At 69.9% G+C, this 56,238-nt stretch carries 49 protein-coding genes and 1 pseudogene; 22 read left to right on the top strand and 28 right to left on the bottom strand.

Translation table 11 applies throughout. The features are described 5' to 3' along the window. Positions 1–176 precede the first annotated feature (176 nt). Positions 177–869, bottom strand: coding sequence for a TetR/AcrR family transcriptional regulator (locus tag ACFQS2_RS07670; RefSeq protein ID WP_377019446.1), 693 nt, complete (start codon positions 867–869; stop codon positions 177–179). 85 nt (positions 870–954) lie between these two features. Between ACFQS2_RS07670 and ACFQS2_RS07675 the strand changes: the two genes are divergently transcribed. Both ACFQS2_RS07675 and ACFQS2_RS07680 read left to right on the top strand, forming a co-directional pair. Beyond that, positions 955–2,502 (top strand): MFS transporter, encoded by a 1,548-nt coding sequence (locus ACFQS2_RS07675; protein ID WP_377019445.1) that lies wholly within the window; start codon positions 955–957, stop codon positions 2,500–2,502. Positions 2,503–2,612: 110 nt separating this feature from the next. Next, the gene (locus ACFQS2_RS07680; protein WP_377019443.1) at positions 2,613–3,764 is read left to right on the top strand and encodes a low temperature requirement protein A; all 1,152 of its coding nucleotides are present in this window, start codon (positions 2,613–2,615) and stop codon (positions 3,762–3,764) included. A gap of 65 nt (positions 3,765–3,829) precedes the next feature. On the opposite strand, the gene ACFQS2_RS07685 is transcribed toward ACFQS2_RS07680, so the two are convergent. Continuing rightward, complete coding sequence (locus ACFQS2_RS07685; RefSeq protein ID WP_377019442.1) at positions 3,830–4,240, bottom strand: hypothetical protein; 411 nt, start codon at positions 4,238–4,240, stop codon at positions 3,830–3,832. A gap of 326 nt (positions 4,241–4,566) precedes the next feature. Between ACFQS2_RS07685 and ACFQS2_RS07690 the strand changes: the two genes are divergently transcribed. After that, the gene (locus tag ACFQS2_RS07690; RefSeq protein ID WP_377019440.1) at positions 4,567–5,046 is read left to right on the top strand and encodes a GAF domain-containing protein; all 480 of its coding nucleotides are present in this window, start codon (positions 4,567–4,569) and stop codon (positions 5,044–5,046) included. Between the two features lie 73 nt (positions 5,047–5,119). On the opposite strand, the gene ACFQS2_RS07695 is transcribed toward ACFQS2_RS07690, so the two are convergent. After that, the gene (locus ACFQS2_RS07695; RefSeq protein WP_377019439.1) at positions 5,120–5,515 is read right to left on the bottom strand and encodes a VOC family protein; all 396 of its coding nucleotides are present in this window, start codon (positions 5,513–5,515) and stop codon (positions 5,120–5,122) included. Between the two features lie 101 nt (positions 5,516–5,616). On the opposite strand from ACFQS2_RS07695, the gene ACFQS2_RS07700 reads away from it, so the two are divergent. Next, positions 5,617–6,624 carry a helix-turn-helix transcriptional regulator gene (locus ACFQS2_RS07700; RefSeq protein ID WP_377019438.1) on the top strand — a complete coding sequence of 336 codons (1,008 nt, stop codon included), beginning with the start codon at positions 5,617–5,619 and terminating at the stop codon, positions 6,622–6,624. A gap of 113 nt (positions 6,625–6,737) precedes the next feature. Here ACFQS2_RS07700 and arfB read toward each other — a convergent pair whose 3' ends face one another. From arfB to ACFQS2_RS07730, 6 genes are all read right to left on the bottom strand, one after another. Then, complete coding sequence (gene arfB / locus ACFQS2_RS07705) at positions 6,738–7,178, bottom strand: alternative ribosome rescue aminoacyl-tRNA hydrolase ArfB (RefSeq protein WP_377793247.1); 441 nt, start codon at positions 7,176–7,178, stop codon at positions 6,738–6,740. A 38-nt stretch (positions 7,179–7,216) separates the two neighbouring features. Continuing rightward, a complete protein-coding gene (locus ACFQS2_RS07710; RefSeq protein WP_377793248.1) occupies positions 7,217–7,900 on the bottom strand; it encodes a hypothetical protein in 684 nt (227 codons plus the stop codon). Between the two features lie 62 nt (positions 7,901–7,962). Further along, on the bottom strand, positions 7,963–8,538 hold the full coding sequence (locus ACFQS2_RS07715; RefSeq protein ID WP_377793249.1) for a 1-acyl-sn-glycerol-3-phosphate acyltransferase: 576 nt from the start codon (positions 8,536–8,538) through the stop codon (positions 7,963–7,965). Between the two features lie 141 nt (positions 8,539–8,679). Beyond that, positions 8,680–9,504 (bottom strand): DUF3152 domain-containing protein, encoded by an 825-nt coding sequence (locus tag ACFQS2_RS07720; RefSeq protein WP_377793250.1) that lies wholly within the window; start codon positions 9,502–9,504, stop codon positions 8,680–8,682. Between the two features lie 122 nt (positions 9,505–9,626). Next, positions 9,627–9,920 (bottom strand): DUF1905 domain-containing protein, encoded by a 294-nt coding sequence (locus ACFQS2_RS07725; RefSeq protein WP_377793251.1) that lies wholly within the window; start codon positions 9,918–9,920, stop codon positions 9,627–9,629. Next, on the bottom strand, positions 9,893–11,089 hold the full coding sequence (locus ACFQS2_RS07730) for an alkene reductase (RefSeq protein ID WP_377793252.1): 1,197 nt from the start codon (positions 11,087–11,089) through the stop codon (positions 9,893–9,895). Before ACFQS2_RS07730 ends, ACFQS2_RS07725 begins: the two co-directional genes overlap by 28 nt. A 142-nt stretch (positions 11,090–11,231) precedes the next feature. On the opposite strand from ACFQS2_RS07730, the gene ACFQS2_RS07735 reads away from it, so the two are divergent. Beyond that, entirely contained in the window at positions 11,232–11,714 is a 483-nt protein-coding gene (locus tag ACFQS2_RS07735) for a MarR family winged helix-turn-helix transcriptional regulator (protein WP_377793253.1), read from the top strand. Positions 11,715–11,721: 7 nt separating this feature from the next. Here the strand turns inward: ACFQS2_RS07735 and ACFQS2_RS07740 are convergent, their stop codons facing one another. Next, positions 11,722–13,959: an ATP-binding cassette domain-containing protein gene (locus ACFQS2_RS07740; protein ID WP_377793254.1), complete on the bottom strand. Its 2,238-nt coding sequence runs from the start codon at positions 13,957–13,959 to the stop codon at positions 11,722–11,724. 62 nt (positions 13,960–14,021) lie between these two features. On the opposite strand from ACFQS2_RS07740, the gene ACFQS2_RS07745 reads away from it, so the two are divergent. After that, positions 14,022–15,017, top strand: a complete 996-nt coding sequence (locus ACFQS2_RS07745; RefSeq protein ID WP_377793255.1) for a helix-turn-helix transcriptional regulator — start codon at positions 14,022–14,024, stop codon at positions 15,015–15,017. Positions 15,018–15,124: 107 nt separating this feature from the next. Beyond that, positions 15,125–16,575 (top strand): annotated as a pseudogene (locus ACFQS2_RS07750) (BCCT family transporter). 69 nt (positions 16,576–16,644) lie between these two features. On the opposite strand, the gene ACFQS2_RS07755 reads toward ACFQS2_RS07750, so the two are convergent. Together ACFQS2_RS07755 and ACFQS2_RS07760 are read right to left on the bottom strand one after the other, a co-directional pair. Next, positions 16,645–18,144 (bottom strand): MDR family MFS transporter, encoded by a 1,500-nt coding sequence (locus ACFQS2_RS07755; RefSeq protein ID WP_377793256.1) that lies wholly within the window; start codon positions 18,142–18,144, stop codon positions 16,645–16,647. Positions 18,145–18,251: 107 nt separating this feature from the next. Continuing rightward, on the bottom strand, positions 18,252–18,884 hold the full coding sequence (locus ACFQS2_RS07760) for a TetR/AcrR family transcriptional regulator (protein ID WP_377793257.1): 633 nt from the start codon (positions 18,882–18,884) through the stop codon (positions 18,252–18,254). Positions 18,885–19,122: 238 nt separating this feature from the next. Here ACFQS2_RS07760 and ACFQS2_RS07765 point away from each other — a divergent pair, with 238 nt between their 5' ends. Then, positions 19,123–19,788 carry a hypothetical protein gene (locus ACFQS2_RS07765; protein WP_377793258.1) on the top strand — a complete coding sequence of 222 codons (666 nt, stop codon included), beginning with the start codon at positions 19,123–19,125 and terminating at the stop codon, positions 19,786–19,788. A 26-nt stretch (positions 19,789–19,814) separates the two neighbouring features. Next, positions 19,815–20,519 (top strand): TetR/AcrR family transcriptional regulator, encoded by a 705-nt coding sequence (locus ACFQS2_RS07770; RefSeq protein ID WP_377793259.1) that lies wholly within the window; start codon positions 19,815–19,817, stop codon positions 20,517–20,519. A gap of 43 nt (positions 20,520–20,562) precedes the next feature. On the opposite strand, the gene ACFQS2_RS07775 is transcribed toward ACFQS2_RS07770, so the two are convergent. Further along, a complete protein-coding gene (locus ACFQS2_RS07775) occupies positions 20,563–23,157 on the bottom strand; it encodes a lamin tail domain-containing protein (RefSeq protein ID WP_377793260.1) in 2,595 nt (864 codons plus the stop codon). 224 nt (positions 23,158–23,381) lie between these two features. On the opposite strand from ACFQS2_RS07775, the gene ACFQS2_RS07780 reads away from it, so the two are divergent. Then, complete coding sequence (locus tag ACFQS2_RS07780) at positions 23,382–24,296, top strand: NADP-dependent oxidoreductase (protein WP_377019419.1); 915 nt, start codon at positions 23,382–23,384, stop codon at positions 24,294–24,296. A 13-nt stretch (positions 24,297–24,309) separates the two neighbouring features. Here ACFQS2_RS07780 and ACFQS2_RS07785 read toward each other — a convergent pair whose 3' ends face one another. The 3 genes from ACFQS2_RS07785 to ACFQS2_RS07795 form a co-directional block, all read right to left on the bottom strand. Continuing rightward, entirely contained in the window at positions 24,310–25,416 is a 1,107-nt protein-coding gene (locus tag ACFQS2_RS07785) for a serine hydrolase domain-containing protein (protein ID WP_377793261.1), read from the bottom strand. Between the two features lie 22 nt (positions 25,417–25,438). Beyond that, on the bottom strand, positions 25,439–26,278 hold the full coding sequence (locus tag ACFQS2_RS07790) for a VOC family protein (RefSeq protein ID WP_377793262.1): 840 nt from the start codon (positions 26,276–26,278) through the stop codon (positions 25,439–25,441). A gap of 136 nt (positions 26,279–26,414) precedes the next feature. Continuing rightward, positions 26,415–27,161, bottom strand: coding sequence for a helix-turn-helix transcriptional regulator (locus ACFQS2_RS07795; RefSeq protein WP_377793263.1), 747 nt, complete (start codon positions 27,159–27,161; stop codon positions 26,415–26,417). 293 nt (positions 27,162–27,454) lie between these two features. Between ACFQS2_RS07795 and ACFQS2_RS07800 the strand changes: the two genes are divergently transcribed. Both ACFQS2_RS07800 and betC read left to right on the top strand, forming a co-directional pair. Beyond that, positions 27,455–29,434, top strand: coding sequence for a BCCT family transporter (locus ACFQS2_RS07800; protein ID WP_377793264.1), 1,980 nt, complete (start codon positions 27,455–27,457; stop codon positions 29,432–29,434). Then, the gene (gene betC / locus ACFQS2_RS07805) at positions 29,431–31,005 is read left to right on the top strand and encodes a choline-sulfatase (protein WP_377793265.1); all 1,575 of its coding nucleotides are present in this window, start codon (positions 29,431–29,433) and stop codon (positions 31,003–31,005) included. The genes ACFQS2_RS07800 and betC overlap by 4 nt, the downstream gene beginning before the upstream one ends. 184 nt (positions 31,006–31,189) lie before the next feature. Here the strand turns inward: betC and ACFQS2_RS07810 are convergent, their stop codons facing one another. The 4 genes from ACFQS2_RS07810 to ACFQS2_RS07825 form a co-directional block, all read right to left on the bottom strand. After that, entirely contained in the window at positions 31,190–32,782 is a 1,593-nt protein-coding gene (locus ACFQS2_RS07810) for a GMC family oxidoreductase (protein WP_377793266.1), read from the bottom strand. Positions 32,783–32,931: 149 nt separating this feature from the next. Then, positions 32,932–34,416: an aldehyde dehydrogenase family protein gene (locus ACFQS2_RS07815; RefSeq protein WP_377793267.1), complete on the bottom strand. Its 1,485-nt coding sequence runs from the start codon at positions 34,414–34,416 to the stop codon at positions 32,932–32,934. Positions 34,417–34,421: 5 nt separating this feature from the next. Further along, positions 34,422–36,659, bottom strand: a complete 2,238-nt coding sequence (gene betT, locus ACFQS2_RS07820; RefSeq protein WP_377793268.1) for a choline BCCT transporter BetT — start codon at positions 36,657–36,659, stop codon at positions 34,422–34,424. A 443-nt stretch (positions 36,660–37,102) separates the two neighbouring features. Continuing rightward, positions 37,103–37,945 carry an alpha/beta fold hydrolase gene (locus tag ACFQS2_RS07825; RefSeq protein WP_377793269.1) on the bottom strand — a complete coding sequence of 281 codons (843 nt, stop codon included), beginning with the start codon at positions 37,943–37,945 and terminating at the stop codon, positions 37,103–37,105. Between ACFQS2_RS07825 and ACFQS2_RS07830 the strand changes: the two genes are divergently transcribed. Then, positions 37,931–39,652: a GNAT family N-acetyltransferase gene (locus ACFQS2_RS07830; protein ID WP_377793270.1), complete on the top strand. Its 1,722-nt coding sequence runs from the start codon at positions 37,931–37,933 to the stop codon at positions 39,650–39,652. The two genes, ACFQS2_RS07825 and ACFQS2_RS07830, sit on opposite strands and share 15 nt — an antisense overlap. A 143-nt stretch (positions 39,653–39,795) precedes the next feature. Beyond that, positions 39,796–40,422, top strand: coding sequence for a dihydrofolate reductase family protein (locus tag ACFQS2_RS07835; RefSeq protein ID WP_377019406.1), 627 nt, complete (start codon positions 39,796–39,798; stop codon positions 40,420–40,422). Positions 40,423–40,434: 12 nt separating this feature from the next. Here the strand turns inward: ACFQS2_RS07835 and ACFQS2_RS07840 are convergent, their stop codons facing one another. Continuing rightward, on the bottom strand, positions 40,435–41,280 hold the full coding sequence (locus tag ACFQS2_RS07840) for an SDR family oxidoreductase (RefSeq protein ID WP_377793271.1): 846 nt from the start codon (positions 41,278–41,280) through the stop codon (positions 40,435–40,437). A gap of 265 nt (positions 41,281–41,545) precedes the next feature. Between ACFQS2_RS07840 and ACFQS2_RS07845 the strand changes: the two genes are divergently transcribed. Then, complete coding sequence (locus tag ACFQS2_RS07845; protein WP_377019404.1) at positions 41,546–41,812, top strand: DUF3072 domain-containing protein; 267 nt, start codon at positions 41,546–41,548, stop codon at positions 41,810–41,812. Between the two features lie 81 nt (positions 41,813–41,893). Here the strand turns inward: ACFQS2_RS07845 and ACFQS2_RS07850 are convergent, their stop codons facing one another. Beyond that, a complete protein-coding gene (locus tag ACFQS2_RS07850; protein WP_377793272.1) occupies positions 41,894–42,214 on the bottom strand; it encodes a putative quinol monooxygenase in 321 nt (106 codons plus the stop codon). A gap of 116 nt (positions 42,215–42,330) precedes the next feature. Between ACFQS2_RS07850 and ACFQS2_RS07855 the strand changes: the two genes are divergently transcribed. The 3 genes from ACFQS2_RS07855 (at position 42,331) to ACFQS2_RS07865 (ending at position 45,382) form a co-directional block, all read left to right on the top strand. Further along, positions 42,331–43,122, top strand: a complete 792-nt coding sequence (locus ACFQS2_RS07855; protein WP_377793273.1) for an IclR family transcriptional regulator — start codon at positions 42,331–42,333, stop codon at positions 43,120–43,122. Positions 43,123–43,229: 107 nt separating this feature from the next. Then, on the top strand, positions 43,230–43,820 hold the full coding sequence (locus ACFQS2_RS07860) for a hypothetical protein (RefSeq protein ID WP_377793274.1): 591 nt from the start codon (positions 43,230–43,232) through the stop codon (positions 43,818–43,820). Then, positions 43,817–45,382, top strand: coding sequence for a GMC family oxidoreductase (locus ACFQS2_RS07865; RefSeq protein WP_377793275.1), 1,566 nt, complete (start codon positions 43,817–43,819; stop codon positions 45,380–45,382). The genes ACFQS2_RS07860 and ACFQS2_RS07865 overlap by 4 nt, the downstream gene beginning before the upstream one ends. 16 nt (positions 45,383–45,398) lie before the next feature. Here the strand turns inward: ACFQS2_RS07865 and ACFQS2_RS07870 are convergent, their stop codons facing one another. Further along, positions 45,399–45,743, bottom strand: coding sequence for a universal stress protein (locus ACFQS2_RS07870; protein ID WP_377019398.1), 345 nt, complete (start codon positions 45,741–45,743; stop codon positions 45,399–45,401). 117 nt (positions 45,744–45,860) lie between these two features. Here ACFQS2_RS07870 and ACFQS2_RS07875 point away from each other — a divergent pair, with 117 nt between their 5' ends. Genes ACFQS2_RS07875 through ACFQS2_RS07885 form a run of 3 tightly spaced genes read left to right on the top strand, consistent with a single transcriptional unit; the run spans position 45,861 to position 48,882 of the window. Continuing rightward, on the top strand, positions 45,861–46,877 hold the full coding sequence (locus tag ACFQS2_RS07875; RefSeq protein WP_377019396.1) for a tripartite tricarboxylate transporter substrate binding protein: 1,017 nt from the start codon (positions 45,861–45,863) through the stop codon (positions 46,875–46,877). Further along, a complete protein-coding gene (locus ACFQS2_RS07880; protein ID WP_377793276.1) occupies positions 46,874–47,377 on the top strand; it encodes a tripartite tricarboxylate transporter TctB family protein in 504 nt (167 codons plus the stop codon). Before ACFQS2_RS07875 ends, ACFQS2_RS07880 begins: the two co-directional genes overlap by 4 nt. After that, the gene (locus tag ACFQS2_RS07885) at positions 47,377–48,882 is read left to right on the top strand and encodes a tripartite tricarboxylate transporter permease (protein ID WP_377793277.1); all 1,506 of its coding nucleotides are present in this window, start codon (positions 47,377–47,379) and stop codon (positions 48,880–48,882) included. The genes ACFQS2_RS07880 and ACFQS2_RS07885 overlap by 1 nt, the downstream gene beginning before the upstream one ends. Positions 48,883–48,900: 18 nt before the next feature. Here the strand turns inward: ACFQS2_RS07885 and ACFQS2_RS07890 are convergent, their stop codons facing one another. Then, complete coding sequence (locus ACFQS2_RS07890) at positions 48,901–49,731, bottom strand: SurA N-terminal domain-containing protein (protein ID WP_377019393.1); 831 nt, start codon at positions 49,729–49,731, stop codon at positions 48,901–48,903. 194 nt (positions 49,732–49,925) lie between these two features. Next, positions 49,926–50,696, bottom strand: coding sequence for a MerR family transcriptional regulator (locus ACFQS2_RS07895; RefSeq protein WP_377793278.1), 771 nt, complete (start codon positions 50,694–50,696; stop codon positions 49,926–49,928). A gap of 110 nt (positions 50,697–50,806) precedes the next feature. On the opposite strand from ACFQS2_RS07895, the gene ACFQS2_RS07900 reads away from it, so the two are divergent. Continuing rightward, positions 50,807–51,172, top strand: coding sequence for a nuclear transport factor 2 family protein (locus ACFQS2_RS07900; RefSeq protein WP_377793279.1), 366 nt, complete (start codon positions 50,807–50,809; stop codon positions 51,170–51,172). A gap of 1 nt (position 51,173) precedes the next feature. Here the strand turns inward: ACFQS2_RS07900 and ACFQS2_RS07905 are convergent, their stop codons facing one another. The 3 genes from ACFQS2_RS07905 to ACFQS2_RS07915 form a co-directional block, all read right to left on the bottom strand. Continuing rightward, on the bottom strand, positions 51,174–53,018 hold the full coding sequence (locus ACFQS2_RS07905; protein WP_377793280.1) for a DNA/RNA non-specific endonuclease: 1,845 nt from the start codon (positions 53,016–53,018) through the stop codon (positions 51,174–51,176). A 173-nt stretch (positions 53,019–53,191) separates the two neighbouring features. Then, a complete protein-coding gene (locus ACFQS2_RS07910) occupies positions 53,192–54,187 on the bottom strand; it encodes a transglycosylase family protein (RefSeq protein ID WP_377793281.1) in 996 nt (331 codons plus the stop codon). Positions 54,188–54,791: 604 nt separating this feature from the next. Next, positions 54,792–56,162, bottom strand: coding sequence for a TerC family protein (locus tag ACFQS2_RS07915; protein WP_377793282.1), 1,371 nt, complete (start codon positions 56,160–56,162; stop codon positions 54,792–54,794). Positions 56,163–56,238: the final 76 nt, after the last annotated feature.

Here is a 56,238-nt window from a genome sequence, read left to right on the forward strand (position 1 = left end):
AGTCCGCGCTGCTGCAAGCCGGCGATCACACCCAACTGATCCCGCCCCAGATCCCCGAGGACGCCGCCACGATCATCGAGCAGATCACCGGGCAACCGGGACACTAAGCAAATGCATCAACTCAGGTCTGATGGAGGAAACCCGGATGCTTCGCGGCCGGCGACACCTGACGCCCCTCAGGCTCGGCGCTCGGCAGTATCCGCACCGGCGGCGATGCCATCGAGGATGACGTCGAGGCCGTCGGCGAACCAGTCCCGCTCATCCGGCGGAAGCTCATCGGTGATGAGGGCCCGGAGGCGGGGAAGCGCGTCGAGGTCGACGCCGGCCAGGCGCTGCTGCCAGTTGCGACCCGGGTCGTCCGACGCGGGGTCGGAGTCATCCGGGGAGTGCTGCGCGGCGCCGAGCGCGACGCGGGCGCTGCCGTGGACGTAGTTGTTGATCGTCAGGATCGCCCGTCCCGCCGACAGCGTGGGCAGCCCCAGCTCGTCGAGAGCGGACAGTGCCCACTCCATGGTCGTCAGGGAGGAGAGGCCGAACGGGGGAGCGGGGGTCGCCGTCGCGGTGAGCATCCAGGGGTGGCGGAGGAAGGCGTCCAGGTCATGGCGTGCCAGCGCGTGCATCGCCTCCCGCCAGTTCGCTGCGGCTCGCTCGCGATAGGAGGTGTCGGCGGTGACGTCCTCGACCATCGCGGTGATCAGCTCGTCCTTGTCGGCGACGTGCCGGTACAGCGACATCACGCCCGCACCGAGATGCAGTGCGACCCGTTTCATCGTCATGGCTTCCAGACCGAGCTCATCGGCGACCTCGATCGCCGCCGTGACGATCCTGTCGCGCGTGAGCGGGCCGGAGCGGCCGACGCGGGGACTCATCAAGGACACCTCCGAGGGTGAGCCTAGCGTGTGCGTATCTCGTACGCTACAGTGCGTGCGAGATACGCAACGGAGGGACTTCGCTATGAACACACCACCTTCGGCCGTCGGGTCCAGCTCCCGGTGGCTCGCCCTGGCCGTGCTGACCCTGCCCGTCATCCTCACCTCGATGGACATCACGATCCTGCACATCGCGATCCCCTCCATCACGCGAGAGCTGCAGCCCAGTTCGAGCCAGACGCTGTGGATCCTGGACGCCTACGGCTTCCTGCTCGCCGGGCTGCTGATCGTCATGGGCAACCTGGGGGATCGGATCGGCCGACGGCGACTGCTGATGATCGGCGCATCCGTGTTCGCACTCGCCTCCGCCCTCGCGGCGTTCTCGCCGTCGCCCGAGCTGCTGATCCTCGCCCGCGCCCTGATGGGGATCGGCGGAGCCACCCTGATGCCCTCCACGCTCTCGCTGATCCGGAACCTGTTCACCGACCCGGCCGAGCGCACCCGGGCCATCGGGATCTGGACCGCGAGCCTGTCCGCCGGCATCGCGCTCGGGCCGATCGTCGGCGGGTTCCTGCTTGAGGAGTTCTGGTGGGGCTCGGTCTTCCTGATCAACGTCCCCGTCATTCTCGTCCTGCTGGTCGCCGCCCGCGTTCTGGTCCCGGAGCACCGCAACCATGCATCTCCGCGGCTCGACTTCGCCAGCGTCATGCTCTCGTTCGCCGGGATCATCCCGTTCGTGTGGGCGATCAAGATCATCGCCGAAGACCTGCGGGTCTCGTCCGCAGTCCTCGGTGCGCTAGCCTTCGCCGCGGTCGCGGCCACGGTGTTCATCGCGCGCCAGAGGCGGTTGAGCGATCCGCTGGTCGACATGGCGCTGTTCCGGGGCCCGCGATTCTCGGGCGCCGTCCTCGGAGCCGGGCTGGCCATGTTCTCCCTCGTCGGCGTCATGCTCTACAACGCGCAGTATCTGCAGCTGGTGGTCGGCCTCTCGCCGCTGCCCGCGGGCCTGGCGCTCCTGCCCGTCATGGTCGGGGTCGCTTCGATGTCCGTACTCGCTTCGGTGCTCGTGCGACGGGTCGGCTACCCGGTCGTGTTCGGAGCCGGAGCCGCTCTGGCCGCGGCCGGCATGATCGCCTTCAGTCGCGTACCGGCCGACGACGGACTCCCTCTCGCCGTCGTCGCCTCGGCGTTGATCGGGGCCGGGATCGCCCCGATGATGACCCTGGCCACGGACGTCGTCGTCGGGTCCGTCCCACCGAGCCGCTCCGGGGCGGCCTCGGCGCTGACCGAGACCGCCGCAGAGCTCGGCGCCGCGCTGGGGATCGCCGTGCTCGGATCCGTCGGCACAGCGATCTATCGCTCACGACTGACCGACGCGATCCCGGCCGACGTGCCGGCGGGCACCGCGGACGTGGTGACCTCCAGCCTCGGCGCGGCGCTCGAGATGGCTGGGCATCTGCCGGCGACCGCTGCCGGTCACCTCGCCGAGCAGGCACGGGAATCCTTCGTCGACGGCCTCGCGGTGGCCGCCCTCGTGGGCGGCGTGATTCTTGCGGGAGCCGCCGTGGTCTGTCCGGTGCTGCTGCACCGCGGCGGACCACCCCGGCGCATGGCATCACCCGTCGCGGAGTGACCAGGCAGCGCCGGCTCGGGCGTGGTCCGATCCGGCGCCGGTTCGACGGTTGCGCCGCCCGCCCGGATAATGAGCCGTCGCCCGCCCCCGTGATCGATGAGGTCCCCGCCATGAACGCCCCGTCCCTGGCTCGCGCCGAGCACCGCCGATCCGAGGTCGGCCCGGTCGAGCTGTTCTTCGACCTGGTCTATGTCTTCGCGATCATCCAGCTCTCCCACCTGCTGATCGAGCATCTCTCCTGGGAAGGCGCGGCGGAGACCGTCGTCGTCTTCGCCGCCGTGTGGTGGGGGTGGAACTACACGGCGTGGGCCATGAACTGGCTCGACCCGACCCGCACGATCGTGCAGCTGTTCTCCGGGGTGCTCATGCTCGGCGCGCTGGGCATGTCCATCGCCATCCCCACGGCATTCGGCGACGGCGCCTGGCTGTTCGTCGGCTGCTATCTGTTCATGGGCATCCTGCGCCCGGTGTTCATGATGCTCGCCCACCGGGGCCAGCAGCTCGCGGCCAACTACCGCATGCTGCTGCTGTGGACCCTGCTGGCCGGCATCTTCTGGGTCGCGGGAGCGGCCCTGCCGGCTGAGTGGCGGCTCCTGCTGTGGCTGGTGGCGGTTCTGATCGACTATGCCGCACCGCTGGCCCAGTTCCGCATCCCCGGCGTCGGAGCGGCCCCGATGCACTTGTGGGACACCGACGCCGAGCATCTGGCCGAGCGCAACCGCCTGGTGTTCATCATCGCCCTCGGCGAGTCGATCCTGCTCATGGGCGGGACCATCGTCGACCACGGTCACTTCACCGCGAGCCTGGCCCTCAGCGCGCTCGTCGGGTTCGCCTCCCTGTTCGTGCTGTGGTGGAACTACTTCGCGCTCGCCGGCCCCGAGACCAGCGGCGGGGACGCCTCCACCGGTGCCCTGCGCTCGGCCTACGCCTACGCGCACGCCCTGATGGTCCTCGGCGCGATTCTGGTCGCGGTCTCCATCGAGCTGCGTCTCGCCCACGAGCACCTCACATCAGGGGCCGTGCTGGTGACGACCGCGGGACCGCTGGTCTACCTCGCCGGCAACCTGCTGTTCCTGCGGTCCCGTTTCGGGCGCCTCGCCCGGTCGCGGTTCCTCGCCGCGGCCGTGCTGGTGGCGATCACCGTCGTCGCCCTGCCCTTGGCCGAACAGCTGCCGGTGGTCCTCTTCAGCGTTGCGGTGCTGGCCGTGACGGGCGCGCTCGCCGCGCACACCGCCTACACGACGCGGACCCGGGCGGCGTAAGCGGCGGGGCGCAGCGCTCCACCGATATCGGGCCCGCGCGGGTGTGCGGGTCCGGCCGTCGGCGCTCAGGCCTCGGGGTCCGAGTGCTCGGCGGGGAGGAGCAGGCCGTCCCAGAAGCCGCGCAGGCGCTCGTCGCCGACGGCCAGACGCGCCCGCGGACGCCAGGTCCACGCGGCTGCCCACCCCGCATGCAGAGCGATGTACCCACCGATCGCCGTCATGATGAACATCGGCCACATCTGGGTCCCGATCGCGGCCGCGCCGCCGGAGATGGCGATCACCAGCGCCTCCGCACCCGCCAGCGCATACAGGCCCGCGCGCGTCAGGCGTCCGGCACGACCGGCCGCGGGGTGGGAGACGAGCACGGCAGCCGGGCCAGCCCGTCGCCGCTCGGCGCGGATCCCGCCGATGACCGCGACGATCGCAGCGAGCAGCAGTGGCAGGGTCAGCACGACAGGGAGCGCGACGTCGTTCACGCGGTGCTCATCACGGGGTGACGAGAGAGCGTGCGACGGTCAGGAGGTCATCGACCCGCCGCTCCAGGTTGTCGATCTCCATGGCCTCAGGCCCTCTCGCTTTCGACGCGTGCCAGAATGCGTGCGATGAACCGAGTGGCCGGCTGGGCGCCGGGGGCCTCGTCCGGATGCAGGTCGGTCACGGCCGTCAGCGTAATCGGACCTGCGTGAGCAGGGCACGCCGGCTCACGCGGCGGCCGTCCAGTTCTGGGCCGTCTGTCTTCCGGGCTTATACCGTCGGGGCTTGAATGGTCCGATGCCGCAGCACAGGCCAGGAGGGAGGGCGCATGGCGGGCTCCGGCGAGGTCGCGCTTTTCCGCGCACCCATGCGCTCCCGGGACGATGACGTGCCGGACGGGTCGGGCGTCGCGCGAGCCCTGCGCGAGGGAGTCTGCGGCATGGGCGGAGTCCTGCAGCGTCCGCCCAGCTCGCTGGACGAGGCGATCACTGCTGCAGCCGCTGAGCACGACGAGCGGCTCGCGCGCCGCCTCGAGCGATTCGCGGAAGCACCCGAGGGTGCCTTCGTGTGGACCCGCGATGCCGAGGGCCACTACTGGCTCGGGCCGATAGCCGGCCCCTGGCGGTACGACGAGCGGCAGGCCGCCGTGGCCGCCGATCTGGTTCACGTGCGCGCGTGCAACTGGCGTGACGAGCCGATCGATCCCCGCAGTGTGCCCGCAGCCGTCGTCACCACCTTCGCCCGCGGTGGCCGGAACTGGCAGCGCATACGGTCGGCAGCGGCTTTCGAGGCGACAGCTGCGCTGTAGACGCCGGCTCACAGGTCGTCGAGCCGCCGCAACAGGTAACCGGCGACTGGGGGCGTGGGGAACGGGCACCGGGTCACTGCCCGATACGCTCCTGCGCCTGCGTGCCCACTGGCGAGAAAACGTTGACCAGGTTCCCGTCGGGATCATGGAACAGCAGGGACCGGTTGCCCCACGGCATGGTCGTCGGCTCCTGCACGAACGTCGCGACGATGCCCTGCAACCGGGCATAGGCCGCCTCCACGTCCGCGACGAGGAGATCGAAGGTGACCGAGTGATTCGCGCCGGCGCGGACCGCACCGGCCAGCAGCGGGGCGGTCTGGGAGCTGGCGATGGCGAGAGTGCCGGTGTCTGTCCGCAGCTCGGCGAACAGAGGATGGAGGCGGGTCGCGGCGACCTCGGTGATCTGCTCGTAGAAGGCCACGAGACGGTCGACGTCGTCGGTGATGATGCGGGTGGCGGCAAGCTGCATGAGTGAACTCCTGATCGTGAGCGGCCCGGGCACGGGCTGTGGTCTCGACGCTATGGGAGCTTCCGGTCAGAAATTGCCCGGTATTGAGAGAGACTTGGAGCATGCCAGGCCCTTCCGCGCGAATGCTCCGGTTGCTCGAGCTGCTCCAGTCCGCCCAGATACGCACTGTCGGGGAGCTGGCCGAGCTTCTGGAGGTCGACGAGCGCACGGTGCGCCGCTATGTCGCCCACCTCGCGGAGATGGGCATCGAGATCGACGCGGTGCGGGGGCGCTACGGCGGGTATCGCCTGGCCGCTGGCTCCCGCATGCCGCCGGTCATCCTCGATGACGACGAAGCCGTCGCCGTGATCCTCGGCCTCCTGCGGGCACAGTCCTCGACCGGAGCACCCGACATCGACGCCCAGACCGCGCTGGCGAAGTTCCGGCGCGTCCTGCCCGCGGCGTCGGTGCGCCGGCTCGACCAGCTGATGGCCACCGCCGTGTTCGCCGACGCCCCGTCACCGCGAGAGGGGGCTGACGGCGACGCTCCCGACGGCAGCATCCTGCTGGCGCTCGCCGACGCGATCAGCGAGCGCCAGCCGCTCCAGATGCGCTACCGCAACGCCGACGGAGAACCCTCGCTGCGCACGGTCCATCCTTACGATCTCGTCGCCCGCGCCGGGCGCTGGTACCTCGTCGCCCTCGATGTCGCCCGAGGCGAGGAGCGCACGTTCCGCCTCGACCGCGTCCGCACGGCGCGCGCAGTGCCGGGCACCTTCGTGGCGCCCTCACCACGCGATGCGGCACGCCGCCTGGTCGACGGGTTCGCCGCCGCGGACTATCGCTGGCTGGTGCGCCTCCGCCTCCGCGCCTCCCGCGACCACATCCGCGCACACCTCCCGGACTCCGTGGCCCAGCTCCAGCCGTGCGACGGGGATGACGAGAAGAACGATCCGGGGGATGAGCCGTGGTCCCGGGCCGAGATCCGGGCTCAGCACCTGGATTGGCTGCCCGGGGTGATCGCTGCGCTCGGATGCCCCGTGCTCATCGAGGAGCCGGAGGAGCTGCGCGACCTCGCGCGCGTCGCGGCCGCCCGACTGCTGCGCGCCGCCGGCGACGAGGCGGAGTGAGCGCGACGCGGAGTCATGAGCTCGGCGGAGAGCGGTGAGCGCGACGAGAGGTGGCAGGCATGGTTCTCGTGCACCGTCGCGGGGCCCAGGGCCGGTGCGTGCCCGGCGAGAACTCACTCGGTCCCGGGCCGTCCGCGGTTCCGTTTGATCTGCGCGCGGCGGCGTTTTCCTTCCAGTCGGCGACGCTGAGATCCCTTCGTCGGCCGTGTCGATCGGCGTGCCACCGGTGGGACCAGGGACTCGCGCAGGAGCGCAGCCAGGCGTTCCCGGGCGGCGGTGCGATTCCGGCGCTGTGCGCGGTTCTCCTCGGCGCTGATCGTGAGCGTCGTTCCCGAGAGCCGCGCAGCGAGCCGGTCCATGGCCCGTTCGCGCTGGGTATCGCTGAGCGCCGTCGTGGTCGCGAGATCGAGGCTGAGCTGGACGCGGGAATCTGTGGTGTTCACGCCCTGGCCGCCCGGCCCGGAGGAGCGGGAGAACTGCTCGGTCAGGTCCGCCGCCGGGATCCGTAGACCGCGGGGCGCGCCGGGGCCCGGAGGCACGTACAGATCGTCCATGCCTCGAGTGTGCCCGGTCGCGAGGGGATGTGCAGAGCTCAGCGTGCTCGCTCACGCGCGTCGGCGCGGCGCAGCTTCTCCCGCAGCGCCTGCCGATCGGCATCGGCCCACGGGCCGGACTCCGTGAGCGGGATATCGACCAGGAAGCGCCGCTCCGTCTCGGGGATGCGGGCCACCAGCAGATCGGGATCGCGCTCCGCGGTGGCGTACAGATCCGGTCCGTCCGCGTAGTAGGGGTCCGCCAGGACGAGCCGCCCTGTCCGATTGCGCATGATGTTGGACGGGTTCTCATCGAGGGGGCCGCACCATGGGAGATCGCGCCGGGCCTCGAGGTGGATCTCGACCACCAGAGCCGCGAGCTCCGCGAGCTCCGGCTCGGGCGCCTCGAGACGGGCCAAGAATTCCTGCGCCTCCGGGACGGACACCGCGCTCAGGCGCTCCATCAGCTGGAGATCACCGCCCCCGGCCAGCCGGCGGTGCGCGAACAGCTGCGGTACACGCCCCGTCGGGGCGGCCGCGCGGTACAGCCGCGCCGTATAGGGGCCGACGGGATCGAAGGGGCTGAGTCGCGCGACGACGTCACCGTCCGGGGAGGCGAGCGCGATCGCCCAGTCACCGGCGCCGCACCGCGCCCATCCGGCACTGCGCAGTGCCCGCTCCACATCGGTGTGCGTGGAGTCGAGCGTGACCGCGCCGGTCGCGGCCCGCACCGCGGTGTCCATGGCGGTGACCATAGCGGCCCGGGGCCGCCGCGGCACAGCGAATAACCGCGCGGCGACGGAACCTAGTCCAGGCTGTCCTCCTCGCGCAGCCGGGGCTCGACGCGTCGCTCGGGGGAGTGGCCGGCCTTGTCGGCGTAGAAGGCGCGGATGCGATCCATGTCCTCGGCGACGTTGCCGGTCAGCTCGAACGTCGGTCCGAGTCCGGTGGTCATCGTGGTGCGGTCGACGAATCCGAGAGTGACCGGAATTCCGGCCCCGCGGGCGATGCGGTAGAAGCCGGACTTCCAATGCGTGTGCTCTCCGCGGGTGCCGTCGGGGGTGACGACCAGGCCGAAGGTCTCGCCCGCACGTGAACGCCGAACCACGTCGTCGACCACCCGACCGGCATCCTCGCGATCCACCGGGATCCCGCCGAGTGCGCGCATGATCGGGCCCCGCCAGGTGGTGAACAGGCTGTGTTTGCCCAGCCAGTGCAGCCGGATCCCGAGCCGCCAGGCGATGGCGAGCATGAACACGAAGTCCCAGTTGGAGGTGTGCGGGGCGCCGACCAGCACGGTGGGACGATCAGGCTTGGGCTCGGTCACCAACCTCCAGCGGCTGATCGACCAGAACGCGCGGGCGGCGAGGTGGCGGAGCATGCGCTCAATCTAGAGCACGGGGGTGAGGATCCCGGCACGGGGCCCTCTGTGAGGCAGGGGCAGGACCGGGAGGAGCCGGACCGGGAGAGGCAGGACCGGGAGGAGCCGTTCGGCGAGGCTGACAGCGACGGAGCAGCGGCGTCAGGCCTCTCCATCCGCCGTCGGCCAGGCATTGGGTCGACAGCCCTGGAGGTCGATGCTCTGCTGCAGCATCACCGGCGCCGCGAGTCCGTCCCCGCCGCACGAGACGTGCTGATGGCCGAGGAAATGCCCCACTTCGTGATTGACCAGGTACGCGCGATACTCATCGAGGTCGTCGTACGTCGGCGTCATGTGCGTCCAGCGATCCGAGTTCAGCGCGACATCCTCACCGATCCGGCAGCTCCAGAGCCCGTTGGTCCTCGCCGGCAGGCACATCTGATCGACCGTGGGCGGCGAGGCGAGGGAGATCGTGAAGTCCGCCTGGCCGGGGTCGGAGATCTGCTGGAAGTGGACGTCCTCGGTGCTCTGCCAGCCGCGGTCGTCCCCGAGGATCTCCGCGATCGTTCGTGCCGTCTCCTCGGCGTCGATACCGATCCCGTTCTCGACGCGCAGCGCATAGGTGTGGACCGTCTCCGATGTCGGCTCGGCGCTGGTGACCGGTTGCGCCGTGGTCCAGGTGCCGTCGCCGACGGTGCCGGACTGCACGATCTCCTCGTCCCGCGCGTCCGGTTCGTCGGTCGACGTCGACGTCGGCGTTGCGGCCTCGGCGACGGCCGACGGGGTCTCGGTCTCGCTGGGGGCCGCGGGGCTCTGGTCACTCGGGCCCGGTGCCGGCGAGGAGTTCTCCGGCGGGGCGAACGGCGTGATGCTGAGGACCAGCGCCACGCCCGTGACCAGCCCCGCGGCGGCGACGATCCCCGACCGGAGCAGGCGCCCGCGCCGGGTGAGGACGATCCGGGAACGGGCCGTTGATGTCCTGGGCACGCATCAACGATACGGGCTCGTCCGAGCGAACAGGCAGGCACGCCACACCGGGAACGACAACTGCCGAACTCTGTGATCGACCTGATGGAGAGCCGGGACCGGCGCCCGTCGGGACGCCGCAGTCAGGCCCTCTCCTCGCGCAGCAACACCGTGGCGGTGATGGCATCGCCGACATCGATCTGTTCGGCACGCTGGACCGCGACCTTGATGGGCAGCAGGAACCGCCCGTCCTTGGGCCACATCGCGGTATCGAACTCGGTGTCCCCGATCGTGGCGACGACGGGGACCTGACCCCAGTACATGAACCCACGAGCGGCGTCTCTCACGTCGTGAGAGATGTCTGCCGGCAAGGGCGCGAAGACGTACGGGGCCGGGCCCCGCCACGGGATCAGCTCTGCCGTGAACTCCCACTCCATGGCTCTGAGAGTAGCGGCGGCGCGACCCCACCGCACCGGTGGGGTCGCGCCGTGCCATGCGGGACGACACGTGGCNCGACCGCTGCGGCGGAGCCGGCGAGCGCCGGATAATCGGTGTATCCGCGCTCGTCCCCGCTGTAGAACCTCGTGGGGTGGGGCTCGTTGAACGGTCCACCGACGGCCAGACGGGCCGGCAGGTCCGGGTTCGCCAGGAACATCCGTCCGAAGGTGAGGACGTCGGCCGTGCCGTCCTCGAGGAGCGCGAGCTGCTTCGGACCCGTGGGCTCCGCCCCCGTGAACGGGTTCAGCACGAGCGTCGACGGCCACAGCGACCTGACTTGGTGGGTGAAGGCCCGCTGGCGATCCTCGAGCAGGTGCAGGTACGCCAGATCCAGGTCGGCGAGGCCGCGTACGAGGTGCTCGTAGACGCGGCGCACGTCCTCGACATCGGTCTCCTCGATCCCGTTCAGCGGATTGCCGGGGGAGATGCGGAAGCCGACGCGGTCTGCGCCGATCTCGCCGGCGACCTCGCGGGCCACGAGCAGGCCGAAGCGGGTGCGGCCCTCCAGGGAGCCGCCCCAGCGGTCCTGACGCCGATTGGTGTTCGGCGCGAGGAACTGGTGGATCAGGTACCCGTTGGCGCCGTGCAGTTCGACCCCGTCGAAGCCGGCGTCCACCGCGTGACGCGCCGCCCGCACGAAGTCGCCAATCGTCTGCTCGATCTCCTCCTCGCTCAGCTCACGGGGCGCGGCGAGGTCCTTCTTCCCCTCGCTGGTGTGGACGTATCCCTCGGCCCGCACGGCCGACGGCGCGACCGGCTGCAGGCGGCCGGGGGTCAGCAGCGGATGGCCGATGCGGCCGGTGTGCATGAGCTGGGCGACGATGCGCCCGCCCTCGGCGTGCACGGCCGACGTGACCGATTTCCATGCCTCGACCTGCTCGACGGTGTGCAGTCCCGGGGTGTCCGGGTATCCCTGGCCCACCTCCGAGGGCTGGATGCCCTCGGTGACGATCATTCCTGCGGAGGCCCGCTGGCGGTAGTACTCGGCGTTCAGGGACGTGACGGTGGCGCCGGGCCCGTAGGCGCGGCTGCGAGTCATGGGGGACATGGCGATGCGGCTGTGAAGCTCGATAGATCCCAGGGTGAGTGGTTCGAAAGCGATGGACATCAGGGAGTTCCTCTCGGTCGGGCGACGTGTCGCGCAAGCCAATGCTTCGACATCGAAGTAATATGACCATAGCAGTGCTTCGAGATCGAAGCAATGGGCATGGTGTCGAGCAGCGACAGCGACGTTCGAGGACAATGGGCTGATGGCTGAGGACCGACAGATCTCCCCCCGCGAGCTCGGGGTGTACTTCGCCCTGATGGAGTCCGCGACCCTGCTGCGCTACCAGGTCGAGCAGCAGCTCAAGGTCGATGCCGGGCTGGGGTACGTGCAGTTCGAGATGCTCGCGACCCTGGTCGATGCCGGGGGAGAGATGACGATGACGGCGCTGGCCGATCAGCTCGTCCACAGCCGCAGCGGTCTCACCCACCAGGCGGGGCTGCTGGAGAAGTCCGGGTTGATCGCGCGGTCTCCGCACCCGAGGGACCAGCGGTCGACGCTGGTGCAGATCACCGAGGCGGGGCGCGACGCGGTGGCGACGGTGATGCCCGGCCATATCGCGATCGCGCGCGAACTGTTCCTCGACGAGCTGAGCCCCGAGGAGCTCGAGGCCCTCGACGCGGTGCTGCCCCGGGTGCGCGAACACATGCGGGCCAGTACCGAGGCGCGTTCGAAGCGATCTCGCTAGGACCCGCTCAGCTGTCCGCTTCCCGCAGCGCCCTCCCGGTCGCCGTCTCCGGCAGGCCGCTCACGGGGCCGGTGAACAGCACCGTCCCGCCATGGCGACCGGGACCCGGCCCCAGATCAATGACCCAGTCCGCCCGGCGGATGACATCGAGGTTGTGCTCGATGACCACGACGGTGTGGCCGTGATCGATCAACTCGTCGAGGACGGACAGCAGCGTGGTGATGTCCCGCAGATGCAGACCCGTCGTCGGCTCATCGAGCACGTAGATGCTCGGGGCGTCGGCATCCCGCAGCTCCTTGGCGATCTTCACCCGCTGTGCCTCGCCGCCGGAGAGGGTGTTCAGGGACTGGCCTAGCCTCAGATACCCCAGGCCCACGCGATCAAGATGCTGCAGCTTCGAACGGATGGAGCGGTCCTGGAGACGCTCGAGCGCCTCGGTGATGCTCAGATGCTCGATGTCGGAGATCGTGAGCCCGTCGAGAGTGTGCGAGAGCGCCTCAGCGGTGAATCTGGTGCCGTGGCATGCCGGGCACACGGTCTCCTGGCCGTCCATGAAGGCGAGGTCCGTGTACAGCACGCCGAGCCCGTCGCACTCGGGGCATCCGCCGGTGGAGTTCGCGCTGAACAGGCCTTCCGGGGCTCCGGTCTCACGCGCGAACAGCTTTCTGATCGCAGTCGCGATGCCGGTATAGGTGATCGGCGTGGAACGTCTGTTCGCGGCCACGGGGCGTTGGTCCACGACGATCGCCGGATGCTGGTCGACGAGTTCGGTCGCGAGGCTGGACTTGCCCGATCCTGCCACGCCGGTCAGAACCGTCATGACGCCGGTGGGGATCCGCTCGGTCACATCCTGGAGGTTGTTCCGCCGGGCGCTCTCGACGCGGACCCAGTCCCGAGGTACCCGCGGGGTCTGCACCGTGGGCCGCTGAGCGGCCAGGGCATGTCCTGTGGGGGTGTCGGCCTCGCGCAGCTGCTCGAAGCTGCCCTGGAACACGAGCCGCCCGCCCTGTTCGCCGGCACCGGGCCCGATCTCGACGATCTCGTCGGCCATCGCCATCAGTGCCGGATCGTGCTCGACCACCAGCACCGTGTTGCCCCGGTCGCGCAGCTGCTGCAGCAGTTCCGCCATGTCGGCGACGTCGCTCGGATGCAGGCCGACGGTGGGTTCGTCGACCACGTAGAGCATCTCGATCAGGCTCGAGCCCAGGTGCTTGACCGCCTTGATGCGCTGGGACTCCCCGCCGGAGAGCGTGGTGGTGGCGCGCGCGAGGTGCAGATAGCCCAATCCCACCGTGATCATTGCCTGGAGTCGTTCACGCAGCGCCTGCACGGCGGACCCGACCCCGGGCGCATCGATCCCGCGGAGCACGTCGCGCAGCTCGGGGATCTCCAGGCGGCTCATCTGCCCGATCGTGAGTCCCCGGACGGTGGCGATGCGCGCCGCCTCGTGCAGTCGTTCGCCCTCGCACTCGGGGCACGTCGCTGCGTGTGTGAACTCCTCGATCGTGCGGCGCTTGCGCTCGGAGGGCTCGTCGGAGGTGCGGAGGTAGATGCGCTCGAAGCGCTCGAGGACACCCTCGTAGTCCGACGGGGGCCTGGTCCCGAGCGCGGCGGCATGCTGCCCGCCGTACAGCAGGGCGTCGCGCTCGCGCTGCGTCCATTCCCTCAGCGGCGCCTCCGCGTCGAACGTGCCGATATCGGCATACTGCGCGTACCAGTAGCCGCCCTCGCCGAAACCGGGCAGCCGGATCGCCCCCTCGGAGAGGCTGCGATCCAGATCGAGGACGCGATCGACCGCCGGTGAGAGCACCTCGCCCAGCCCATCGCAGCGCGGGCACATGCCCGAGCGGTCGTTGAAGGAGAAGCAGTTGGACTCGCCGACGAATGGTGTGCTCAGTCGGGAGAACAGCAGCCGCAGATATGTCCAGGTGTCGGTGACGGTCCCGACCGTGGAACGAGCGTTGCCGCCCAGGCGTCGCTGGTCGATGACGATCACCGGCGACAGTCCGTCGATGGAGCCGACCTCCGGTCGGGTCCACTTCGGCAGGCGGTTGCGGGCGAACGGCGGGAACGTCTCGTTCAGTTCGGCGCCCGCTTCTGCGGCGATCGTGTCGAAGACCAGTGACGATTTCCCGGACCCGGAGATCCCGGCGAACACCACCAGCTGATGACGCCCGATGGTCAGATCGAGGTGGTCGAGATTGTTGGTGCGTGCATCCCGGATCCGGATCATGTGCTCGCGCATGAGGTCAACGGTAGAGCCAGATGCGGCCGGATCCTGGCCGCATTCCGTGCGAGGATCGCGGCGTGCCCGATGTGACCCGGCGGATGCTCGACCTGCTGACCCTGCTGCAGACCGGCAGGGAGTACTCCTGCGCCGGCCTGGCCGGCAGTCTGGGGGTCAGCGAGCGCACCGTCCGGCGCGACGTGGACCGGCTGCGCGGTTACGGGTACCCGGTGCGAACCCGCCCCGGTCCCGGTGGGCACTATCGCCTCGCGGCAGGGCGGGCGATGCCGCCTGTGATGCTGGAGGACGACGAGGCAGTAGCGATCCTGCTCGGTCTCGCGGCGTCCTCCGCGGGCAGTCCGGGCGAGCCGGGGAGCATCCGCGAGGCGGCCTCTCGTGCCTATGGCAAGCTCGAGCAGATCCTGCCCTCCCGGCTGACTCCGATGGTGACGTCGCTGCGCACGAGCCTGGAGGCCGATTCGTTGCCGACGGTCGATGCCGGGATAGCTGACATCTATGCCCTCGCGACGGCTATCCGCGACCGCCGCGTGGTCGAGTTCGAGTATCGGCGGGCGGGTGACGCCGGAGCCTCGGAGCCGCCGAGTCGTCGGCGCGTCGAACCGCACCGGCAGGTCCACCATCTCCTGCGCTGGTATCTCGTGGCCTGGGACCAGGACAAGCAGGACTGGCGCATCTTCCGCCTCGATCGTCTCCGCGCGCTCCGTCAGCGCACGCAGACCTTCGAGCCGCGCTCCCTCCCGACCGGTACTGCGCTGGATCAGGTGCAGGCAGGGGCCAACCGTGACCGCACCAGGGTGGTGCTGACCGTCGAGGCGTCACCTGCCGAGGTCGCGGCAGCGCTGCCCTACGAGGCCCTGGAGCTGCATTCCGCTCAGCACGGATACACGCGCGTGGTGCTCCACAGCGAGAGCTGGCGATGGCTGCTGCTCCAGCTCAGCCACCTGGACCGCCCCGTCGTGGTCCATGAACCTCGGGATTGGGCCGAGCAGATCCGTCGCGTCGCCGGCACGCTGCTCCGGGACACGGGGCATCCCGGGTTCCGCGGCCCGGAATAGACTCCCCGAGGATGAGCGCATCGGACCCCGATACCACGGCTCGAGGACGCCTCGGGCCCGTCTTCTACGCCTCGCTGACCCTGTCGGTCGCCTTCGTGATCGTCGGGATGCTGCTGCCGGTCGCGCTCTCCGACTCTCTGGCAGCGATTCGCGGGGTCGTGGTCGGCACCTTCGGGCCCGTGTACCCGGTGACCGTGACGCTGCTGCTGACCTTCGTCGTCGTCCTCGCGTTCCTGCCCGTCGGGCGGGTGCGGCTGGGCGGGCCGGAGGCGGAGCCGGAGTTCGGCGCGGTGTCCTGGATCGCGATGCTCGTCAGCGCGGGGGTGGGGCTCAGCTTCCTGTTCTGGGGAGCGGCCGAGCCGCTCATCCACCTCGCCGAGCCGCCGCACGGCACCGCCGAGCCTGGCTCGAGGGAGGCCGCCCGCGCGGGGATGCGCTACGCGTTCCTGTTCTGGGGCCCGCACGCGTGGGGAATCTACGCGGCCGTCGCGATCGCCATCGGGTACGCGGGCTTCAACCGCGGCAGCGGCATGCTGGTCAGCTCCGCCTTGCGCCCGCTGCTGGGGCGGCTCGCCGACGGCTGGGCGGGGCACGTGATCGACACTCTCGCCGTGCTCGCGATCCTGTTCGGCGTCGCCACGTCCCTGGGGCTCGGCACCGGTGAACTCAACGCCGGCCTCGCCGACCGGTTCGGTGTGGCCGACTCCTACGGGGTGAAGATCCTGATCATCGCCGCACTGATGACGTTCGCGACCATCTCGTCCATGACAGGGCTCGGGCGTGGGATCCGATGGCTGAGCCTCGCCAACGCCGCCTGTGCGGCGTGCTCCTCGTGCTCGTGCTCCTCAGCGGTCCCACCGCCGCGATCCTGTCGACGCTGAGCACCGGCGTCGCGGACTATGCGCGCGGGTTCGGCGGGATGAGCCTGGCGACCGAGGGCGGGGCGGGCAGCTCGTGGACGGGGGAGTGGATCTACTTCTTCTGGGCGTGGTGGATCGGATGGGCGCCGTTCGTCGGCACGTTCATCGCGCGCATCTCGCGGGGTCGCACCATCCGCGGCATCGTCGTCGGCGTCGTGCTGGCCCCCAGCCTGATCAGCGTGGTGTGGTTCTCGGTCTTCGGAGGCACCTCCCTCGAGCGGGAGCTCAGCGGCGCCGTCTCGGTCTCCGGCATCGCCGGGCAGGCGAAGTCTGTGGCAACGTTCGCGGTGTTCGACACGCTGCCGCTGACGGGATTCGTTCTCGCGCTGCTGGTCCCGGTCCTGGCGCTGCTGTTCATCACCTCAGCGGACTCGGCCTCGTTCATGCTCGGCAGCACCACCACCGGGGGCGGGCTGAAGCCGCCGCGACCGGTGCGCCTGATGTGGTCGTTCGGGGCGGCCTTCGCCGCGGTGCTGCTGCTCAGCGGAGGGCAGGACGATCTGCGCAGCGCCGCGGTCATCGCCGCGGTGCCCTTCACGCTGATCCTGCTCGGCCTCGGGATCTCCCTGGTCATGATGCTGTGGCGTGACCGGAGGCGGCCCGACGGATCGCAGCCGGGGGCAGTGTCGCGCTCGTGAGCGCGGCGCCGTCGGGCCCTCCGCCCCGCGACGGGCCCGACGGATCAGCTGTGGTGCGCTCGGCCGCCTTCAGCTCGCAGCGGGCTCCGCCTCCGCGGGGGACGACGGGCCGGCCTCGGACCTGCGCGAGCGCGCATCCCGGAGGAAGAATGCGCCGACGATGCCGAGGGCGGCGACCACTCCGGCCACGATGAAGGCGACATTGACGCCGTGGACCGCGCCGGCCATGCCGTACTTCTCGGGATCGCGCGCCGCCGCGGACATCACGGTCACCAGCACTGCGGTGCCCACCGAGGCGGCGATCTGTCGCAGCGTGTTGTTCAGTGCTGTGCCGTGCGGGATGAGGTGCGGGGGGAGCTGGTTCAGTGCCGCCGTGGTGACCGGCATGATCACCATGGCCGTGCCCAGCATGCGCACGCTGTTGACGATCGCGATGTAGGCGAACGTGGTCTCCGGGGTCAGCGTGGCGAGCATGAACGTGGAGACCGCAACCAGCGAGAAGCCGGGGATGGCGAGCCACTGCGCCCCGAACCGGTCGAAGATGCGCCCGGTGACCGGGGACATCAGTCCCATCACGACGGCGCCGGGCAGGAGCACGAGGCCGGAGGAGACCGCTGAGTGCCCGGCCATGTTCTGCATGAACAGCGGGATCAGCAGCATGCCGCCGATCATCGCGATGAACACGATCATGCCCAGCGCGGTGCCGAGGGTGAAGATGCGGTAGCGCAGCACCCGGAACTCGAGGAGCGGCTCGTCCAGGCGCAGCTGGCGCCGGATGAACCACGCCAGGGCGAGGGCGCCGACGGCCAGCGGCACGATCGCCTCGGGGCTGGTCCAGCTGGTGTTGCCGGCGTTGCCGAGGCCGAACAGCAGTCCACCGAATCCGACCGTGGACAGGATGACCGAGAGCACGTCGAGGGTCGGGAAGGTGCGCTCGGTGACGTTCTTGAGGATGAAGTGGGCGACGATCATGTCGATGACGGCGATGGGCAGCATCATCAGGAACAGGGTCTGCCAGGGCAGATGATCGACGATCCAGCCGGACAGGCTCGGGCCGATCGCCGGGGCGAAGGCGATCACCAGGCCGAAGGTCCCCATCGCCGTGCCGCGCTTCTCGATCGGGAAGACGACGAACAGGATGTTCTGCATCAGCGGCATGATGATGCCGCCGCCGGCCGCCTGGATCACGCGACCCACCAGCAGGATGCCGAAGGCCGGCGCCACGGCGCACAGCAGGGTGCCCACGGTGAACAGGCCCATCGCGGCGAAGAACAGGGTGCGGGTCGTGTACTTCTGGACCAGGAACGCGGTGACCGGGATCATGATCCCGTTGACCAGCATGAACGTCGTGGTCACCCACTGTGCGGAGACCGCGGTGATGCCGAAGTCGCGCATGAACGCCGGTAGCGCGGTATTCAGCAGCGTCTGGTTCAGGATGACGACGAACGCGCCGGAGACCAGCACCGCCAGGACGGCGTTGCGGTTGACCGTGCTCGGCGTCGCGGATCCGGTGTCCGTGCCCGTCCCTGGCGGGGCCGGCCTGCTGCTCTTCTCTGTCTCAGTGGTCACGCGAAGGTCTCCTCCAGGTCTGGTGCGGTCGGTTCGTGCGCCGGCCGGGATGGTGCAGGGTGTGTCGTCGTCCGTCGTCCGTCGTCCGTCGTCCGCGGGCTGGGTGCTCAATGGGCGGGGGAGGGCTGTGCTCCCAGCAGATCGCCCTGTTCGAGGAGCGCGAAGCCTTTGTCGATCTGGCGTTCCAGGCTCTGCTCCCCGTCGGTGCTCCAGCGGCGCATCGCCACCCGCAGCGTGCTAACGGCGATCGCCGCGAGCAGGTCCGGGCGGAGGTCGGGCCCGGGGTCGGTCCCGAGCCTCTCGGCGAGGGCCTCGGCAAGGGCTCGTTCGACCCAGGCGTAGTGCGTGAGCTGGCGGGCCATCAGGGGCGGGTGCTCCTGGACCAGCTTCTTGCGCGCCAGCGCCCGTCGGCGACCCATGTGGTTCGTCCCGAAGAAGTCGCACTGGGCGAGCACGACGCGCAGCGCCTGCAGCGGCGACTCCTCGGAGGGGCGCTCCAGCAGCATCCGCTGGATCTCCTCCACGGGCACCGCCGGTTCGGCGACCAGGGCATCCTCCTTGCGGGCGAAGTAGTTGAAGAACGTCCGCGGAGCCACCATGACGGTCTCGCTGATCGCTTCGACCGTCAGCGCCTCGATCCCGTACTCGAGCGCGAGATCCAGGGCGCTGTCCTTGAGCGCCTGACGGGTCTCGAGCTTCTTCTGCTCGCGCCGTCCCACGGCTTCCTGTGCTGCGTCCAAGTTCCTCATTGATTTTTACAGTACGTGCAAGTTTGCACGGCATGCAAGGTTCGTCGTGTGTGCGCCTCATCGCGTCGGGGTTCGGGACGGCGGCGGTGCGGCCGCGTGCGAGGGGTCGGCGGGCGCCGGGCCGTGCCCGCAGCTGAACGCCCCTCAGGCCGTGCTCGACCCTTGACTGGTGTACGGTGTACACCTACGCTCGAGGTGTACGCAGTACACCTCTGATCGGGAGCATGCCATGCGTATCGAACCTCTCGCCCTTCAGGCGGCCGCGGCGATCGCGGCCGTCGCCGCCGGCACTCTGTTCGCCGCGATCCAGTTCATCCATCCGCCCGATGAGCTGGCCAGCGTCACCACGCCGGCCTGGGCCCTCGTGGCCGCGCTGACCCTGGCCATGGCGATTCTCGGGCTCGCCGGTGTCAGCGGCGCCTATCTCCGTCAGGCCCGCCGGTCCGGCGTACCGGGCCTGGCCGGATTCCTGCTGCTGGCCGCCTTCTATCTCCTGACCGCGATGGTCATGTTCGTCGAGGCCCTCGTGCTTCCCGTCACCGCGGAGGAGGCTCCCGGCATCACCATCGACTTCATCGCACTCGCCGGAGGCGGGGAGGTCACCGGGGATCTCGGGGCACTCACGGCACTGGGGCCGCTCTCCGGTGTGCTGTTCATGGGCGGAGGCGTGCTCTTCGGCGTCGGCCTGTGGCGCTCCCGGGTCCAGCCGCGCTGGGTGGCCGTGCTCATCGGGCTCGGCGCGCTGGTTCCGCTGGCGACCTCGTTCCTGCCGCATGAGCTGCATCGATTCGCAGCACTCCCGTTCGCGCTCGCCCTGATCGGCCTCGGCCTCACCTGGCGGCCGCGCCGCGGTCGGACGGACTCGAGCCCGCGCTCGGAAGCCGCCGTAGTCTGACCCTCCGACCCGATTCGAGGAGGGACATGGCACCGGCCGACGGACGTACCCCCGTCACGCGAGGGCGCGCACTGCGCGAAGCGGTGGCACTGGCCGACGAGGACGGGCTCGCAGCGGTGACCATGCGCAAGCTGGCGGCACGTCTCGGCGTGGTCCCGATGGCGCTGTACAAGCACGTCGAGGGCAAGGAGGATCTCCGGGACGGGATGGTCGACGAGCTGGTGTCGAGCATCGCCCCGTCGGATCCGTCCCTGGCGTGGAATGCCCGGGTGCGGCACACGGTGCTCGCCGCGCGGGAGCTGGTCCTCGCCCATCCCTGGCTGCGGACGCTGATCGAGACCCGCACCCGGCGCACCCCCGCCGTGCTCGAGCACATGGAGCGCGTGACCGGAGCGTTCCTCGCCGGAGGGTTCTCCCCGGATCTCACCCACCATGCCATGCACGCCCTGGGGCACCGCATCTGGGGCTTCAGCCCCGAGGCCTTCGACGCTCCAGGCGTCCCGGACGCGGCGACCCCACCGCCGGACCCCGAGGCGCGAGCGCAGATGGTCGATCGGATGGCCCAGCAGTATCCGAGCATCGCAGCGGTGGCCCTGGCCACGGTCGGCGACGACCTCTCCCGGCTGGATGCGGGGTGCGACGAGCAGTTCGAGTTCGAATTCGCCCTCGACCTGCTGCTGGACGCCGTCGAGCGGCTCCGCGACGCCGGATGGTCCTCGCCGCGCCGCTGAGCCGCTCGCCGCAGTCTGCTCTCGCCGGCGACGCCCGGGCCGGTCAGCTCTGGCGGCTGCGGCGCAGCATCCAAAAGCCGGCGCCCAGGGCCGCGAGGGCCAGAGCCGCCACGCCGGCCGCTTCCGTGCCCGTACGGGCGAGCGTTCCCTCTGCCGAGGGGCCGGAGTCGACGGCGACGGCGTCGGAATCCGAGGAGCCCGGGACGGTCACGGTGACCGTGCCGTCACCGGCCGGGTCGCTCTCGCCGCCGGCGGGCTCGCTCTCGCTGCCGGCGGGCTCGCTCTCGCTGCTGGCGGACGGTGCCGGGTCCTGCCCCGCGTCTGCGCCGTCCCCGGTGCCGGTCCCCGCGTCGCCGGTGCCTGCGTCGGTGTCGTCGCCGGTTCCCGGATCCGTGGCTTCGTCGAGTTCCGTACCCGGTTCCGTGCCCGGGTTGGTGGCCTCGCCCGCAGAGCAATCCAGCCCGGTCAGCTCGGCTGCGCGCAGCGAGTGGCCGTCGGTGTCCGCGTCATCGGCGTAGTAGATCGCCAGGGCGCCGTCGGCGCAGGTCTCCAGCGGGGCGAGGGCCACGCCCTCGTTGGCGATGTTGTCCATCCCGGCGGGACGGGCGGTGCGCTCGGAGGCGGTGACCTCACCGGCCGTGAGGTCGTAGCTGACCGATTCGCCCTCGCAGGCCTCGTCGCAGAAGGCGCGCAGCGTCCCGGTCGATTCCTGCAGATCCAGCGCCATCACGCCGTCGAAGGGGGAGGCGAGCGTGGCGACGAGATCGGCGGACCCGTCGGGCATGAGCGCGAGGGCGTACACCTCGCCCGTCGCCTCGAGCGCCACGAAGGCGTAGGCCTCGGCGCCGGCGGGGACCTCGCCGCCGAGGTTGTCCAGGGCACTGGCCGGTGCGACCTCGATCGCCTCGAGGCCTGCGTTCGCCGCCGTCTCCGGCAGCAGTGCGGTGAGGTCCCATTCGGCCTCGGCGACCAGTTCGTCGGCCCCCTCGGCCGCGGCCGGGTCGTAGCGCAGCACGGCGTTGTGGCTGGTGCCGCCGGTGTCGTTGTCGCGCTCGATGGACTGGTAGAGCTTGCCGTCCTCGCCGTAGGAGATGCCCTCGCCGTCCGGCGTGCCGGTGCCGTCCGGGAAGCGCGTGGGGATGCCGCCCGCGGGCCAGCCCTCGGAAGGTGCGAACGTGCCGTCGGCGTTCTCGACGAGCCGGGAGATCTGGCCGGCGTCGTTGTTGGTCGCCCACAGCACCATCTCACCGTCGATCATCGCGGCGTCCAGCCCGGAGAGGTCCTCGCCCCATGCGGCCTCGTCATCCAGCACGGCGACCTCACCGCTGGTGGGCAGCTCCGCGGCAGGCTCGGGCTCGGCGCAGTCGTTCGTCTCGCCCGGGGTCGCGCTCGCCTGGGGGACGTACTCGTCCTCGCACAGGCCGTTGCTGGGGGAGACGTGCTCGCTCCAGGAGGTCTCGCCGAGCTGCGCACCGTCCGGAGCGAACAGGCGCGCCGCGTCCTCTCCTCCCAGCCCGAAGCCCAGTTCGTCGCCGGTGATCAGCAGCAGTCCGCCGGCCTCGAGCGTGGTCCCGGCCGGGATCTCGTAGGTGTGCTCGTCGTCGTCATCGCGGACGACGTATCCGCCGAGGTCTGCCGGCTCGTCACCGGTGTTGCGCAGCTCGACGAAGTCCTCGCCCTGGGAGCCGGTCTCGTTGATGACCACCGGGGCCGCGCAGTTGTTGGCGGCGCCCTTGGTGGGGAGCATGCTGAGCTCGAACGCCCCCGTGCCGTCGGCGCAGCGCTGCAGGGAGGGCTTGGCGTGCGTGTCGTCCGCCCAGTCGGCTGTATCGACCAGGGTGCCGGTAGGGGCGAACAGCCGGGCCATGTCGCCCTTGCCCAGTCCGAATCCCAGTTCGTCGCGGTCGACGACCACGTACTCGCCGGGTTCGATCACGGTGCCGTCGGTGAACACCGAGGGCTCCTTGGCGTCGTCGTCGTCCAGCAGGTACCAGCCGCTGAGATCCACCGGCTCGGAGCCGGTGTTGGTCAGCTCGACCCAGTCGTCGGGATCGCCGCCGTTGGAGACGACCTCGTTGATCACCACGGAATCCTCGCCGGGAACGGGCTCTGCGGGCTCGGTGGGCTCATCCTCGGGCATCGGGCCCGAGTTCTCGGCGCCCTGGGTGACCTCCTCGGCCACGACGAGCTCTCCGTCGATGACGATGTACGTGGTCTCGGCGTGAGAATCCCACGCCACGGAGTCCACCTCGGTCGTGCCGTCGGGCAGGTACAGACGCGCCTGGTCGGACTTCCCCAGCCCGAAGTCGAAGCCTCCGTCGCCGTCGGTCTCCTCGCTCTCGAGCACCAGATGCGCACCAGGGGCGATGGTGGTTCCCTCCGGAACGGTCCAGTCGCGGTCGTCCTTGTCATCGCGCAGGTGCCACCCGGAGAGATCGATGGGCTCGGAGCCGTTGTTGACCAGCTCGACCCAGTCGGGGCCGTCGCCGCTGGACTCGACCTCGCTGATGCGCACGTCGTCTGCCGGGGCGGCGAGCGCCGGGGCGAGGCCGATACCCAGAGCGGCGGGAACCGCAAACAGGGGAGCGGCGAGAGCGAGCGCGGAGAGGCGCAGGACAGGGCGGGGGCAGCGGCGCAAGGGCGCTCCTCGGATCGGGATGTACTGGACGACCTGGACATCCGATCACTGCCAGGTGAACGCGGGGCGTCCTGGGCGTGACCGACAGCGGACGGGCCGACGGGGCCGACGGGGCCGACGGGGCCGGCGGTCCGCGCCGACCGGGGCCGGGCGGCCGTCACGGACCGGGTGGTCGCCACGGGAATGTTCGCGGCGCGTCGCGTGTTGTCCCGGGTATGCGCGCTATGACTTACCCCGAGTACGGAGACCCCAGCACCCTGGAGCTCACCGAGCAGCCCACCCCGAAGGTCAGCCCGGGCACCGTGCTGATCCGGGTCCAGCGGGCCTCGGTCAACCCCGTGGACTGGAAGCTGATGGCCGGCGGGCTCGACCAGATGATGGATGTCTTCTTCCCGGTCATCCCCGGCTGGGACGTGGCCGGCGTGGTCGAAGCCGTCGGCCCGGACACCCCCGAATTCGCCCCCGGTGACCGCGTCGCCTCCTACGGGCGCAAGGACGCCGTCTACGGCGGCACCTACGCCGAGTACGTGACGCTGCCCGCCACCTCGGTGGCCGCGATCCCGGACGAGGTCGACGACGAGGCCGCCGCCGGGCTGCCGCTGGCGGGCCTGACCGCACTGCGCTCGCTGGAGACGCTGGAGCTGACCGCTGAGGACACCCTGCTGATCCATGCCGCCTCCGGCGGGGTCGGCTACTCCGCGGCGCAGCTGGCCCGGGAGATCGGCGCCACCGTGATCGGCACCGCCTCCGAGAAGAACCACGACAAGCTCCGCGCGATCGGCGTGACCCCGGTGACCTACGGGGACGGCCTCGTCGAGCGGGTCCGCGAGGTCGCGCCCGACGGCGTCACCGCTGTCGCCGACTTCGTGGGCGGAGTCCGCGAGGACACCCTCGCCGTGCTGGCCGATGGGGGACGCCATGTCTCGGTCGCCGATCCCTCGGTCGAGGAGAAGGGCGGCCACTGGGTGTGGGTGCGACCGGATGGGCAGCGTCTGCGCACGCTGCTGGAGAAGGTCGCCGCCGGCACCCTCAGCGTCGAGATCGACCGCACCTTCGCGCTCGCCGACGCGGCCGAGGCACTGGAGACCAGCAAGAACGGCTCGGCGAACGGCAAACTCATCATCGACGCCACCCGCTGAGGCTCGGCTGGCCCTACGGCCCGCCGAGCTCCTGCAGCTCGCCCAGCAGCGCGAAGATCTGCTCGTCCATCTCCACCTGGGTCATGACGAGGCAGATGCTGCCGTCGGGATCGGCGAAGAAGTCGGTGCCCATCCCGCCGGACCAGCCGAAACGGCCCCGGTGCGGGCCGTCGGTCACCACCGAGACCCCATAGCCCCAGCCGTTGCCCTCCCAGAAGCCGGGGAAGAAGCTCTCCGGGGTCTTCACCGAGTCGGGCACCTGGTCCCGCCGCAGCTCGCCCAGCAGCTCCGGGCCCAGCAGGTCGCCGTCCAGCAGCGCACGCAGGAACGCGTGGAAGTCAGAGAGAGTCGAGACCAGCTCGGAGTGGCTGACGTCGAACGGTGGCGGATCGGCATAGAAGCCCGCACCGGCGGGCTCGATCTGCTCAAGACCGTGCTCGGTGCGGCGGAAGGCGGGCAGCAGGCGGTGGGCCTGCTCGCGAGGGACGGCGAAACCCGTGTCGGGCATGCCCGCCGGATCGAGCACCGTCCGCCGCAGCACGTCGTGGGTGCTCTCCCCTGTAAGGCGACCGAGCAGGATGCCGAGCACACCGAAGGAGACGTGGTAGCGCCACCCGTCGCCGGGCTGGAACGCGAGGGGCAGGGCGGCGAGAGCCTCGAGCCACTCCTGGGCACCGAGCTCGAGCGGCTCGTTGCCCGGCTCGACGCGGGAGGCGACCATGGCGCGCTTCAGCGGCGAGTCGGTGGTCATCATCCCGTACCCGGACCGGTTCGTCAGCAGGTGCCGCAGCGTGATCGGGCGGGAGGCGGGCACCGTGTCCTCCAGCTCCGCCTCCGCACTGGTGAGCACGCGGGGCTCGGCGAGCTCCGGCATCCACTCGGCGACCGGGTCGTCCAGGCCGAGCACGCCGTCCTGGACGAGGCGCAGCGCCGCCACCGAGGTGACGATCTTCGTCATCGACTGGATGCGGAAGATGGCACCGGTGCGCAACGGTGACCCGCCCGGGGCATCGGTGCCGACGGCGACCGGCTCGTAGCCATGGCCGCACGTGGCGACAGCTCCGGGCATGGTGCCGGACTCGACGTGACGGGACAGCAGCCGTGTCAGATCAGTGGTCACGAGGCGAGCCTCAGCAGAGCCCTCAGCCGGCAGCCGTCGCGCCGACCTCGGGCTCACCCGCGGCGGGGCTCTTGCCGACGGCCTCCGACATGGCGCAGATCTGGAACGTGGCACCGTCCGGATCGGCGACGGTGGCGAACCGGCCGAACGGGGAGTCGATCGGACCGTCCAGCACGGACCCTCCCAGCTCCTGGACCTTCGCGGCCGCCGGATCCGCGCTCTCGACGGCCAGGTAGGCGCGCCAGCCCGTGGCCTCCTTCGGCATGAAGGCCGTGCTGTCCCCGAGCCCCCAGGTGGCGCTGTCCATGGGGCCGGCGTTGAGGTACCGCATCATTCCGTCGTCCATGGATTCGTCCATCGGCTCCAGCTGGATGTCGAGCAGGGTCGAGTAGAACTCGCGGGCCGCGTCGAACTCGTGGGTCATCAGTTCGAACCACACCGGCGATCCGGGCGCGCCCGTGAACTCGAAGCCCTCGAACTCGTTCGCCTGCCACAGGCCGACGCGCGCGCCGGTGGGGTCGGTGATCATCGCGCTGCGGCCGAGCGGGCCGATGTCCATGGCGGGGGAGAACACGCTCGCGCCGTGCTCGGTGGCCCGGGCGAGGCGGGCGTCGACGTCGTCGACGGCGAGGTAGACGTCCCAGCCGCTCTCGAGCGGTGTCCCGTCGGGCATCGGCATGCCCGCCACGTCCATGAGGCCGCCGACGGGCGCACCGTCGTTGCTGATCATGTGGTAGTGACCGAACTCCTCGCCGGTGTCCTCGAACGTCCAGCCGAAGAGTTCGGAGTAGAAGGTGAGGGTCGCCTCGAGCTTCGTCGTGCCGAGATCGAGCCAGGTCGTGTCTCCGGTGGGGCGGGCCATGATTCCTCCAGGAGTGAGTCGCGGAGTGCGGCGGACAGTGCTGTGGCTCACAGTAGAGGCTCGCGAGGGTCTGGTCTTGTCCGATCCTGCGCACATTCGGCCCTGCGCACCTCTGATGCTGCCGGGCCGGGCGCTGTCACCGTCGGCACAGGCTCGGCAGCGCCGAGAGCAGAGGAATCCCGCCCGCGTCCCCCTGGGCCCGGAATCGCAGGGTGACCTCGCCGGCGGCGGTGACCGGATGAGGATGGGCGGCGACGACGGGGGTCGACGGCGTCAGATGGGCGCGTGGGTCGGCGCCAGGGGCCACCGCGAAGCCGAGCAGGAACGGGGCGCTGTCGCACAGCGGGAGGTCGATGAACTGCTCGCCGGAGGTCAGCGCTCCCGAGCGCGGCAGCCCGATGGGTGCAGGGTGCGCGTACCAGCCCACCCAGATCGAGGCATCTCCGCGGCGGCTCAGCTCCTCCGGCACCTCGAGGTGGATCCGTACGGTCCGCTCGTCGGGGGCAGTCAGCGAGAAAGGGCGCGGCGGGTGGTCGCTGATCCGCTCCGCCAGGCGGCGGAGCTCGGCCGGCGGCACCCCGACGGTCTCGCGGAAGCGCCGGCTGAAGCTGGAGAGGGAGTCGAACCCGACGGCGGCGGCCACGTCGATCACGGGGTGCTCTGCGCCGAGCAGCATTCGCTTGGCGGCGTCGATCCGCATCGCGATGAGGTATTGGCCGGGACCGATGCCCACGTGAGCACTGAAGCGCCGGGCGAAGTGGAAGGGGCTGTAGCCCGCCTCGTCGGCGAGATCTGCGACCTTCAGCGTCGCGGCCTCCCGCCGCGCGAGAGCGAGCACGGAGTCCCACGGCGCGGACGTCTGCCGTTCAGTGGTCTGGGTCACGCGCCGAGTCTAAATCGTTGTACACGGCAGTCGCAGGCGGGAAAAGCGCTTGCGGGGGACGTGGCCGGTGGGCCCTGTCCCTCGGCGCCGGCTCCCGCCCGGCCGGTCTCCGCACGGCGGGATGACGGTGGCAGTACGTGACTGCCCAGCGCATGGTTACAGTGGCAGAGCCCTACTCCCCGTGGTCCGCGTGATGCTGGACCCGATCACCGGTGCCGGCTGGTCCGATCCGTCGGAGGTCGTGACCGCCCCGGTGCAGGGGAGTCCGCCATCCCGAACGGAGAAGCTCTGTGATGACCGAGGACGAATCTGCCACCGGCAGGAGAGGGCCCGCCGGGTCACGACGTACCGACCGGCGCGGCGGAGACCGGCTGCCCAGCCTGGACTATTCCCGTCCGAAGTATCCCCACAACATCCATCCAGCTCTGGTGCCCGGCATCGGCCTCGATGACCAGCGCCGCATCTACCACGTCGACAAGATCGTCTTCGGGGTGGCCGGGATCCTCACCGTCGCCTTCGTGATCTGGGGCATCGTCGATCCGGCGAGCGTCGGCACCGTCGCCAACGCGGCGTACGCGTGGACGATGAGCCACCTGGGGTGGCTGTTCAACGCCGTCGCCACCGTGGTGCTGGTCGCCATGATCATCCTCAGCCTCTCGCGGTACGGGAAGATCCCGCTGGGCAAGGACGGGGAGAAGCCGGAGTTCTCCACCTTCTCCTGGGTGGCGATGCTGTTCGCCGCCGGCCTGGGCATCGGCGTGATGTTCTGGGGCCCGGCCGAGCCGCTGACCTACTTCCTCTCGCCGCCGCCGCTGACGAACGAGGCGGAGTCCGTCGAGGCCATGCACTACGCACTGGCCCAGACGTACTACCACTGGGGCTTCCACGCCTGGGCGATGTACGCGCTGGTCGGCGGAGCCGTCGCCTATGCGGCCTACCGTCGCGGGCGGTCCCTGCTGATGTCCTCGATCTTCCAGCACCTGTTCGGCAAGCGGCGCACCGAGGGCTGGGCCGGTCAGCTGGTGGACACCTTCGCGATCATCGCGACCCTGTTCGGCACCGCCGCGGCCCTCGGTATCGCGGCCCTGCAGATCGGTCAGGGTGTCGTCATCGTCTCCGGCGCCTCGGAGCTGACCAACACTGCCCTGCTCCTGGTCATCGCGGTGCTCGCCGTCGGGTTCGTGATCTCCGCCGTCTCCGGCGTCTCCCGCGGCATCCGCTACCTCTCCAACCTCAACATCGTGCTGACCATCGGCTTCACCGGTCTGGTGTTCCTGCTCGGTCCCACGCTGTTCCTGCTGAACCTGCTGCCCTCGGCCATCATGGAGTACGTGGGCTCGCTGTTCCACCTCATGGCCCGCTCGGCCTCCTGGGGCCAGGAGACGCTCGACTTCCAGTCGGCCTGGACCGTGTACTACTGGGCATGGTGGATCTCCTGGTCGCCCTTCGTCGGCATCTTCATCGCCCGCATCTCCCGGGGCCGCAGCATCCGCCAGTTCGTCCTCGGCGTCATCCTGATCCCGTCCTCGCTGCTGTTCGTCGCCTACGGGATCATGGGCGGGACCGCCATCTCGATGTACCGCGAGGGCGGCCTGGGCGTGATCGAAGAGGTCAACGCCCCCGAGGTGCTCTTCTCGATCGTGGACAACCTGCCCTTCGCCAGCGTGATGCCGCTGCTGATCATGGCGATCCTGGCGATCTTCTTCATCACCGCCGCCGATTCGGCCTCGGTGGTGATGGGCATCCTCACCACCCGAGGCAGCTCCAACCCGCCCAAGGTCCTGGTCGTCTTCTGGGGCCTGGTGATGGCCGGCATCGCCGTGGTCATGCTGCTGCTGGGCAACGAGTCCGCGCTCCAGGGGCTGCAGTCACTGGTGATCGTCACGGCCGTGCCCTTCGCGGTCGTCATGCTCCTGATCGTCGTGGCGTGGTTCCGTGAGCTGCGCACGGACCCGAACACCCTGCGTCAGAAGTACGCGGAGGCCGCCGTCAGCAACGCGGTCGTGGACGGCGTGGACAAGTACGACGACGACTTCAGCCTGCAGGTCGTCCGGGCCGAGCCCGGGGAGGGCGCCGGCGCCGGGGTCGACTCCACCCATGCGGATTACACCGAGTGGTACCAGCGCACCGACGAGCACGGCGAGCCCGTCGGCTTCGACTTCGAGACCGGAGAGTGGGCCGACGGCTGGACCCCCGAGACCGAGGAGGACGACACCGGCTCGGTGTCGCCCGAGGTCACTGCCACCCCGAGCACACGAAAGGACACGCCATGAGACCGAACATCGTCGTCATCCAGGCCGACCAGATGGCCGCGCAGGCGCTCGGCGCCTACGGGGACCAGGCGGCTCTGACCCCGAACATCGACGCCCTCGCCCAGGAGGCAGCGGTGTTCGACCGCGCCTACTGCAATACGCCGCTGTGCGCTCCCTCGCGGGCATCGATGATGACGGGCCGCATGCCCTCGGACATCGGGTGCTACGACAACGGGGACGACTTCGGCGCCTCCACGCCGACGTTCGCCCACCACCTGCGCGCCGCCGGCTACCACACCGCGCTGGTCGGCCGCATGCACTTCATCGGCCCCGACCAGCACCACGGGTTCGAGCAGCGACTGACCACCGACGTCTACCCGGCGGACCTGGACATGGTCCCGGACTGGCAGCGGGATCTCGGCGACCGGCTGCAGTGGTATCACGACGCCGACGCCGTCTTCACGGCGGGCGTCTCGAAGGCCACCGTCCAGCAGGACTTCGACGACGAGGTGGGCTTCCATACGCTGCGCCACCTCAACGACCGTGTGCGCGCGAACCAGGCCGCGGGGGAGGACATTCCCTTCCTCATGGTCACCAGCTTCATCCATCCCCACGACCCGTACGAGCCGCCCCAGGAGCACTGGGACCGGTTCGAGGACGTCGACATCCCCGATCCCGCGCACCCGCAGGTGCCCAGCGCGGACGAGGACCCGCACAGCCATCGTCTGCGGGCGATGAGCGGATTCGACCGGCGCGAGCCGACCCTCGACGAGGTCCGGCGCGCCCGGCGCTCCTACTACGCCGCCGTGAGCTACATCGATGACCACGTGGGCCGGATCCGCGAGCGCCTGGAGAGTCTCGGGCTGCTCGAGAACACGGTCATCATCGTCACCAGCGATCACGGCGACATGCTGGGCGAGAAGGGCCTGTGGTACAAGATGTCGCCGTACGAGGAGTCCTCGCGCGTGCCGATGATCGTCTACGGGCCCGAGCACCTGGTCCCGCGCGGCCGGTACGCGAACCCGGTCTCGCTGCTCGACCTGATGCCGACCCTGCTGGACCTGGCCGGTGCGCCCGGCGACCAGGACAGGGAGGGCCGTGACCCCGCGCGCCGGGGCATGTCACTGCTGGAATCCGCGCGTCGCGAGGCCGACGGGAAGGCCGGCCCCGAGGACCGCGACGTGGTGATCGAGTACCTCGCCGAGGGCACGCTGCGCCCGCAGCTGACCCTCGTGCGCGGTCAATACAAGTACGTGGTCTGCCCGGGCGATCCCGATCAGCTCTTCGACCTGGTCGGCGACCCGCACGAGCTGACCAACGTCGCCGAGCGGCCCGAGCGGCCCGAGCACACCGAGCTCGTCAGCCGGCTGCGCGGCGCGCTGGAGAACCAGTACGATCTCGCCGCTCTCGAGGAGGCCGTCCTGGCCAGCCAGGCACGGCGTCGCCTCGTGGCCGAGGCGCTGCAGACCGGCACCCCGCGCCCGTGGGACTTCGTCCCCGACCCCACGCAGCGCTACGTGCGCGGCGACTTCTGGGGTGCCCTGGAGTTCGGGCAGATCCGCGACGCGATCCCCATGGAGGAGACCTCCTGAGCCACTGACCGCAGCGCGCCCGACGGGCCAGCGCACGCCCGACGGACCGGAGGGCACCCGACGGACCAGCGCACGCCCGACGGACCAGCGAGATCCGCGACTTGTAGGGAATGAGCGAGCCATTCCCTACAAGTCGCGGATCTCGTTCGTTGCGCTGTTCTCCCGGGGAGAGAGGGAGCGGGGGTCAGGCGCCCTGTGCGCTCCGGATCAGGTCCGCGGCGCGCTCACCGATCAGCATCGTGGTGATGTTGGGGTTCACCGCGACCAGCTGAGGCATCACCGAGCCGTCGACCACGCGCAGCCCCGTGACGCCCTTGACCCGCAGCTGCGGATCCAGCGGTGAGGAGTCGTCGTCGGCCGAGCCCATCCGGCAGGAGCCGGCCGGGTGATAGACGGTGTTGTGGGTGCGGGAGACGTAGTCGGCGATCTCCTCGTCGCTCTGGACGTCCTCACCGGGGTAGAGCTCGCGGCCGCGGAAGGCGTCCATGCCGGGCTGGGAGACGATCTCCCGGGCCTTGCGGATACCGGCCACGGCGACGGCCATGTCATGGCCGTCCTCGTCGGTGAAGTAGCGCGGGTCGACCTTGGGCTTGTCCCGGTAGTCGATCGAGCGCAGCCGCACCGTGCCGCGGGAGCGGGCATGGGTGATGTTCGGAGTCAGCGCGAAGGACTCCGGGGAGGTGGGGTAGCCCTGCCGGCGGGTGTGCATGTCGAAGGGCACAGAGCCGTAGTGCATCATCAGATCCGGCAGGTCCAGCCCGTCCTGGGTGGGCGTGAAGATCCCGATCTCCCACCACTGGGTCGTATCGCGCGTCATCTTCTGCGTGGACTCCCACGAGATCACGGCTTCCGGGTGGTCCTGGAGGTTCGAGCCGACGCCGGGGGAGTCCACGCGCACCTCGATGCCGAGCTCGCGCAGATGATCGGCCGGGCCGATGCCGGAGAGCATCAGCAGCTTCGGGGAGTCGATCGCGCCGGCGGAGAGGACCACCTCGCGGCGTGCGTGCATCACGGAGGAGCGGCCGAAGGCGTTGTCGACGTACTCGACCCCGGTGGCCCGCTGGTCGGCGTCGAAGAGCACCTGCGCCACGTGGTGACCGGTGAGGATGTGCAGGTTCTCCCGCTCCATGACCGGGTGCAGGTAGGACACTGAGGACGACGACCGGGTGCCGTCGGCCCTGCGGTTGACCTGGAACCAGTTCGCCCCGTTGACCACGGTCTCGAAGTCGTTGAAGGTCGCCGTGGGGATGCCGGCCTGCTCGCACGCCTCCAGCAGTGCGGCCCCCAGCGGATCCTCCGGGGGAACGTCCATGAGGTGGACCGGGCCGTCGGTGCCGTGCCCCTCGCCGCTGCGGGAGCTGTTGGTCTCCAATCGCTTGATCAGCGGCAGGATCGCCTCGGCGTTCCAGCCGTCGGCGCCCAGCTTCTCCCACAGGTCCATGTCCTCGGCCGGGGGGTAGAAGGCGATGCAGGAGTTGTGGGAGGAGCACCCGCCCAGGACCTTCGCGCGCGCATGGCGCATGAAGGAGTTGCCGTGCTCCTGCGGCTCGATCGGGTAGTCCCAGTCGAGCCCGGATTCGAGCAGCTCGGGCCAGCGCTGGAGGTCCAGCACCTCGGCGTGGTCGAGGTCGTTGTCACCGGCTTCGAGGAGTGCGACCTCGAGGCTGGGGTCCTCGCTGAGCCGCGAGGCGACCACGGCGCCGGCGGATCCGCCGCCGACCACGATGTAGTCGTATTCGGTGACGGGGTTCTCGGAGGGAAGGTCCTGGTCGGACATCGTGTCTTCTTCCTGTCGTTCCGTGAGAATGAGGGTCGATCAGCTGAGCGTGCCGGGCTGGTCTCCTACCGCTCGCAAGCTCGCAGTACGTCGATCAGCTGAGTTTGCTGGGCTGGTCTCCTACCGCTCGCAAGCTCGCAGTACGTCGATCAGCCTTTGCGCGGGAACCAGCCGGAGACCGCGGGCTCGGTGTTCTCGTAGATGTGCTTGGCCTCGGTGTACTCCTCGAGTCCGCTCGGGCCGAGCTCGCGGCCGATGCCGGAGCGCTTGAAGCCACCCCACTCCGCCTGCGGCAGGTAGGGGTGGAAGTCGTTGATCCAGATGGTGCCGTGGCGCAGACGCCGCGAGACCCGATTGGCGGTGCCGGAGTTCGATGTCCACACCGCGCCGGCCAGGCCGTACTCGGTGTGGTTGGCGATCTCGATCGCCTCCTCCTCCGTGGAGAAGGTCTCCACGGTGATCACGGGGCCGAAGCCCTCCTCGACCACGGCCGGGTTCTCGGCGGTGCACTGATCCAGGACGGTCGGGGCGTAGAAGAAGCCCTGCTCGTGCTCGGGGCCGCCCCAGTTCCCGCCGGTGCGCAGCCGGGCACCGGCCTCGACGCCGCGATTGACGTAGTCGGTGACCTTGTCACGGTGCTCGGCGGAGACCAGCGGGCCGGTCTCCGCATCCTCGTCGAGCGGACCGCCCATGACGATGCCCTCGGCGCGGGCGACGAGGTCGTCGACGAACTGCTCGGCGATGGTGTCCTGGACGATCAGGCGCGTGCCCGCGGAGCAGACCAGGCCCGAGTCGAGGAACCCGGCGTTCAGCGCATTGTCCAGCGCCGCCTCGTAATCGGCGTCGGCGAAGACCACGTTGGGGTTCTTGCCGCCGAGTTCGAGGGCGACCTTCTTGATGTCGCTCGCCGCGGACTCGGCGATCTTGCGGCCGGTGACCAGGCCGCCGGTGAAGGAGATCAGGTCGATCTCCGGATGGGAGGACAGGGGAGCGCCGACCACGCCGCCGGCGCCGAGCACGAGGTTGGCGACCCCGGCGGGCAGCCCGAGCTTGTCCAGCACGTCCAGGATGAGGATCGTGGTGTGCGGGGTGAGCTCGGCCGGCTTGATGATGAAGGAGTTGCCCGCGGCCAGTGCCGGGGCGATCTTCCACGAGGCCTGCAGCAGGGGGAAGTTCCAGGGCGTGATCATCCCGCACACGCCGACGGGCTCGTGGACGACGCGGGAGATGACGCTGCCGTCACCGGCGTCGACGAGGCGCCCGGGGTTCTGATCGGCGATCTTGCCGAAGTAGCGGAAGCAGGCGGTGATGTCGTCCATGTCGCCTTCGGCCTCGACCAGCCGCTTGCCGGTGTCGAGCGCCTCGGCGCGGGCGAATTCGTCCTTGCGGGCCGCCAGCGCATCGGCGACCTGCAGCAGGAAGTCCCCGCGCTCGGAGGCCGGCTTGTCGGCCCAGACGCGGGACTCGAAGGCGGCCCGGGCCGCGAGAATGGCCCGCTCGACGTCCTCGGCGGTGGCCTCGCTGACCACTCCGACCTCGCTCTGATCGGCCGGGCAGGTCACGGTGCGGGTCTCTCCGGACGAGGAGGGGACCCACTGGCCGTCGATGTACAGGGTGGCGATCTGGTCAGTCATGGCGCTCATTCTCCTCCGTCGCGGGTGGTGCGGGGGGCCGGGCCCGTCCGGTCGGGCGCAGCGGTCGTCGGGGCGGGGTGGTCGAGCTGGTCGGTGTCGACCCATTCGTCCGGAGCGGTCACCGGGACCGCGCCGGTCACGGTGCCGATCTGTCGGCTCATGGTCAGATACATGATGTGGGCGTCGTAGGCGTCCAGGACATCGGCGATGACCTGATCCTTCGTGTACCCCATGATGTCGCGTCCCCGCGACCCCAGGGCCGAGAAGATCTCGATGCGGTAGTAGGTGTCCTTCACGGCGGCCAGGTTGGCCGCGAAGTTCGGGACGGAGTAGGCCACGGGGTAGGTCTGGTACTTGAAGTCCTCACCCTCGGGGAAGGAGACGACCAGGTCGACGAAGGGGATGGAGCTGTCCGGGTGGGACCCGCGGTGGCAGGTGACCTCGCAGCCCAGTTCGCTCAGCTCCGCGGCGACCTCCTCCACGGCGGGCGTGGCGACCGTCTCGACGAAGTCCGTGGCCTGCTCGGCGGAGGCGTAGGACATGCGGTGGCGCAGCCGGTCCCGCCAGGTTCCGCGTTCGCCGCCCTCGCGCACCCGGCTGGTCAGCAGCGCGGGCAGTGCCGCCTGGCGCGACTCGAGGTTCATCCGCTCGGTCCTCAGCACCTTCCACAGGCTGAACATCACCAGGTACACCATGATCGACAGCGGCAGTCCCACCATCACGGTCGCAGCCTGCAGCGTGTACACGCCGTCGATGAACAGCATGACCACGGTCAGGGCGCCGGTGATCACGGCCCACACGATCCGCAGCCACGGCGGGCCGTCCGAGTCGGTGCTGGAGGCCTTCGAGGTCATGTTCGCCATCACCAGCGAGCCGGAGTCGGCTGAGGTGACATAGAAAAACAGGCCGGTCAGCAGAGCCAGGGACACGGTGAACAGCGACCCCGGGTACTGCTCCAGCAGGTTGAAGAAGCCGGATTCGGGCTGATTGACCGCGAGATCCAGGAACTCCTGGTCCCCGAAGAAGCCCAGCGCGGCGTTGCCGAAGATCGAGACCCACAGCAGGATGAACGAGAAGGGGATCAGCAGCACGCCGACGATGAACTCGCGCAGGGTGCGGCCGCGGGAGATGCGCGCCAGGAACAGGCTGACGAACGGCGCCCAGGCGATCCACCAGGCCCAGAAGAACAGCGTCCAGTCCGCCATCCACTGATCCGCGGGATAGCCCTCGGTCCCGTCGCTGTAGGCGAAGGTGGTCATCAGCATCGAGGGGAAGCGGGAGAAGAAGTCGCCGATGTTCTGGACCAGGGCGTTGAGCAGCTGGTGGGTCTCACCGGTGATCAGCACCCACAGCATCAGGGCGATCGCGAGGTAGACGTTCAGCTCCGCCAGGCGGCGGATGCCCTTGTCCACACCCGAGACGGTCGAGGCGATGGTGATGAACACGGCCAGCGCCATCAGAGCGATCTGCACCGCGATCGAATTGGGGATCCCGAACAGCGCGGAGAGCCCGAAGTTCAAGAACACCACGCCGATGCCGAGGGAGACCGAGATGCCGAAGATGGTGCCGATCGTCGAGGCGATCTCGGCCGCGTGCCCCACGGCGCCGTGGATGCGGCGGCCGAAGATCGGGGCGAGAGCGGAACGGATGCTCAGCGGCAGGTGATACCGGTAGGCGAACAGGCCGAAAGCCATGCCCATCAGGGCGTACATCGCCCAGCCCGGGATGCCGTAGTGGAAGATCGTCCAGATCGGGGCCATCCGCGCGGCCTCGGCGGAGCCGGCGGGGACGTCCGGCGGGGTCAAGTAGTTCGTCGCCGGACCGGAGATGCCGAAGAACATCAGGTCCACGCCGATCCCCGCGGCGAACAGCATCGCGGCCCACGTGAACATGTTGTACTTCGGCTGCGAATGGTCCGGACCCAGCCGGGTCTGGCCCACCTTGGAGGCCGCCACGATCACGACGAACACCACCACGAGGGCGGCCGTGAGCACGTAGTACCAGCCGAAGTTCGTCGCCACCCAGCCCATGGAGCCGAAGATGACCGTCTCGGCGGTGCCCGGCCAGATCGCGGCGAACAGCACGAACGCCACGATGAGCACCGAGGTGCCGATGAACACCGGCCAGTTCACGGGGGAGTGGGAGCCCGCCGTGCGGGACGCGGGGCCGCCGTCCTCCCCACCGGGGTCCCTCCCGGGTCCGGGAGCTGACGTGGGCGGGTGGCTCTGGGCGGCCTGGGCCATCACGGTCCTTTCGATCGACGAGCGAGGGGTCCGACGGTGCATCGGCCGGCGCCGGGAATTCTTCGTTCCGGCGGGTTCGGCCGACGCACGACACTAAGGTGATCTCCGCTCCGCGGGCCACTATCGGTGCACAGTCCGTGATCCACCCATCAGATGACGATTTCTCGGGTGCGGAATGCCACGCCGGGGCAGGTGCAGATCAGTCTCGCGCGTGTTCCCGTCGCTGTCCAGGGTTGCATCGCAGGTGCGTACGGAGCCGACCGGGGTCGTGCCGCCGGCCGCAGGGCCGCGGACCGCCGGAATCGTGAATGCTCGCGAGGGGCCAGCGCGAGAATTCTCGACGTTCGCGAAGACCGCGCGGGGCACACGAATTCCGTGCCTTCGCGCAACTCTCCGGAATCGGCTCGGCGCCCAGCGGCGCCCGGGCGGCCGAGCGGCCCCGCTCAGTCGCGACCGACGTCCTCGCGCAGCACCTCGGGCCATGCCGCCACCTGCTCGGGTCGCTCGGCGATCCGGAGCCGGGCCCGCGGCAGCACCCGTGCGAGTGAGAGCGCAGTGGAGACGGGATGGCCTCCGTCCCCGGTCCACGCCAGGATCGACACCGGCAGCCGGAGGCCCGCGAGCTCCTGCCGGGAGGGCAGGTCACTGAGCGCAGCCCCTCGGTAGGCCGCCGGGAGCAGCCGTTCGGCGACGTCCGGGGTCGCCGGAGGATGGCTCGCCGCGGCCGGAGGCAGCGCGTGCAGGCTCGCGCCGGCACCGGCGAGGCGTTCGGCGCCATGGCGCTCGACGAATGCTGCCAGTCGTTCGTAGTTCCTCGCCTGCGCGGCGCGGGTCTCCCACGCCGTCGGCGGCAGCAGCAGAGTCAGTCCGTCGAACCGGTCCGGTTCCCGCACTGCCGCGTGCAGCAGGGTGCCGCATCCCATCGACGGTCCGACGCCGTGCACCGCCTCCCCGGGGAAGTAGGCCTCCACCAGCGCCAGCAGGTCCTCGGCCAGCCGGCTCCAGCGGTAGTCCTCCGGCAGTGGGCACCCGGTGGAGCGGCCGTGGCCGCGCGCGTCATAGCGCAGCAGGCGGGTCCCGGACTGGCCCCGACCGAGATCCAGATCGAGCAGTCGGTCCCGAGCACGGCTCGAGGTCAGCCCGTGCAGCTGGACCACCGGATGCCCGCCCTCGTCGCTGTACTCACAGGCGAGCTCGGCCCCTCGGACACGGAATGGTGACAACGGGACCTCCGGGTCGGTGGCGAGACGGGTGCCGGTTAGATTACCGCCATGCGGCTCACCCACGTCGCCCATCTGCGGCTCCCGTTCGGTGCTCTGCGCAGCTACGAGGTGGAGACGTCCGCCCCTGGCGCCGAGCTGCCGGTCTCCTTCGATCAGCGCCGCCACGTGGCCGCCGGCAACCGGCCGGGCTCGTGGATGGCCATCTCGCTGACCCTGCCCAGCCGGGTCGACCCCGATCAGCTCGGTGCCGCGTGGCTGGGCGTGATCGCCCGCCACGGCACGCTGCGCACTGTGTTCGACGAGACCGACGAGACCGAGCATGCAGGAGTGCGGCTCAGGAGCATCGAGGTCGGGCCCGGCCGCTGGGTCGATCATCCCGTCGGCCCCGGTCGTTCCATGCACGAAGTGCTCCGCGAGGTGCTCGATGAGCACTGCGTGTCCCTGGCGCGCCCCGCCCACCGGCTGTGCATGATCGACACCGCCCAGGGCCCCACGCTCGTGCTGGCCGCGGATCACGCCCACGTGGATATGTGGTCCATGCTCGTGCTCGCCCGCGACCTGCTCACCGCCCTGGCGGACGTCGGCGCCGGCCGCGAGCTCTTCCCCGGCTGGGTCCCGACCTTCGCCGAGCACACCCGGATCCTGCGCGGCCGCGACGCTCCCGAGGATGTCCAGCGCCGCTGGCGGGAGATCATCGCCGCGGGCGGGGACGTCATGCCTCGTTTCCCGCTGCCGCTGGGGGAGGCCGGGCCGCAGCCCGAGCGGGTGGAGGTCCGTGACGTCCTGGACGTGGACGATACCGCCGCCCTCTCCGCGCAGGCCCGCTCCGACGGGGTCTCCACCCTCGCGCTGGCGGTCTCCCTGATGACCGAGGTGACCCGCGAGCTGGCAGGGGTCCCGCTGCGCGCCGTGTTCCCGGTCCACAGCCGGTACGACACCACCTGGCACGACTCGGTGGGCTGGTTCATCACCAATTCCGTGCTGGAATCCGGGGACCCGGCGCCGGCCGCCGCCGCGGCCGCTGTCAAGGAGGCGATCCGCCTCGGATCGTGGCCGCTCGAGAAGGTCCTCGCTCCCTGGGGAGGCATGCCGGAGGCCCCGGGCATGTTCGCGATCTCCTGGCTGGACCTGCGGCGGCTGCCCGTGCGCATCGACGACGTCGGCCTGCAGGCCCAGTACGTCAGCGCCGCGACCCGCCCCGACGGGGTGATGCTCTGGTTCATCCTCGACGAGGCGGGAGTGCATCTGCGCTGCCGCTACCCGGACACCGGCGAGGCCCGTGCCGGGGTGGGCGCCTGGCTCGACGCGCTGGTCGCCCGGATGCAGCAGCGAGCACGATCCTCCGCCGGGGACGTGCTGCGGTGCGGGCAGAGGACCTATCGCCTCCAGCGGGCCGAGCGAGGAGACCTCCCGGCGATCCGGGACCTGCTGGCCGACGACGACATCGGCCGCACCCGCGAGGCCGGGGACCTCGAGGAGTACGAGGCCGCGTTCGACCAGATCGCCCACGATCGTGCGCACTATCTGGCTGTGGTGCGCGACGAGGGCGGGACCGTGGTGGGCACGATGCAGCTGACGATCCTGCCCGGTCTCTCGCGTCGCGGCGCCACCCGCTTGCAGATCGAGGCGGTGCGCGTGGCACTCTCCGAACGCTCCCGCGGCCTGGGCAGGGCGATGTTCGAGTGGGCCCATGCCCACGGGCGCACCCGCGGCGCATCCCTGGCCCAGCTCACCACGGACCTCGAGCGCACCGGCGCCCGCGAGTTCTAGGCGCGGCTCGGCTACGAGGCGACCCACGCCGGTCTCAAGCGCGCCCTGTGACGGCGTGGGCCTGGTCGAGGTGACCTTCAGGCACTAGCGTGGACGCACCGCGCACGCGCCCCCAGCGCAGCGCTCGATGACGAGGACCGGTCATGGCCGACGCCCAGACTCCGCAGGCAGAACAGGAACTGATCGTCGATTTCATCCTCTCTCTGGACGGCTGCGCCGCCGCCGAGGGGTGGCCGGGGTGGTGGGGACTGGAGAGCCCCGAGTACCTCGAATGGCTCGCGCAGGAACCCGAGCGCCTCGTGCTGATGGGCGCGACCACCTACCGGCTGATGTCGCAGATGGCGGTCGAGGCCGCGCAGATCGACGTCTCCGCGGAGGAGAAGGCCAGCTTCGAGCAGATGACCGCCACGGACAAAGTGGTCTTCTCCGCCACCCTGGAGGAGCCGCTCTCCTGGCCGAGCACCACGCTGATCAGCACTGATGCCATCCAGGGGGTCAGAGACCTCAAACGCACCTCGAGCAAGCCGCTGACCACCATCGGCAGCATCCGTCTCGCGCATTCGCTGCTGCGGGCGGGCGTGGTGGACCGATTCCGCGTCATCCTGTTCCCGGTGATCACGGGCCGTACCGGCCTCGAGCGCATCTGGGAGCAGTTCGAGGACTTCCGTCTTGATCTGCGGGAGGCGCGCACCTTCGCCGGCGGACTGCAACTGCTCGACTACTCGCCGACGCACCTGCCCGAGCCGCCCGGGACGGCGTGGCAGCGCTGACTCCATCGGGTCTCAGCTGAACTGGATCCCGCCGTCGACCAGCATCGTCTGACCGGTGACGTAGTCCGAGTCCTCGCTCGCGAGGTAGGAGACCATGCGGGCCACATCGTCCGGGACCGAGACCCGTCCGAGGTGGATCGAGCGGGCGTTCTCGGCCAGGGCCTCACCCCGCTGCTGGCCGTTCTTGGCTGCCAGCTTCTCGTCGATGAGATCCCACATCGTGGTGCCGACGATGCCGGGACCGTAGGCGTTCACCGTGATCCCGTGCTCGGCCCACTCCATCGCAGCGGCCTGGGTCAGCCCGCGGACCGCCCACTTCGTGGCCGAGTAGGGCCCCAGCAGCGCGAAGGGGCGGAAGGCGACGATCGAGGCGGCGCCGATGATCTTGCCGCCATGACCCTGGGCGACCATCTGCCGGGCCGCCTGACGGTAGGAGTTGAACACTCCGGTGATGTTCACGTCCACGATCTTCTGGAAATCCGCGGCGTCGTAGTCGATCAGCTCCTGGACCTGGGCGATGCCGGCGTTGGCGACGAACACGTCCAGGTGGCCGCCGGCCTCGACGGCAGAGGCGACCAGGCGCTCGACCGAGGCCTCGTCCGTGACGTCCACGTCCGTGCCCGTGGCCGTCCCGCCCGCCGCGGTGATCGCCTCCACCGTGGAGTCGATGCCCTCCTGCATGGTCGGCAGATCCGCCACCACGACGTGCAGGCCGTCTCGCCCCAGGCGCCGGGCGATCCCTTCGCCGATGCCGCGGGCCGCTCCGGTGACGACGGCGACCCGCTGGCCCTCGGGGGCCCTGCGCCGCGCCGCCTCGATGGTCGACAGATCGTCGGTGCCGCTGTGCGTGGTGCTCATGGTTCTTCTCCTCATCGAGAGTTCCGGCGGTGCCGAGCGGCACCGCAGCGACAGCACAGCAACGCCTGGCCCCGACGGCAACGGAGGTTCTCGCCGCACGAGAACCTTCCGCGGCGCCACCCGGGTGACCGAGCACGACCATGAGCCGACCGAACGGACGAGGAAGCGCTCGATCCGGGGCGGGGCGCAGTGCGCGCACTAAACTGTCACCACGATCAGGACCCCGCCGGCCCGATCCGGCGGCCGTCATTCCAGGAGGCTCCCGATGACCGATCCGACGCCTGATGATCCCTCCCGTGCGGCGGACGACCGCGGCCAGGAGACCCTCGGCGCGACAGGCGATGGCCAGAGCGACCCCGCGCTGCAGCGCGACCCCGAGGAGTGGGTCAGCGGGGACGACCCGATGACCGAGGCTCAAAAGTCTTACCTCGACACGCTCGCCAAGCAGGCGGGGGAGGAGCTCCCGGCGAACCTCACCAAGGCCGAGGCCTCCGAGCACATCGACCGGCTCCAGGGCGGGCGCCCGGGCTGAGCCCTCACGACGGGACGGGGCGCGGCGGTCATCCACCGCGCCCCGTCGTCGTCCTGCCCTGCTTCAGCCGGCTCAGTCGAGTCAGTCCACCGTGAGCTCTCCCATCGGACCCCAGTCCTCGACCTCGACCTGCTGGGAGATGATCTGCGGGGTCGCGGAGAGGTACTGCGGGAACTCCTCCTGCATCTTCTGGAAATGCGGTGAGTTCACGTGCGGCTCGGCGCCGTCGTCGGTGAAGGCCTCGATCAGCACATAGGTGTTGGGGTCCTTCACGCTGCGGGACCACTCGAACCACTTGTTGCCCGGCTCGGCCAGCGTCGCCTCGGTGAACTCCCGCGAGAGCTCGGGCCACTGGTCGGCGAACTCGGGCTTCACGGGGAACTTGACGTTGATCAGGATCATGTCGGGTCCTTTCCGGATCGGTGGTGCGAACAGCCTGCCCGGCGGGCGAGGCGTGCGATAGAGCGATTCTCGCAGGACAAGAAGAGCACAATGGGGGTCGATCGCAAGGAGGCAGGATGACCCTGATGAAGGACCGGGACGACGAGGCCCCGGCCGGACAGATCGCCAGGGCGCTCGCCGTGCTCGAGGCCGTCGCCCAGCACGGCAGCAGCTCGGCACGCACCATCGCCGACGCCACGTCTATCCCGCTGCCGACGGTGTACCGGATCGCCCAGGAGCTGATCCGTGAGGAGTACCTCGTCCACCTCAGGGATGAGAAGCGGTTCGCCCTGGGCTACCAGCTGCACCGCCTCGCCGTCGGCCTCCACGAGGATCTCGGCATTCCGCGCGCGGTGCGCGAGGAGGTCTGCGCGATGCACCGCGACCTGGGAATGGCCGCCTATCTCGCGATCCACCGGGGCACGGACTTCGTCGTCGTCTTCGTCGCGGACTCCCCGCAGCACCCGCGGCTGAGTCCCATGGGATTCGGCTTCCATGAGAGCCCGCACTCCACCGCCTTCGGGAAGGTGGGGCTCAGCGCCCTCACGCTCGAGGAACGCGACGCCTACCTCGCCGATCGCGAGCTGCGCGCCCACACCGATCGCACGATCACCGACCCCGAGCTGCTGCGCCGGCACCTGGAGGAGATCTCCGCGCGGGGCATCGCCTGGGAGCACCAGGAGTTCCAGACGGGGACGGACTGCCTCGCCGCCTCGATCAAGGCCGACGACGGCATGCTCATCGGGTCCGTCGCGGTCTCCGCGCCCGTCGCGGCGTTCGAGGGCCGCACCCGGCACGTCGAGGACCGGGTGCGTGCCTGCGCCTCGCGCGCCGGCCGGGCCTACCGCCTCGGCACCCACCACGGCTGAACCCCGTTCTCGTTCTCGCCCCGCGATAAGCGGAGTTGCCGCGGCTGGGGGCCGTTCCTAGGTTGTGCTCCACATCACTGACGACGACGCAGTGGGAAGGAGATGTCATGAGCGCATCGCGCAGCAGCGAGGCCGTCAACGACGTCGAAGGGACACAGGAAGCCGACCGCACACTGGTCGCCCTGATCAAAGCCGCGTTCCCGCACGAGCGAGTCCCCGACGCGGCCTACGAGCGCACCGCCGCGGTGGTGCGGAAGCAGGCGGAGGAGAACACCTGGATGCGGGTCAAGCTCGCCCAGGGTCTGGACTCCCTGCAGGGACTTGCCGGCGGGATCTTCCACGAGCTCACGCCGCAGCAGGCACTGCCGCTGCTGGGGAGGATCCAGCACACCACCTACTTCGGGTTCGTGCGTCAGACCAGCGTGGTCACCCTCTACGAGGACGAGGAGGTATGGGAGGCGCTGGGCTACGAAGGGCCGTCCTTCGACCAGGGCGGCTACATCGACCGCGGATTCGACGACCTCGACTGGCTGCCTGATCCCCGGATCGAGGAGTACGACGGCGAGCCCCTCGAGGAGGTCGTCTCCGATCTGCCCACGGCCGCCAGCACCAGCAGCACCCGCGGTGCCGCGGTGCCCGCCGGGCAGAGTCGCGCCAGGGCGGGCCGAGTCGGCAACGGAAGGACGAAGCAGGCATGAGCACCATCGACCACGACACCGAGACCGTCGTCATCATCGGCTCCGGCGCCGGCGGCGGCACCCTGGCCTACGAGCTGACGAAGCAGGGCATCGAGTGCGTCGTCCTCGAAGCCGGCCCGTACCTGCGCAATGAGGACTACATGAACCTCGAGTGGGAGGCCTTCAACCAGATGGCGTGGACAGATCCGCGCACCACGTCGGGCTCCTGGCGCATCGCCCGGGACTTCCCCAACCTCCCGGCCTGGATCGTCAAGGCCGTCGGCGGCACCACCACCCATTGGTCCGGGGCGACCCCGCGCTTCAAGCCGCACGAGTTCCGGGCCCGCAGCACCTACGGTCGCATCGACGGGGCGAACCTGATGGATTGGCCGCTCTCGTACGACGACCTCGAGCCGTACTACACGCGCGCCGAGGACGCGATCGGCTCCACCCATCGCGGTGGCCGCCCGCCGCTGCCGGCGAACAACAACTACAAGGTCCTGGCCGCCGGCGCGGAGAAGCTCGGCTATCGCTACTACGCGACCGGGCCCTACGGCACCAACGCCGCCCCGTACGACGGCCGACCGGCCTCCATCCAGGACGGCTTCAACTTCCAGGGCGACAAGAACGGCTCCAAGTGGTCGACGATGGTCCGCGAGATCCCGCGCGCCCTGGAGACCGGGAAGCTGGATCTGCGACCCGACTCGCACGTCTGCCAGATCCTCCACGACCGCACCGGCCGCGTGAACGCCGTGATCTATCTCGACAAGGACGGCAACCTCCACCGGCAGGCGGCGAAGGTCGTGTGCGTGGCCGGGAACTCGATCGAGACGCCGCGGCTGCTGCACCTCAGCTCCTCCTCGATGTTCCCCGACGGGCTCGCCAACTCCTCCGGTCAGGTGGGGCGCAACTACATGCGTCACATGACCGGCAGCGTCTACGCCCAGTTCGACAAGCCGGTGCGTATGTACCGGGGCGAGACCATGGCCGGGAACATCTCCGACGAATCCGTGCACGACCCCGCGCGCGGGTTCGCCGGCGGCTACTACATCCAGACCATCTCCCTGGGCCCCGCCTTCATGGCGAGCTTCGTCGAGCCCGGCGCCTGGGGACCGGACTTCACCAAGCTGCTGGACGGCTACGAGAACACCGCCGGATGCTGGCTGGTGGGCGAGGACATGCCCCAGGAGTCCAACGCGGTCACCCTCAATGCGACCGTGACCGACCAGCACGGACTGCCGGCCGCCCACGTCCACTTCGACGACCACGCCAACGACGTCGCGATGCGCAAGCACGCCTACGGGGCGGCGACCACGCTGTACAACGCGGTCGGCGCCGTGAGCACGCACCGCACCACGCCGTACCCCTCCACCCACAACCTCGGCACCTGCCGCATGAGCGAACGGCCGGAGGACGGTGTGGTGGACAAGTGGGGCCGCGCCCACGACGTGCCGAACCTGTTCGTCTCCGACGGCTCGCAGTTCACCACCGGGGCGGCCGCGAACCCGACCCTGACCATCGTCGCCCTGGCCATCCGGCAGGCGGAGTACCTGGCTGATGCGCTGTCGAAGGGGGAAGTCTGAGTCTGCGCCGACGGGGTCAGGGCTTGATGCAGATGACGGGCTTGTTCGCCTCAAGGATGATCTGCTGGGCGAAGGAGCCGAGGAAGAGCTTGGCGACCGCCGAGCGGTGACGCACGCCGATCACGACGGCGGAGATGTCCTCGCGCTCCGCCCGGTCGATGAGGTCGCCGGCCTCGGAGTGGCCGCGCTCGTCGGGCCGTTCGACCTGCTCGACGACTTCGCCGAGGTCCGGGGAGGGAGTGTGCTCGCCGTCCATGAGGAAGTAGACGAGGTCCTCCCCGCGGCGGCGGGCCTCGCTGATCCCGTAGCGGTAGGCGGCCCGGCCGGCGGGAGTGGCGGTTCCTGCCACGAGAACAGACATGGGCGCTCCTTCGGGGGTTCGTGCCAGGCACCCTAGCCGACGCGTGGTCGCGACGGCACCGGCGGTGGTGAGGGTGTTTAGACTGTCGGGCCACCTCATGACGAAGGAGTCGTGCCCATGCCCCATGCGGCAGACAGCCCGCCGCCGGCCGGATCCCCGACCCGCCGCCGCGCCCTCAGCATCGGGTTCGGGATCCTCGCGGTCCCTGTCATCGCAGCCGCCGGCTACGAGTCGATCCGCTCCGCCTCGGGCGGCAGCAACATCCGTTCCGCCCTGACCCTGGTCGCTCCCGCGGCAGCGGGCGGCGGCTGGGACGCCTTCCAGCGCGAGATGCAGCAGACCATGCGTGCCAACTCCCTGGTGGGCAATGTGCAGGTGGTGAACGTCCCCGGTGCGGGCGGCACCATCGCTCTGGGCAGCGTCAGCCAGATGGACCAGCCGAACACGCTGATGGTGGGCGGCACCGGCCAGATCGCGGCGCAGATCCAGTTCGACACCTCGTCCGTGATCACCGATGTCACCCCGATCGCCCGCGTCATCGAGGAGTACGACCTCATCGCCGTGCCCGCCGACTCCCCGCATCAGGATCTGGAGTCACTGGTGACGGCGTGGCGGGAGGATCCTCCGTCCCTGGCCTGGACCGGGGGCGGTTCCTTCGACCAGCTCGTGATGACGGACCTCGCGCTGGCCTCGGAGATCGCGCCGGCGGAGTCGACCTATATCCCCTCCGACGGCGGGGGCGAGGCCATCCAGGCCCTCCTGAACGGAACCGCTCAGGCCACCGCGGGCGGCTTCGCCGACATCTATCCCCAGGTCCAGGGTGGAAGGCTCCGAGCCCTCGGCGTCGTCGCCCCGGAGCGCCTCGAGGGCGTCGACATCCCGACCCTGCCCGAGCTCGGCTACGACGTGACCCTGACCAACTGGCGCGCGCTGTTCGCGCCGCCCGTGGTGACCGACGAGGAGGTCTCGGAGCTCGAGGCCCTGATCGACGAAGCCGTCGCCACCCCTGAATGGCAGGACGCCGTGGAGCGCAACTACTGGGTCGAGGTGCCGCTGAGCGGCGAAGAGCTCACGCAGTACGTCGCCGAGGAGACCGACCGCATCGCCGGGCTGTTCGAGGAGATCGGAGGATGAGCGAGATGGAGAGGACCACGAGCTTCTGGCACGGCCGCTCGGCGCTGCTGATGCCGGCGATCATCGCGGCCCTCAGCCTGTACCTGCTGATCGGTTCGGTTCTGCTGGAGGCAGGGGAGGCCGAGTTCCCCGGTCCCCGGTTCGTGCCGGTGATCCTCGGCTCGGTCGGACTGCTGCTGGCCGTGCTGCTCGCCATCGGCGTGCTCCGCCACCCCGAACCGGCCGAGGAGACCTCCGGGCGGCGCTACCGCACCCACTCGGACTTCGTCGCCCTGGCCTGGGTGGCGGGCGGCTTCCTCGCCTTCGCGCTGCTGCTGCCCTGGCTGGGCTGGATCCTCGCCGGTGGCCTGCTGTTCTGGTGCGCGGCGCACGGCTTCGGCTCCCGCCGGCCCGTGTTCGACATCCTGGTGGCGCTGTTCCTCAGCTCGCTCGTCTACCTGATCTTCGCCACCGGCCTCGGCCTGGTGCTTCCCTCCGGCATTCTGGGAGGCGGTTTCTGATGGAGCAGCTCGATCTGCTGATGCAGGGCTTCGCCGGCGCCCTGACCCCGATGAACCTGCTGTGGGTCGTCGTCGGCTGCCTGCTCGGCACCGCCGTCGGCGTGCTGCCGGGAATGGGCTCCTCGATGGCGGTGGCGCTGCTGCTGCCGATGACCTTCGCCCTGGATCCCACCGCCGCGTTCATCCTGTTCGCCGGGGTCTACTTCGGCGGGCTCTTCGGGGACTCGACGATGGCGATCCTGCTGAACACCCCGGGGCAGGCCTCCGCGATCGCCTCGACCTTCGAGGGCCATCGGATGGCGAACGACGGACGCGCACCGCAGGCCCTGGCCACAGCTGCCATCGGCGCGTTCATCGGCGGCATGGTGGCCTCGGTCCTGGTCGTCTTCCTCTCCCCGGCGCTGGTGGCGCTGTCGGCCAGCTTCGGGCCCGCGGAGTTCTTCGCCCTGGCCCTGTTCGCCTTCGTCGCCACCTCCTCGGTGGTCGCCGACAACGTGCTCAAGGGGCTGGCCGCGCTGGTCCTGGGCATCGGGATCACTCTGGTCGGGATCGACGGGGTCTCGGGGATGGAGCGGTTCACCGGGGGAGCGCCGCAGCTCTTCGACGGCATCTCGCTGGTCACCGTCACCGTCGGCATCCTCGCCCTCGGCGAGGTCTTCTCCGTGGCCTCCCGCGTTCGGCGCGACCGGGAGGACCTGCAGATCCGCGCCGCCGGCCGGCCGTTCCTCAGCCGCCACGAGCTCGCCGAGGCCGCGCCGGCCTGGGGCCGTGGCACCCTCATCGGTCTGCCGTTCGGCGTGGTCCCCGCCGGCGGCGCTGAGGTGCCCACCTTCCTGGCCTACGAGGCGGAGCGCAGGCTGGACCGCCGGCGTCGGGTGCCCATGTTCGGCAAGGGAGCGATCCGCGGCCTGGCCGCCCCCGAGGCGGCGGGCAACGCCACCACCGGCATGGCGATGGGTGCGCTGCTGGCGCTGGGCCTGCCCGTCTCGGCTACCGCGGCGATCATGCTGGCGGCGTTCCGCCAGTACGGGCTACAGCCCGGCCCGCTGCTGTTCGATCGCAGCCCCGAGCTGGTCTGGGCTCTGCTGGCCAGCTTCTTCCTGGCGATGGTGGTGCTGCTGATCATCAACCTGCCCTTCGCCCAGCTGTGGTCGAAGCTGCTGCTGATCCCCAAGCCCTACCTGTACGGCGGGATCACGCTGTTCTGCGGGCTCGGGATCTACGCGACCTCGGGTGCCGTCTTCGATCTGCTGCTGCTCCTGGCCGTGGGCGTGCTCGGCTTCGTGATGCGCCGCTACGACTACCCGCTGGCACCGCTGATGATCGGCATGGTGCTGGGGCCGCTGGCAGAGAGCTCACTGCGCGATGCGCTGCTCTCGTCCGTCGGCGACCCCAGGGTGCTGGTCTCCAGCCCCATCACCATCGGCATCTACGTCCTGTTGGCCGTGGTCATCGCCCTCTCGGTCCGCGCCGCCGTGCGCAGGCGCACACGCCGGGACGTCTGACACGGGCGCTGCCGACCCTCAGAGGTTGACGGTCACCTCGCCCTGTTCACGCAGGTCCTCGGTGATCTGCGGGAGCGCCTCCTGCCGCTGCTTCATGAGCATGTCCTCGGCGAGCTTGTCGCGTGCGTCCTCGAAGGGCGGGATCTCCTGCTGCTGGCCGCCGGACTGGGGCTGCTGACCGCCGGACTTCGACTGCTCGACGAGCTGGTCGTACTGCTTCTTGACCTCTTCCTCGCTCGGCTCCTCGATGCCCGCCTCCTGATCGACATAGCCGGTGAGCTGGAAGTTGTCGGATGCGTCGGCTCGCAGATCCTCCTCGGAGATGCCCTGCTGCTCCGCGGCCTTGACGAGCTCGTCGACCGACCCTGCGCCTTGCTGCGCGGCGAACTGCTCGAGCTGGGCGTCGATGTCGTCCTCGGTCGGCGTGATACCGGCATCATCGGCGGCCTGCAGCACGAGTCGGTTGTCGATCAGCTGAGCGGCGACCTGCTCCTTCAGCTTCGCCTGGTCGAGCGGTTCGCCGCCGCCCTGCTGCTGTTGCTGCATGGAGGCCTGCTGGAACTGGCTCTCGTAGGCCTGGACGAACTCGTCCTTGGTGATCTCCTCACCGTTGACCTCGGCGACGACGTCCGGGACGTCCGAGACGTCGGGCTGAGCCTGCTGGCCGCCTCCGTCGCTGGGAGCCGGCGGCTGGCCGCCCCCGTCGCTGACGGAGGGCTGCTGGCCGCCTCCGTCGCTGGCGCCCGACGGAGCGGCCTGATCTCCGCTGCAGCCCGCGAGGGCCACGACAGCCGCCAGCGAGGCGGCGGCGAGCGTATTGCGGATTGTCGAGGTGCTGGGGACCTTCACTGTGCCTCCTGAGGTTGACGGCCCGGGCGACGCTACAACCCGAAACCTGGCACCGTGTTGCAGGAATACTCAGATAACGGTCAGATAACGCCACTGGTGAGGCGCAGGACCGACGCCCTCTACGGGCCTTCCCGGACGCGGCGTCGCCGGCGGCCCGAGAGAGCTCGGGCCGCCGGCGACGCCGTGCGCTGGGTCTACGCCAGCTCCTCCGCGGCGTGGACGGCCATCGCATCGCGCACGTAGGGCGCGAGCTCCCGGCCCTCGAGCGTGAAGGTCTTCGCGAATCGAGGATCGGCGACATACATCTCACCGAGCCCCATGAACGCCTCCGCGTCGGGAGCCTTCCCGCCCCAGCCGGCACTGATCCAGTCGTACAGCCGGCGGGTCAGGGCCCGCACCTCCTCGCTGTCCACGGCGACCCCGCGCCGGGCGGCGTCGTCGTAAGCGGCGATCAGGTCGGTCAGCTCCGCCTGGAACGCCTGCTTCCCGGCCTCGTCCAGAGACCTCCACCATGCCTCGGAATCGGCATAGGCCTGCGCACCCCAGCGCTCCTCGACCTCATCCTTGTACTGCGTATGGTCGAATCCCTCGAACATCTTCTCTGCCATGAGTCCTCCTCCTGTCTCGATCATCGAAAGGGTCGCTCGCACCGACGCGACCGCCTGTGCCAGGCGCTCCCGTTCACGCTCCAGCTGCCGCACGTGCTCACGCAGCGCGTCGGCCACGTCCAGCTGCTTCTCGAGCACGCGGCCGATCTCCGCCAGGGAGAGGCCGAGCTCGCGCAGCACCAGGATCCGCTGCAGGCGCAGCAGTCCGTCCCGGTCGTAGAACCGCTGACCGCCGTGCCCGGTGCGGGAGGGCGTCAAGAGCCCCACCTGCTGGTAATGGCGCAGGGTGCGGCTGGTCGTGCCGGAGCGGCGGACGACGTCCTGCATCGACCACTCCTGCTCTGTGTTGCCGGCCATGTCCGGTTCCTCCTCTCTCCACCGTGGTGCATGGACCACAGTGACGCTTGACGTCGCGTCAAGCGCAAGGGGTATTCCGAACCGGGCCCCGAACCGTAGGGTGGCGAGCCATGGAGATGACGATGCCCGGGGACTGCGGCAACTCACCGCGCATGGCGATCGTGGCCGACGTCGCCGCGGCCTGGGCCTCGGGCGATCATGACGCCATACGCGAGTGGCTCACGGACGATGCCCGCTGGGTCCGCGTCGGCGCCGACGGACCCGATGCCTCCCACGGCGGACCCGCGATCGTGCCGCCTCCCTTCGAGGCCGAGCGCGGCGAGATCCTCACAGTCGTCAACCACGGCCGAGGGGCCGCGTGCGACGGCTACCTGATCCGCGGTGAGGATCGCGCGGACTTCTGCCACGTACTCCGCTTCGCCGGCGCCGCCAGGACGGCCCGCATCCGGGAGGTCCGCACCTACCTGCCGACCTGAGTCACCACGGGATCTGCTCCGGGGACTCCAGCACCGTCGGCTCCAGCTTCTCCGCGCGGGCCCCGTGCGCCCCCGCAGCCGCCGGAGCGAAGGCCAGTCCGGTGCGCGAGGTCAGCTCCTGGAGATCCACCAGGTAGGTCGAGAAGGCGGAGAGGTCCAGGCGCTCCAGCCCACCGAGATCCTGCGCCAGCAGGAAGGCCTGCACGCGCAGCTCGTCGTCGACCATGTAGTAGACGGCCTTGAAGAACTCCTGGGGCAGGCGCACGCCGCGGTACTCCCGGTCCTGCTCGCCGAAGACCGGGCCGCCGACCACGCTGACCCGCAGATCCTGCACCTCGACCTGGTCGAACAGGGAGTTCTCCACCTCGCCCCAGACACCGCCGCGGCCGGACTGGTTGAACCGCGCCATCTGCGGGGCGATGTTGGTGAAGCAGAAGGAGTCCTCGTTGGCGCGCCGGGCCTCGGCCCGCTCACCCCAGGTGAGATCGGCGCGGCGGGCGATGTGCCCCCGATCGAGGTCGTTGCCGCGGTACAGGTCCTCGCCGGCTTGGGCGTCCTCCGGGAGCCGGTCATCGAGGCGGAAGTCGATCCCGTCCCGGCTGATCCGCTGCAGGCGTGCGCCGTCGATGTTCCAGGCGACGACCCGCGCGAAGCGTCGGGAGGCCGACTGGACCAGCGAGAAATGCGTGTACGGCACCACGGGTGATCCGTCGACGCAGGCCGCATCCTCGCGATGCTCCGCCGCCAGCTCCGGGAACGGCACCGGCTCGGCGAGGAAGTCGGGATCGTAGCCGCGGGCGCTCGCCCGGGAGGCCGCCTCGGCCTGCGCGGTGGCGGGGGAGAGGGAGAATCCCAGTGCCGTGCGGACGGACGAGGCATAGCAGGCCAGGGCACGTTCCTGCCCGTCGGCCGAATCCGCGCCCGCGAAGTGCAGCCCGCCGAGGACCGACGAGGTGTGGCCGTTGCCGGCCTTCAGCATCCACGCCGCCCCGGAGTCCCCGCCGTCGCTGAGCGCCGTCTGCTGGCCGGTGCGCCGTGGATCCGGCTCGATCTCGAAGCCGCCGATGCTGTGCTCACCGGCGCCGTCGCCGTAGTCGAGGGCGACCATCGTGTGGATGCGCGAGACGACCCCGTGGCTGACGCCCGTGGTGCGGCCGGACTTCACCACGCGATCGCCGAGCTCGGGATCACCGATCTCTTCGGGAACCACGTCGAGTTCCAGGAGCGAGGGATCACTCCCGCGCTGGTCGAGCGAGGCAAGGGCCGCGTCGCCTGCCGCCCCGAGATGGGACCGCAGCAGGCGGCCGAAGACGTTGCGCGGATCACCGGAATTGTCGTCATGGGTGCCGGGCTGGAGCACCTCGTCCCCGATCGTCCCCTCGGGACCGTGCAGCACGTGCCAGTTCGAGAGGACCACCGGCGCTCCGGTCCTCCGGTCGTGGACGATGGCGCCCGCGGTGCCCGCCGAGACCGTCGGGTGCGAGATACTGACGCCGGGACGCAACGGGTCCATGCGTCCCTTGCGGTCCTCGTCGAAGGCCTCGGGCACCACCTGGTACGAGGGGACGTAGACCCGTTCGATCACGTCGGTCGGCACCTCGACGGACTCGATGTCGACGGCCTCGGGCAGAGCTCGGGTGGGGGCCATCTCCAATTCGGCCGGCGCCAGCTTCGCCCGCACGGTGAACTGGATGCATACCTCGCCGGTGCGCTCGCCCTCGACCTCCTTGGTGCCGATGCCGAGGGAGGTGACGTTGCCGTCCTCGAGATAGAGCCGGCCCCAGCGGCGGATCCAGGTCCGCATCTGCTCGATGGTCGCTCCGGGTCCCTGTGTGCTCGCGCTCATGGCTCCAGTCTGGGAGGCGGGGGTGACGCGCGGGGGACGGGGACGTGAAGGATCGGTCCGTCACGGGCGCATGGCCCCGGCGAGGACGACGAACGGCCGGGCCGTCCCTGAGGACGACCCGGCCGGTCGGATACGCGGTGATCTCGCGTCAGCGGCGTCGTGCCGCAGAAGGATCAGTAGAGGTTGAGGAAGGTCTGCAGGACCTCCGCGGTGTCCTCATCGATCTCGTCGGAACCGTTCTGGGCGGCACCGATCTCGTGCTGCAGGCCGGCCACGGTGTCCTCACCGATCACGCCGTCCTGCTCGGTGTTGGCCCACGCCTGGAGCGCGAGGGTGGTCTCCTCGTCCATCTCACCGGTCTGCTCGACGCCCAGCCAATCCTGGAGCGCGGTGATGGTCTTGGGGCCGACCTTGCCGTCGACCTCGAGGGTGCCGGCGACGGAGAGGTCACCGGTCGCCTTGGAGCCCGGCTCGCCGGCGGACTTCTCCGGCTGCTCAACCTGCTCCGGCTTCTCGGACTCCTGAGCCTGCTCGGACTGCTGCTCCTCGGACTCGGACTGCTCGGACTCATCCTGCTTCTGCTGGGAATCCTCCTCGTCCTTGCGCTCGCTGCGGTCCTCGTCGCGGCTGCTGCTGTCGTCCTCGCGGGACTCCCGCTGCTCCTGCTCGCCGGACTGCTGCTCCTGGGAGTCCTGCTCCTGCTCCTGCGACTCCTGCTGCTGGGAGTCCTCCTGCTGGGAGCTCTCCTCCTCGCCCTCGTCGTCGGACGCAGCGGGAGCACCGCCGGTCTCGGCGCCGCCGCTGAGGTGCACGCCGCAGTTCGGCCATGCGCCGGCACCCTGGCCCGCGAGGACCTTCTCGCCGATGGCGATCTGCTCGCTCTTGGAGGCCTGATCGGCGCTGGGGGCGTACTGCGTGCCGCCGTAGCCTTCCCAGGTCTGCTGGCTGAACTGCAGGCCGCCGTAGTAACCGTTACCGGTGTTGATGGACCAGTCGCCGCCGGACTCGCACTGCGCGACGTCGTCCCAGCCGCCCGCGGCGTTCGCTGCGCTGCCGCCGGCCAGCATGCCGGTGGCGACGACTGCGCCACCGGCGAGGGTGACGGCGGTACGGGTCAGGCCACGGCGCAGGGCCGGGGTCCTCATGGCATGCGTGTTGTGCTTCGGCATGAACACGTCCTTTCGGATGTCTCGCGTATCTCGCGTATCTCGAACGTCGGCCACGGTAGGGCCCGCACTCCCCCTGAAGGCAAGAGAGATGGGGGAGGGGTGACGGCTTTTTTACTCTTGCGTTTCAGGACTATGACATTCGGCGACGGCGATGTCGGTGCTGTGACCTGCATGAATGGAGATGCCCTCACGTGTTCGCGCACGTCATGTGATGTAGGCGCCCTTTGTTCCTCAGATCACGGGGCTATAACAACGATAGTGACGTGCGCCTCCAGGAGGCTTAGTGAAGGTGGTGTGTGCGGCCGGTTCCGATGGCGAACCGTCGCATTTCCGACGCACCGGACCGCGGCGGTGCGGCCAGCTCGCCGCCACGGAATGGCAGGGCGCAGGCGGTCGGGCTCCGGGTCGGGTGGATCGCGCGGCGGGAACGGTCAGCGGGCGGTGTCGATCAAAGCCCCGACCGGCCCGGTGGCAGCACGTCACGCGAAGGGGACGGGATCAGACCGGCGTCGCGGCACCTCATCACCCGGGGACGTCGACGGGCCCGCCGCTATGCGACGGGGCCCGGGTCGACGTTCCTCCCGTAGGAGATCAAGCGCGGAGGTCAGCGCTCCTCGGGGCCGTCGTTCTCCTCACGAGAGGCCGAGTCTCCGGACTGATCCGCCGGAGCGGAGCCTGCCCGGGGATCCTCGACGAGGATGTTCCCGTCGGCGTCCTTGCGGACCTTGCCGTCGGGCCCGATGGTCGACAGCCCTTCGGGGTGCTCGTCGCTGCGCATGCCGCCCTGACGATCGCTCCAGCGCTTCTGGGCCATCGCGTGGGCATCGTCCAGCAGCTCGCTGAGGGACTTCTCCTCGTGTACCAGGTCCTGGTACTTCTCCGGCAGGTTCTTCAGCTTCTCCTCGTTCTCCATCAGGCGGCGGTACACGCGCTCCCGCTCCTGCTCGAAGGACGTGTACGTCATCGACACGTACGCTTCGGCGTCGCGGCGGGCGCTGGAGACGGTGTTCTGTGCGCGTCCGCGCCGCGAGACCAGCGACGCGATGACCGTGAGGGTCAGGACGGTGATGATCACCCCGAGGGAGAGCGAGGTCGTGACCTCGGGAACCGGGACCGGCTCGCCGTGGTTGATGATGCCGAGCTCGTTCTCGTGCAGCGCGTGGAGGATGAGCTTGACGCCGATGAAGCCCAGGATCGCCGCCAGGCCGTAGGAGAGGTAGACCAGGCGATCCAGCAGGCCGTCGAGCAGGAAGTACAGCTGCCGCAGGCCCAGCAGCGAGAACACGGTCGCGGTGAAGACGATGAAGGTGTTCTGCGTCAGCCCGAAGATCGCCGGGATCGAGTCGAGCGCGAACAGCACGTCGGTGCCACCCACGGCCACCATGACCAGCAGCATCGGGGTCATCACGCGCTTGCCGTCCACCTGCGTGGTCAGGCGGTCGCCGTCGTAGACGTCGGTGGTCGGCAGCACGCGCTTGGCGAGGCGGACGACGAAGTTGTTGGCGTCGTCCTTGTCCTCGTCCTCCGGCTTGAGCATGTTGCCCGCGGTCAGCAGGAGGATCAGGCCGAAGAAGTAGAACGCCCAGGCGAAGTGCTCGATGATCGCGGCGCCGCCGGCGATCAGGCCGGTGCGGGCGATGATCGCGAAGGTGATGCCGAACAGCAGCACCTTCTGCTGGTCCTCGCGCGGCACGCGGAAGCTGCTCATGATCACGAGGAACACGAAGAGGTTGTCGACCGAGAGCGCCTTCTCGGTGATGTAGCCGGCGAAGTACTCGCCGCCTGCCTGGCCGCCGCCGAACAGCAGTACGAGCAGGCCGAAGACGACGGCGATCGCGATGTAGATCGACGACCAGACCGCGGCCTCGCGGATCGTGGGGATGTGCGCCTTGCGCACGTGGAAGATGTAGTCGAAGGCCAACAGGCCCACGATCACGGCGATCGTGAGGGCCCAGATGAGTGGGGAGACAGTCATGGTCCTGCTTTCCGGGTCGCTGTATGGACCCGGGTCTCTCCACCCGCCGATTCCTGTCGGCGGGCCGTTGCGCCCG

Source organism: Brachybacterium sp. GCM10030267 (assembly GCF_042666875.1).
GTDB lineage: Bacteria > Actinomycetota > Actinomycetes > Actinomycetales > Dermabacteraceae > Brachybacterium.

Excerpts from the sequence above, each read along its gene's own strand:
- betC (WP_377793265.1), top strand. The coding sequence starts at position 29,431 with ATGAGACCGAACATCGTCGTCATCCAGGCCGACCAGATGGCCGCGCAG.
- ACFQS2_RS07735 (WP_377793253.1), top strand. The coding sequence starts at position 11,232 with ATGGCTGAGGACCGACAGATCTCCCCCCGCGAGCTCGGGGTGTACTTC.
- ACFQS2_RS07670 (WP_377019446.1), bottom strand. The coding sequence starts at position 869 with ATGAGTCCCCGCGTCGGCCGCTCCGGCCCGCTCACGCGCGACAGGATC.
- ACFQS2_RS07840 (WP_377793271.1), bottom strand. The coding sequence starts at position 41,280 with ATGAGCACCACGCACAGCGGCACCGACGATCTGTCGACCATCGAGGCG.
- ACFQS2_RS07900 (WP_377793279.1), top strand. The coding sequence starts at position 50,807 with ATGGAGATGACGATGCCCGGGGACTGCGGCAACTCACCGCGCATGGCG.
- ACFQS2_RS07675 (WP_377019445.1), top strand. The coding sequence starts at position 955 with ATGAACACACCACCTTCGGCCGTCGGGTCCAGCTCCCGGTGGCTCGCC.
- ACFQS2_RS07800 (WP_377793264.1), top strand. The coding sequence starts at position 27,455 with ATGACCGAGGACGAATCTGCCACCGGCAGGAGAGGGCCCGCCGGGTCA.
- ACFQS2_RS07765 (WP_377793258.1), top strand. The coding sequence starts at position 19,123 with ATGCGTATCGAACCTCTCGCCCTTCAGGCGGCCGCGGCGATCGCGGCC.
- ACFQS2_RS07880 (WP_377793276.1), top strand. The coding sequence starts at position 46,874 with ATGAGCGAGATGGAGAGGACCACGAGCTTCTGGCACGGCCGCTCGGCG.
- ACFQS2_RS07870 (WP_377019398.1), bottom strand. The coding sequence starts at position 45,743 with ATGTCTGTTCTCGTGGCAGGAACCGCCACTCCCGCCGGCCGGGCCGCC.
- ACFQS2_RS07715 (WP_377793249.1), bottom strand. The coding sequence starts at position 8,538 with ATGCTCCGCCACCTCGCCGCCCGCGCGTTCTGGTCGATCAGCCGCTGG.
- ACFQS2_RS07845 (WP_377019404.1), top strand. The coding sequence starts at position 41,546 with ATGACCGATCCGACGCCTGATGATCCCTCCCGTGCGGCGGACGACCGC.
- ACFQS2_RS07855 (WP_377793273.1), top strand. The coding sequence starts at position 42,331 with ATGACCCTGATGAAGGACCGGGACGACGAGGCCCCGGCCGGACAGATC.
- ACFQS2_RS07700 (WP_377019438.1), top strand. The coding sequence starts at position 5,617 with ATGCCAGGCCCTTCCGCGCGAATGCTCCGGTTGCTCGAGCTGCTCCAG.
- ACFQS2_RS07780 (WP_377019419.1), top strand. The coding sequence starts at position 23,382 with ATGACTTACCCCGAGTACGGAGACCCCAGCACCCTGGAGCTCACCGAG.
- ACFQS2_RS07740 (WP_377793254.1), bottom strand. The coding sequence starts at position 13,959 with ATGCGCGAGCACATGATCCGGATCCGGGATGCACGCACCAACAATCTC.
- betT (WP_377793268.1), bottom strand. The coding sequence starts at position 36,659 with ATGGCCCAGGCCGCCCAGAGCCACCCGCCCACGTCAGCTCCCGGACCC.
- arfB (WP_377793247.1), bottom strand. The coding sequence starts at position 7,178 with ATGGACGATCTGTACGTGCCTCCGGGCCCCGGCGCGCCCCGCGGTCTA.
- ACFQS2_RS07680 (WP_377019443.1), top strand. The coding sequence starts at position 2,613 with ATGAACGCCCCGTCCCTGGCTCGCGCCGAGCACCGCCGATCCGAGGTC.
- ACFQS2_RS07695 (WP_377019439.1), bottom strand. The coding sequence starts at position 5,515 with ATGCAGCTTGCCGCCACCCGCATCATCACCGACGACGTCGACCGTCTC.
- ACFQS2_RS07690 (WP_377019440.1), top strand. The coding sequence starts at position 4,567 with ATGGCGGGCTCCGGCGAGGTCGCGCTTTTCCGCGCACCCATGCGCTCC.
- ACFQS2_RS07830 (WP_377793270.1), top strand. The coding sequence starts at position 37,931 with ATGCGGCTCACCCACGTCGCCCATCTGCGGCTCCCGTTCGGTGCTCTG.
- ACFQS2_RS07835 (WP_377019406.1), top strand. The coding sequence starts at position 39,796 with ATGGCCGACGCCCAGACTCCGCAGGCAGAACAGGAACTGATCGTCGAT.
- ACFQS2_RS07915 (WP_377793282.1), bottom strand. The coding sequence starts at position 56,162 with ATGACTGTCTCCCCACTCATCTGGGCCCTCACGATCGCCGTGATCGTG.
- ACFQS2_RS07875 (WP_377019396.1), top strand. The coding sequence starts at position 45,861 with ATGCCCCATGCGGCAGACAGCCCGCCGCCGGCCGGATCCCCGACCCGC.
- ACFQS2_RS07910 (WP_377793281.1), bottom strand. The coding sequence starts at position 54,187 with ATGCCGAAGCACAACACGCATGCCATGAGGACCCCGGCCCTGCGCCGT.
- ACFQS2_RS07815 (WP_377793267.1), bottom strand. The coding sequence starts at position 34,416 with ATGACTGACCAGATCGCCACCCTGTACATCGACGGCCAGTGGGTCCCC.
- ACFQS2_RS07770 (WP_377793259.1), top strand. The coding sequence starts at position 19,815 with ATGGCACCGGCCGACGGACGTACCCCCGTCACGCGAGGGCGCGCACTG.
- ACFQS2_RS07850 (WP_377793272.1), bottom strand. The coding sequence starts at position 42,214 with ATGATCCTGATCAACGTCAAGTTCCCCGTGAAGCCCGAGTTCGCCGAC.
- ACFQS2_RS07790 (WP_377793262.1), bottom strand. The coding sequence starts at position 26,278 with ATGGCCCGCCCCACCGGAGACACGACCTGGCTCGATCTCGGCACGACG.
- ACFQS2_RS07725 (WP_377793251.1), bottom strand. The coding sequence starts at position 9,920 with ATGGAGTGGGAGTTCACGGCAGAGCTGATCCCGTGGCGGGGCCCGGCC.
- ACFQS2_RS07710 (WP_377793248.1), bottom strand. The coding sequence starts at position 7,900 with ATGGACACCGCGGTGCGGGCCGCGACCGGCGCGGTCACGCTCGACTCC.
- ACFQS2_RS07865 (WP_377793275.1), top strand. The coding sequence starts at position 43,817 with ATGAGCACCATCGACCACGACACCGAGACCGTCGTCATCATCGGCTCC.
- ACFQS2_RS07860 (WP_377793274.1), top strand. The coding sequence starts at position 43,230 with ATGAGCGCATCGCGCAGCAGCGAGGCCGTCAACGACGTCGAAGGGACA.
- ACFQS2_RS07895 (WP_377793278.1), bottom strand. The coding sequence starts at position 50,696 with ATGGCCGGCAACACAGAGCAGGAGTGGTCGATGCAGGACGTCGTCCGC.
- ACFQS2_RS07885 (WP_377793277.1), top strand. The coding sequence starts at position 47,377 with ATGGAGCAGCTCGATCTGCTGATGCAGGGCTTCGCCGGCGCCCTGACC.
- ACFQS2_RS07905 (WP_377793280.1), bottom strand. The coding sequence starts at position 53,018 with ATGAGCGCGAGCACACAGGGACCCGGAGCGACCATCGAGCAGATGCGG.
- ACFQS2_RS07810 (WP_377793266.1), bottom strand. The coding sequence starts at position 32,782 with ATGTCCGACCAGGACCTTCCCTCCGAGAACCCCGTCACCGAATACGAC.